This is a genomic window from Mesorhizobium sp. B2-8-9 (assembly GCF_006439475.1).
Lineage (GTDB): Bacteria > Pseudomonadota > Alphaproteobacteria > Rhizobiales > Rhizobiaceae > Mesorhizobium.
In genome coordinates this window covers 338982-396281 of record NZ_VFTQ01000002.1, presented here as the reverse complement: position 1 = coordinate 396281, position 57300 = coordinate 338982, and the positions used below count along the sequence as shown (strand labels likewise).

Annotated in this window: 51 protein-coding genes and 2 pseudogenes (2 of these 53 running past the window's edge); 37 read left to right on the top strand and 16 right to left on the bottom strand. The window is 61.0% G+C overall.

Going from position 1 to position 57300, the window contains the following annotated elements; genetic code table 11:
• Positions 1 to 621 carry the 3' portion of a calcium:proton antiporter gene (locus FJ423_RS04165; protein WP_246680083.1) on the top strand. The gene continues 336 nt to the left of window position 1, outside the view, so only the last 621 of its 957 coding nucleotides appear in the window; its start codon lies off the left edge, out of view; the stop codon is at positions 619 to 621.
• Between the two features lie 46 nt (positions 622 to 667).
• Here FJ423_RS04165 and FJ423_RS04160 read toward each other — a convergent pair whose 3' ends face one another.
• Positions 668 to 1576, bottom strand: a complete 909-nt coding sequence (locus tag FJ423_RS04160; protein WP_140839408.1) for a hydrogen peroxide-inducible genes activator — start codon at positions 1574 to 1576, stop codon at positions 668 to 670.
• A 171-nt stretch (positions 1577 to 1747) separates the two neighbouring features.
• Between FJ423_RS04160 and katG the strand changes: the two genes are divergently transcribed.
• Positions 1748 to 3955 (top strand): catalase/peroxidase HPI, encoded by a 2208-nt coding sequence (gene katG / locus FJ423_RS04155; RefSeq protein ID WP_140839406.1) that lies wholly within the window; start codon positions 1748 to 1750, stop codon positions 3953 to 3955.
• Between the two features lie 64 nt (positions 3956 to 4019).
• Here the strand turns inward: katG and FJ423_RS04150 are convergent, their stop codons facing one another.
• Positions 4020 to 4697: an MIP family channel protein gene (locus tag FJ423_RS04150; protein WP_140839404.1), complete on the bottom strand. Its 678-nt coding sequence runs from the start codon at positions 4695 to 4697 to the stop codon at positions 4020 to 4022.
• A gap of 333 nt (positions 4698 to 5030) precedes the next feature.
• On the opposite strand from FJ423_RS04150, the gene FJ423_RS04145 reads away from it, so the two are divergent.
• From FJ423_RS04145 to FJ423_RS04135, 3 genes are all read left to right on the top strand, one after another.
• Entirely contained in the window at positions 5031 to 6320 is a 1290-nt protein-coding gene (locus FJ423_RS04145) for an RsmB/NOP family class I SAM-dependent RNA methyltransferase (protein WP_140839402.1), read from the top strand.
• 93 nt (positions 6321 to 6413) lie between these two features.
• Positions 6414 to 6875, top strand: a complete 462-nt coding sequence (locus tag FJ423_RS04140) for a PaaI family thioesterase (RefSeq protein ID WP_140635058.1) — start codon at positions 6414 to 6416, stop codon at positions 6873 to 6875.
• A 139-nt stretch (positions 6876 to 7014) separates the two neighbouring features.
• Complete coding sequence (locus FJ423_RS04135) at positions 7015 to 7653, top strand: 5'-methylthioadenosine/S-adenosylhomocysteine nucleosidase (RefSeq protein ID WP_140839400.1); 639 nt, start codon at positions 7015 to 7017, stop codon at positions 7651 to 7653.
• Between the two features lie 12 nt (positions 7654 to 7665).
• Here FJ423_RS04135 and FJ423_RS04130 read toward each other — a convergent pair whose 3' ends face one another.
• Positions 7666 to 7983: a hypothetical protein gene (locus FJ423_RS04130; RefSeq protein ID WP_140839398.1), complete on the bottom strand. Its 318-nt coding sequence runs from the start codon at positions 7981 to 7983 to the stop codon at positions 7666 to 7668.
• An 87-nt stretch (positions 7984 to 8070) separates the two neighbouring features.
• Here FJ423_RS04130 and FJ423_RS04125 point away from each other — a divergent pair, with 87 nt between their 5' ends.
• The 3 genes from FJ423_RS04125 to FJ423_RS04115 all read left to right on the top strand — a co-directional run bounded on the left by FJ423_RS04125 (position 8071) and on the right by FJ423_RS04115 (position 11746).
• Positions 8071 to 8553 carry a MarR family winged helix-turn-helix transcriptional regulator gene (locus FJ423_RS04125; protein WP_140839396.1) on the top strand — a complete coding sequence of 161 codons (483 nt, stop codon included), beginning with the start codon at positions 8071 to 8073 and terminating at the stop codon, positions 8551 to 8553.
• Positions 8554 to 8610: 57 nt separating this feature from the next.
• Positions 8611 to 10176: a glutamine-hydrolyzing GMP synthase gene (gene guaA, locus FJ423_RS04120; RefSeq protein WP_140839394.1), complete on the top strand. Its 1566-nt coding sequence runs from the start codon at positions 8611 to 8613 to the stop codon at positions 10174 to 10176.
• A 316-nt stretch (positions 10177 to 10492) separates the two neighbouring features.
• Positions 10493 to 11746, top strand: coding sequence for a tyrosine-type recombinase/integrase (locus tag FJ423_RS04115; protein ID WP_064994668.1), 1254 nt, complete (start codon positions 10493 to 10495; stop codon positions 11744 to 11746).
• Here the strand turns inward: FJ423_RS04115 and FJ423_RS04110 are convergent.
• Positions 11727 to 11981 (bottom strand): AlpA family phage regulatory protein, encoded by a 255-nt coding sequence (locus tag FJ423_RS04110; protein WP_084016063.1) that lies wholly within the window; start codon positions 11979 to 11981, stop codon positions 11727 to 11729. The genes FJ423_RS04115 and FJ423_RS04110 overlap by 20 nt on opposite strands.
• 510 nt (positions 11982 to 12491) lie before the next feature.
• Here FJ423_RS04110 and FJ423_RS04105 point away from each other — a divergent pair.
• From FJ423_RS04105 to FJ423_RS04070, 8 genes are all read left to right on the top strand, one after another.
• A complete protein-coding gene (locus FJ423_RS04105) occupies positions 12492 to 13952 on the top strand; it encodes a sugar ABC transporter substrate-binding protein (protein ID WP_224655862.1) in 1461 nt (486 codons plus the stop codon).
• Between the two features lie 62 nt (positions 13953 to 14014).
• Positions 14015 to 14971, top strand: a complete 957-nt coding sequence (locus tag FJ423_RS04100; RefSeq protein WP_084016024.1) for a sugar ABC transporter permease — start codon at positions 14015 to 14017, stop codon at positions 14969 to 14971.
• Between the two features lie 11 nt (positions 14972 to 14982).
• Positions 14983 to 15843: a carbohydrate ABC transporter permease gene (locus FJ423_RS04095; protein ID WP_064994671.1), complete on the top strand. Its 861-nt coding sequence runs from the start codon at positions 14983 to 14985 to the stop codon at positions 15841 to 15843.
• Entirely contained in the window at positions 15840 to 16781 is a 942-nt protein-coding gene (locus FJ423_RS04090; protein WP_064994672.1) for a ribokinase, read from the top strand. Before FJ423_RS04095 ends, FJ423_RS04090 begins: the two co-directional genes overlap by 4 nt.
• Complete coding sequence (locus FJ423_RS04085; protein WP_064994673.1) at positions 16778 to 17551, top strand: glucose 1-dehydrogenase; 774 nt, start codon at positions 16778 to 16780, stop codon at positions 17549 to 17551. The genes FJ423_RS04090 and FJ423_RS04085 overlap by 4 nt, the downstream gene beginning before the upstream one ends.
• Positions 17544 to 18338 carry an HAD-IIA family hydrolase gene (locus FJ423_RS04080; RefSeq protein ID WP_064994674.1) on the top strand — a complete coding sequence of 265 codons (795 nt, stop codon included), beginning with the start codon at positions 17544 to 17546 and terminating at the stop codon, positions 18336 to 18338. The genes FJ423_RS04085 and FJ423_RS04080 overlap by 8 nt, the downstream gene beginning before the upstream one ends.
• A 27-nt stretch (positions 18339 to 18365) precedes the next feature.
• Complete coding sequence (gene ugpC, locus FJ423_RS04075) at positions 18366 to 19481, top strand: sn-glycerol-3-phosphate ABC transporter ATP-binding protein UgpC (protein ID WP_064994675.1); 1116 nt, start codon at positions 18366 to 18368, stop codon at positions 19479 to 19481.
• A gap of 39 nt (positions 19482 to 19520) precedes the next feature.
• Positions 19521 to 21290, top strand: a complete 1770-nt coding sequence (locus FJ423_RS04070) for a phosphoenolpyruvate hydrolase family protein (protein ID WP_064994676.1) — start codon at positions 19521 to 19523, stop codon at positions 21288 to 21290.
• On the opposite strand, the gene FJ423_RS04065 is transcribed toward FJ423_RS04070, so the two are convergent.
• Entirely contained in the window at positions 21282 to 21737 is a 456-nt protein-coding gene (locus tag FJ423_RS04065; protein WP_140692109.1) for a hypothetical protein, read from the bottom strand. The two genes, FJ423_RS04070 and FJ423_RS04065, sit on opposite strands and share 9 nt — an antisense overlap.
• A gap of 336 nt (positions 21738 to 22073) precedes the next feature.
• On the opposite strand from FJ423_RS04065, the gene FJ423_RS04060 reads away from it, so the two are divergent.
• The 3 genes from FJ423_RS04060 to FJ423_RS04050 are packed head-to-tail and all read left to right on the top strand — an operon-like array spanning position 22074 to position 25808.
• Complete coding sequence (locus tag FJ423_RS04060) at positions 22074 to 23225, top strand: Tm-1-like ATP-binding domain-containing protein (protein ID WP_245322047.1); 1152 nt, start codon at positions 22074 to 22076, stop codon at positions 23223 to 23225.
• A complete protein-coding gene (locus FJ423_RS04055) occupies positions 23212 to 24045 on the top strand; it encodes a phosphoenolpyruvate hydrolase family protein (protein WP_064994677.1) in 834 nt (277 codons plus the stop codon). Before FJ423_RS04060 ends, FJ423_RS04055 begins: the two co-directional genes overlap by 14 nt.
• 20 nt (positions 24046 to 24065) lie before the next feature.
• Positions 24066 to 25808 carry an FAD-dependent oxidoreductase gene (locus FJ423_RS04050; protein WP_064994678.1) on the top strand — a complete coding sequence of 581 codons (1743 nt, stop codon included), beginning with the start codon at positions 24066 to 24068 and terminating at the stop codon, positions 25806 to 25808.
• A 143-nt stretch (positions 25809 to 25951) separates the two neighbouring features.
• Here FJ423_RS04050 and FJ423_RS04045 read toward each other — a convergent pair whose 3' ends face one another.
• On the bottom strand, positions 25952 to 26632 hold the full coding sequence (locus FJ423_RS04045; RefSeq protein WP_064994679.1) for an HAD hydrolase-like protein: 681 nt from the start codon (positions 26630 to 26632) through the stop codon (positions 25952 to 25954).
• A 23-nt stretch (positions 26633 to 26655) separates the two neighbouring features.
• The gene (locus tag FJ423_RS04040; protein WP_224655860.1) at positions 26656 to 28236 is read right to left on the bottom strand and encodes a hypothetical protein; all 1581 of its coding nucleotides are present in this window, start codon (positions 28234 to 28236) and stop codon (positions 26656 to 26658) included.
• A gap of 1686 nt (positions 28237 to 29922) precedes the next feature.
• On the opposite strand from FJ423_RS04040, the gene FJ423_RS04035 reads away from it, so the two are divergent.
• The 7 genes from FJ423_RS04035 (at position 29923) to FJ423_RS04005 (ending at position 37351) form a co-directional block, all read left to right on the top strand.
• Positions 29923 to 30891, top strand: coding sequence for a LysR family transcriptional regulator (locus tag FJ423_RS04035; RefSeq protein WP_140839392.1), 969 nt, complete (start codon positions 29923 to 29925; stop codon positions 30889 to 30891).
• A gap of 88 nt (positions 30892 to 30979) precedes the next feature.
• The gene (locus FJ423_RS04030) at positions 30980 to 31993 is read left to right on the top strand and encodes an amino acid ABC transporter substrate-binding protein (RefSeq protein WP_140839390.1); all 1014 of its coding nucleotides are present in this window, start codon (positions 30980 to 30982) and stop codon (positions 31991 to 31993) included.
• A gap of 69 nt (positions 31994 to 32062) precedes the next feature.
• Entirely contained in the window at positions 32063 to 33250 is a 1188-nt protein-coding gene (locus FJ423_RS04025) for an amino acid ABC transporter permease (RefSeq protein WP_140839388.1), read from the top strand.
• 3 nt (positions 33251 to 33253) lie between these two features.
• Positions 33254 to 34396, top strand: a complete 1143-nt coding sequence (locus FJ423_RS04020; protein ID WP_246680082.1) for an amino acid ABC transporter permease — start codon at positions 33254 to 33256, stop codon at positions 34394 to 34396.
• Positions 34397 to 34420: 24 nt separating this feature from the next.
• The gene (locus FJ423_RS04015) at positions 34421 to 35188 is read left to right on the top strand and encodes an amino acid ABC transporter ATP-binding protein (RefSeq protein ID WP_140839386.1); all 768 of its coding nucleotides are present in this window, start codon (positions 34421 to 34423) and stop codon (positions 35186 to 35188) included.
• A 31-nt stretch (positions 35189 to 35219) separates the two neighbouring features.
• Entirely contained in the window at positions 35220 to 36503 is a 1284-nt protein-coding gene (locus FJ423_RS04010; protein ID WP_140839384.1) for a MalY/PatB family protein, read from the top strand.
• 350 nt (positions 36504 to 36853) lie between these two features.
• The gene (locus FJ423_RS04005) at positions 36854 to 37351 is read left to right on the top strand and encodes a DUF1269 domain-containing protein (protein WP_140839382.1); all 498 of its coding nucleotides are present in this window, start codon (positions 36854 to 36856) and stop codon (positions 37349 to 37351) included.
• A 621-nt stretch (positions 37352 to 37972) separates the two neighbouring features.
• Here FJ423_RS04005 and FJ423_RS03995 read toward each other — a convergent pair.
• The 4 genes and pseudogenes from FJ423_RS03995 to FJ423_RS34045 all read right to left on the bottom strand — a co-directional run.
• Complete coding sequence (locus tag FJ423_RS03995) at positions 37973 to 38707, bottom strand: hypothetical protein (RefSeq protein ID WP_140839380.1); 735 nt, start codon at positions 38705 to 38707, stop codon at positions 37973 to 37975.
• A 57-nt stretch (positions 38708 to 38764) separates the two neighbouring features.
• On the bottom strand, positions 38765 to 39214 hold the full coding sequence (locus tag FJ423_RS03990) for a hypothetical protein (RefSeq protein ID WP_140839378.1): 450 nt from the start codon (positions 39212 to 39214) through the stop codon (positions 38765 to 38767).
• A 58-nt stretch (positions 39215 to 39272) separates the two neighbouring features.
• Positions 39273 to 40085, bottom strand: coding sequence for a hypothetical protein (locus FJ423_RS03985; RefSeq protein WP_140839376.1), 813 nt, complete (start codon positions 40083 to 40085; stop codon positions 39273 to 39275).
• A gap of 92 nt (positions 40086 to 40177) precedes the next feature.
• Positions 40178 to 40282 (bottom strand): annotated as a pseudogene (locus FJ423_RS34045) (GntR family transcriptional regulator); the annotation flags it as partial.
• A gap of 586 nt (positions 40283 to 40868) precedes the next feature.
• Between FJ423_RS34045 and FJ423_RS03975 the strand changes: the two are divergent.
• From FJ423_RS03975 to FJ423_RS03965, 3 genes are all read left to right on the top strand, one after another.
• The gene (locus FJ423_RS03975; RefSeq protein ID WP_140839374.1) at positions 40869 to 41852 is read left to right on the top strand and encodes an ABC transporter substrate-binding protein; all 984 of its coding nucleotides are present in this window, start codon (positions 40869 to 40871) and stop codon (positions 41850 to 41852) included.
• 134 nt (positions 41853 to 41986) lie between these two features.
• Entirely contained in the window at positions 41987 to 42790 is an 804-nt protein-coding gene (locus FJ423_RS03970; RefSeq protein WP_140839372.1) for an ABC transporter permease, read from the top strand.
• Between the two features lie 122 nt (positions 42791 to 42912).
• Entirely contained in the window at positions 42913 to 43671 is a 759-nt protein-coding gene (locus tag FJ423_RS03965; protein ID WP_210239545.1) for an ABC transporter ATP-binding protein, read from the top strand.
• Between the two features lie 83 nt (positions 43672 to 43754).
• Here the strand turns inward: FJ423_RS03965 and FJ423_RS03960 are convergent, their stop codons facing one another.
• Positions 43755 to 45374, bottom strand: a complete 1620-nt coding sequence (locus tag FJ423_RS03960) for a GMC family oxidoreductase N-terminal domain-containing protein (protein ID WP_140839368.1) — start codon at positions 45372 to 45374, stop codon at positions 43755 to 43757.
• 356 nt (positions 45375 to 45730) lie between these two features.
• Between FJ423_RS03960 and FJ423_RS03955 the strand changes: the two genes are divergently transcribed.
• From FJ423_RS03955 to FJ423_RS03935, 5 genes are read left to right on the top strand one after another with little or no spacing between them, the layout of a single operon-like run.
• A complete protein-coding gene (locus FJ423_RS03955; RefSeq protein WP_140839366.1) occupies positions 45731 to 47005 on the top strand; it encodes an NAD(P)/FAD-dependent oxidoreductase in 1275 nt (424 codons plus the stop codon).
• A gap of 36 nt (positions 47006 to 47041) precedes the next feature.
• Positions 47042 to 47458 (top strand): RidA family protein, encoded by a 417-nt coding sequence (locus tag FJ423_RS03950; RefSeq protein ID WP_140839364.1) that lies wholly within the window; start codon positions 47042 to 47044, stop codon positions 47456 to 47458.
• A 5-nt stretch (positions 47459 to 47463) separates the two neighbouring features.
• A complete protein-coding gene (locus FJ423_RS03945; RefSeq protein WP_140839362.1) occupies positions 47464 to 48138 on the top strand; it encodes a DUF1028 domain-containing protein in 675 nt (224 codons plus the stop codon).
• A gap of 22 nt (positions 48139 to 48160) precedes the next feature.
• Positions 48161 to 49651, top strand: a complete 1491-nt coding sequence (locus FJ423_RS03940; RefSeq protein ID WP_140839360.1) for an aldehyde dehydrogenase — start codon at positions 48161 to 48163, stop codon at positions 49649 to 49651.
• A 50-nt stretch (positions 49652 to 49701) separates the two neighbouring features.
• Positions 49702 to 50637, top strand: a complete 936-nt coding sequence (locus tag FJ423_RS03935; protein WP_140839358.1) for a LysR family transcriptional regulator — start codon at positions 49702 to 49704, stop codon at positions 50635 to 50637.
• A 6-nt stretch (positions 50638 to 50643) separates the two neighbouring features.
• Here the strand turns inward: FJ423_RS03935 and argE are convergent, their stop codons facing one another.
• A complete protein-coding gene (argE, locus tag FJ423_RS03930) occupies positions 50644 to 51801 on the bottom strand; it encodes an acetylornithine deacetylase (RefSeq protein ID WP_140839356.1) in 1158 nt (385 codons plus the stop codon).
• A 211-nt stretch (positions 51802 to 52012) separates the two neighbouring features.
• Here argE and FJ423_RS03925 point away from each other — a divergent pair, with 211 nt between their 5' ends.
• The gene (locus FJ423_RS03925; RefSeq protein ID WP_140839354.1) at positions 52013 to 54082 is read left to right on the top strand and encodes an FAD-dependent oxidoreductase; all 2070 of its coding nucleotides are present in this window, start codon (positions 52013 to 52015) and stop codon (positions 54080 to 54082) included.
• 174 nt (positions 54083 to 54256) lie between these two features.
• Here FJ423_RS03925 and FJ423_RS03920 read toward each other — a convergent pair.
• The 3 genes and pseudogenes from FJ423_RS03920 to FJ423_RS03910 all read right to left on the bottom strand — a co-directional run.
• Positions 54257 to 54788: pseudogene (locus FJ423_RS03920) on the bottom strand (enolase C-terminal domain-like protein); the annotation flags it as partial.
• Between the two features lie 160 nt (positions 54789 to 54948).
• The gene (locus tag FJ423_RS03915; protein WP_140839352.1) at positions 54949 to 55617 is read right to left on the bottom strand and encodes a DUF1236 domain-containing protein; all 669 of its coding nucleotides are present in this window, start codon (positions 55615 to 55617) and stop codon (positions 54949 to 54951) included.
• Positions 55618 to 55897: 280 nt separating this feature from the next.
• Entirely contained in the window at positions 55898 to 56233 is a 336-nt protein-coding gene (locus FJ423_RS03910; protein WP_246680081.1) for a hypothetical protein, read from the bottom strand.
• Between the two features lie 130 nt (positions 56234 to 56363).
• Here FJ423_RS03910 and FJ423_RS03905 point away from each other — a divergent pair, with 130 nt between their 5' ends.
• Positions 56364 to 56636, top strand: coding sequence for a hypothetical protein (locus FJ423_RS03905; RefSeq protein WP_140839350.1), 273 nt, complete (start codon positions 56364 to 56366; stop codon positions 56634 to 56636).
• A gap of 214 nt (positions 56637 to 56850) precedes the next feature.
• Positions 56851 to 57300, top strand: the start of a protein-coding gene (locus tag FJ423_RS03900; protein ID WP_140839348.1) for a PAS domain S-box protein. 1068 nt of this gene lie beyond the right edge of the window; 450 of the gene's 1518 nt are visible here — the first part of the coding sequence; its start codon is at positions 56851 to 56853; its stop codon lies beyond the right edge, outside the window.

Sequence of the window (57300 nt, the reverse complement as noted above, 5' to 3'; positions counted from 1 at the left end):
CAAGCCACGGATCCCGGCACGTTTTCGGCGGCTCAGCTTGGTTTTGTCAGCGTCCTTTCGGTGCTGCTCTATGCGAGCTTCGTGTTCGCCCAAACCGTCCGACACCGGGAGGACTTCGTCCAGGGGCAGGCGCACGACGCTCCGACGCGAACTGCAACCCACGGAAGCATCTCCGTCAGCGCGCTCCTGCTGCTGAGCGGGCTCGTCGGCATTGTCCTGCTCGCCGAGCAGGTCGCCGCGAGCGTGGAGGATGCGCTCGCCGCCTATCAGGTGATCCAGGCCGACAGCATCGTAGGGGCAATGATCGCGGCGCTGGTTTTGATGCCGGAGGCGATCTCGGCGATCCGCGCTTCCTTCAAGAATGAGCTGCAGCGCAGCCTAAACGTCGCGATGGGCTCGGCTTGCGCCACGATCGGCTTGACGATACCGGCGGTCGCGGCGGCCAGCCTGCTGACGGGCAGGGGGCTGACCTTGGGGCTCCCGGCGTCCGATGCCGTGCTTCTGGTGCTGGCGCTTTTTATCTGCAGCGTCAGCTTCAGCACCGAACGAACGACGTTCCTGACCGGCATGGTGCATGTCGTGGTGTTTTTCACCTACGTGTTTCTGATCTTTGTGCCGTGAAGTGCCGGCCGGCGGGCGCAGGGATGGAGATGCGTCGAAGCGCGCTTCACACCCCCAGCACTGCCCGGTCCAGCCCGCGTATGATCCGCGCCAGCTCCACGCATTCGTCCTGGCGCACCTTGTTCTTCCGCCAGGCCATGCAGATCATGCGCTGCGGCATCGGCTCCTGGAACGGCACGATTCTCAGATCCGGCATGACGCCGGCAGCACTTGCCGCCATTTCCGGCACCAGCGTGACGCCCAGCCCATGCGCCACCATCTGCAGGAGCGTCGTCAGGCTGGTCGCGCCGTAGCTTGCCATCGCCACCGGCCGCACATTGCCGCAGACGGCCAGCGCCTGCTCGCGCAGGCAGTGGCCTTCCTCCAAAAGCATCAGCCGCTCCAGCGCCGGGCTTTCGGGCGGCACCGGCGGCGAGGCGAAGGCCGGATCGCCGGCGGGAACGGCGAGGAAGAAGCGGTCTGGAAAAAGCGCTTCGGTTACGATCGCCGGCTGATCGAGCGGCAAGGCCGCGATGAAGGCGTCGAGCCGGCCGGACGTCGCATCCTCGACCAGCGACGCGGTTACCGCCTCGCGCAGTTCGAGCTGGAGGGCAGGATAGTGCTTTTTCAGCTCCGGGAGCACATGCGGCAGGAGATAGGGCGCGACCGTCGGGATGATGCCCAGCCGGAAGCGTCCTTCCATGGTCGGGCGGCCGCGCCGGGCAGTCGTCTCGACGTCACGTATATCCGCCAGAATGCGCTCGATACGCGGCTGCAGGGCAAGCGCCTCGTCGGTCATGCGCACCGTCTTGCCGCCGCGTTCGAACAACAGGCAGTTTAGCCGCTCTTCCATCTCGGCGATCTGCGCGGAAAGGGCCGGCTGGCTGACGCCGGCGAGTTTCGCGGCGCGGCCGAAATGCAGCGTCTGCGCCAGCGCGTCGAAATACTGCATTTGCCGGACAGTGAGGCCAATCATAAGAAAATCCTATCAAACGAAACAGGAAAGGCAATTTGTCTTTATCGGCAGGCCGGCCTAGTCTGGAATCGTTCCAGGTTGGCACGGCCAGCGGCTGCCCCCGAAATTTCGGGAAAATCAACCTCGGCAAATTCAACCACGGCAAAACCTCGGCAGAATCGGGAGACTAAGATGGACGCGAAAACCGACGACAACAGCGCTGGCAAATGCCCGGTGGCGCATGGATCCGCACGGACCAACCGCGACTGGTGGCCGAACCAGCTCGACCTTGCCGTTCTCCACCAGCAGTCGAACCTCTCGGACCCGATGGACGAAGATTTCGACTACGCCAAGGAGTTTGCGAGCCTCGACCTTGATGCGGTGATCGCAGACCTGCACAAGGTCATGACGGATTCGCAGGACTGGTGGCCGGCCGACTTCGGCCATTATGGGCCGCTCTTCATCCGCATGGCCTGGCACAGCGCCGGCACCTATCGCATCGGCGACGGCCGCGGCGGCGCCGGCGCCGGTCAGCAGCGTTTCGCGCCGCTGAACAGCTGGCCGGACAACGCCAACCTCGACAAGGCGCGCCGGCTGCTGTGGCCGGTCAAGCAGAAATACGGCCGCAAGATTTCCTGGGCCGACCTTCTGATCCTCACCGGCAACGTCGCGCTGGAATCGATGGGCTTCAAGACCTTCGGCTTCGCCGGCGGCCGCGCCGATGTGTGGGAGCCGGAGCAGGACGTGGACTGGGGCTCCGAAACCAAGTGGCTTGGCGACGAGCGCTATTCGGGCGACCGTGAGCTTCGCGGCCATCTCGGCGCCGTGCAGATGGGCCTCATCTACGTCAACCCGGAAGGCCCGAACGGCAAGCCGGATCCCGTCGCGGCCGCGCGCGACATCCGCGAGACCTTCGGCCGCATGGCCATGAACGACGAGGAGACCGTGGCGCTGATCGCCGGCGGCCACAGCTTCGGCAAGACGCATGGCGCGGGTGATGCCTCGCTGGTGGGCGTCGAGCCGGAAGGCGCCGGCATCGAAGCGCAGGGCCTCGGCTGGTCGAGCAAATATGCCTCCGGCATTGCCGGCGACGCCATCACCTCGGGCCTCGAGGTCACGTGGACGACGACGCCGACCAAATGGAGCAACAATTTCTTCGACAACCTCTTCAACTATGAATGGGAGCTGACGAAGAGCCCGGCCGGCGCGCATCAGTGGACGCCGAGAGGCGGCGCCGGCGCCGGCACCGTTCCGGACGCGCACGATCCCTCCAAGCGTCACGCGCCGGCCATGCTCACCACCGACCTCGCGCTGCGTTTCGACCCGGCCTATGAGAAGATCTCGCGCCGCTTCCACCAGAACCCGGACCAGTTCGCCGACGCCTTCGCCCGCGCCTGGTTCAAGCTCACTCATCGCGACATGGGCCCGGTCGTGCGCTATCTCGGCCCGCTCGTGCCGAAGGAAGAGCTGATCTGGCAGGATCCGATCCCGGCCATCGACCATGAGCTGGTAAGCGAGGCCGACATCGCTTCGCTCAAGGCCAAGATCCTGGCCTCCGGCCTGTCGGTGTCGGAACTGGTCTCGACCGCCTGGGCCTCGGCCTCGACCTTCCGCGGCTCGGACAAGCGCGGCGGCGCCAATGGCGCCCGCATCCGTCTGGCGCCGCAGAAGGACTGGGAGGTCAACGAGCCGGCCCAGCTCGCCAAGGTGCTGGCCAAGCTGGAATCCATCCAGAAGGAGTTCAACACCGCGCAGACCGGCGGCAAGAAGGTCTCGCTCGCCGACCTCATCGTGCTTGGCGGCGTCGCCGCAGTCGAGAAGGCGGCGAAGGACGGCGGCACGGAAGTCAAGGTACCCTTCACGCCGGGCCGCATGGACGCTTCGCAGGAGCAGACGGACGTCGCCTCCTTCGCCGCGCTGGAGCCGAAGGTAGACGGCTTCCGCAACTATGCCCGCGGCAGGTTGCCGATGTCGGTCGAAGCGATGCTGGTCGACCGCGCCCAGTTGCTGACGCTGACCGCGCCGGAAATGACGGTACTGGTCGGCGGCCTGCGCGTGCTCGGTGCCAATGCCGGCGGTTCCAAGCATGGCGTCTTCACCGACAGGCCTGGCCAGCTCACCAACGACTTCTTCGTCAACCTGCTCTCGATGGCCACCGTCTGGGATCCGGCGGCCGGCTCAGAGCCGGGCTCGGACGAGGTTTACGAAGCGCGCGACCGCAAGACCAAGGAGGTCAAGTGGACCGGCACCCGCGCCGACCTGATCTTCGGCTCGCACGCGCAGCTGCGCGCGCTCTCCGAAGTCTACGCCTCGGCCGACGCCAAGGCCAAGCTCGTCAAGGATTTCGTCAAGGCCTGGACGAAGGTGATGAACGCCGACCGCTTCGACATCGCGAGATAAAGTCGTAGCTCCCAAGCAAAAAGGCGCGGGTCATGCCCGCGCCTTTTACTTTATCGAACTGCGGTCAGTCTTTTTCGAAGACGCCGGCCTTGGCGACGACGCCGGCAATCGCGCCGCCGACCAGCGGCGCGACGATGAACAGCCAGAGCTGGCTGAGCGCAGCACCGCCCGAAAACAGCGCCGGGCCGATCGAGCGCGCCGGATTGACCGAGGTGCCGGTCACCGGGATCAGGGCGAAGTGGATGCCCGCCAGCGTCAGTCCGATGGCCAGGCCGGCAAAGGCGGTGGTGTGCTTGGCGTTGGTGACGCCGAGGATCACGGTGACGAAAGTGAAGGTGCCGATCAGCTCCCACAGGAAGGCTGAGCTCATGCCCCATTTCGTTTCGTCCCAGCCATTCGCGCCGAAGCCGCCGGTGTGGCCGCCGACCTGGCCGGAAACGATGATCCACAGCGCCAGCGAGGCGATGATGGCGCCAATGATCTGCGAGATCCAGTAGGGGACGACATCCTTGGCCGGCATCCGCCCCGCCAGGAACACGCCGAGCGTCACCGCCGGATTGAGATGCGCGCCCGAGATCGGGCCGATCGCATAGGCCGCGGCGATCAGGCCGATGCCGAACGCCAGGCCGATGCCTTCCTGTCCGAGCGGCAGCGCGCCGCCGAAGCCGCCCGTGACCACGGAGGCGGTGCCGATGAACACCAACAAAAACGTGCCGAGAACTTCTGCCAGATAAGTCTTCATTGCCCTCTCCTCATAGGATCCGTCGAAACTGCGTTTCCCGCGTCGCGAATCACTACCGGAAGAGTATTCCTGCCGGAAACACTTGAAAAGCTTGGAGGTTAAGCCGGTTGGCTTTCTTGCAGGCGCCAATCAAAAACATTAGAAGTCTTTCATGTTCTGATCGATTGTTCTTGTTTCCTGACTCGGGCTCCCACCAACGGAAAAATCGTTCGGCCAAATGGGCCGGTCTTGAAACGCCATTTCATCGGCAAACCGAACGGAACTGTTTCAATCCTGGCCGGAAAGGCTTTATGAGCGGGCTGGAACCGAATTGTAACAGCTACGGAAAACGGGATGCGACTGGGCGGAAGGCTGGCGGCGGCCATAGAGGTTCTTGAAGACATCGGCCGGCGTCACCGGCCGGTGGCCGACGCCCTGCGCGATTGGGGCCTGTCGCATCGTTTCGCCGGCGGCGGCGACCGCGCCGCGATCGGCAACATCGTTTATGATGCGCTGCGCCGCAAACGCTCGGCCGGCTGGCTGTTCGGCGAAGACACGCCGCGCGCTATCGGCTTCGGCGCGCTTCTGTTGGAATGGGGCCAGACGGCGCAGTCGCTCAACGACGCGCTCGACGGCGACAAATTCGCGCCGCCGCTGCTCAGCGCGTCCGAGTTGAAAGCGGCTGCCGAGCGCAGGCTTGGCGAGGCCCCCGATGCTGTGCGGGCCGATATCCCGGACTGGTGCGCGCCGCTGCTCGAGCAAGCCTATGGCGACGCCTGGGTCAAGGAAGGCGCCGCCCTGGCGCAGCGCCCGCCGCTGGACCTGAGGGTCAACACGCTCCAGGCCGATCGCGCCAAGGTGCTGGCCGAGCTCCAGGGCACCGGTGCCGCGCCTACGGCGATCGCGCCGCATGGCATCCGCATCCCGCCGATCGACGGCGACGGCCGGCATCCGAACGTGCAGGCCGAGCCTGCCTTCCAGAAAGGCTGGTTCGAGGTGCAGGACGAAGGCTCGCAGCTTGCCGCCGCGCTTGCCGGCGCCGAGCCCGGCATGCAGGTGCTCGATTATTGCGCCGGCGCCGGCGGCAAGACGCTGGCGCTGTCGGCCGAGATGGACAATCGGGGCCAGCTCTTTGCCCATGACGCGGAGAAGGTGCGGCTGGCGCCGATCTTCGAGCGCATCCGCCGCTCACACAACCGCAACGTCCAGGTCGTCAGCAAGCCCGCGGAGCTTGCGCCGCTCACCAACCATATGGACATCGTGCTGATCGACGCGCCCTGCACCGGCAGCGGTACCTGGCGGCGGCGGCCCGACGCCAAATGGCGTTTGACGGAAAGGCAGCTCGATGCCCGCAAGGCAGAGCAGCAGGCGATCCTCGACACCGCGCAAGTCTTCGTCAAGCCGGGCGGCCTGCTGGTCTACATCACCTGTTCGGTGTTCGACGCCGAGAACGGCGAGCAGGTCGCCGCGTTCCGCGCGCGCCATGAAGGCTTCGCGCCGGTCGATCATCGCCAGCTGTGGGACAGCCGCTTCCCGGGCCATGAAGGGGCCGCGCGCATTGCTGATACCGGCGGTATCTCGCTGTCGCCGGCGCTCAGCGGCACCGACGGGTTCTATCTCCATGCCTTGCGCAGGACCGCCTGAACACCGCCGGCTTTTGCTGCGCTGCAGCATAAAAGATTGCCTGTCTTGCCTGGCTCTGCAATAAACTTCGCCAGCAATGTGAGGCAAAGCGCCATGGCGGCAGCCAAGATCGTACCCGCTCCGGATTTCGAGGAACGCGTCAGGGCGTCCTTTGCCCGCCAGGAGGCGATGGCGACAATCGGCGCCGAGCTGACGCTGGTGACGCCTGGCATCATCGAGATCGAGATGCCGTATTCCGCCTCGCTGACCCAGCAGCACGGTTTCCTGCATGCCGGCGTCATCTCCACGGCGTTGGACTCCGCCTGCGGTTACGCGGCCTTTTCGCTGATGCCGGAGAATTCCGGCGTGCTGACCATCGAGTTCAAGGTGAACCTGCTCGCGCCGGGCAGGGGCGAGCGGTTCCTGTTCCGCGGCTCCGTGACCAAACCCGGTCGCACCATCATCGTCGCCGACGGCCAGGCCTACGCCTTCGCCGCCGACGGCGAGGCCAAGCTGATCGCCACCATGACCGGCACGATGATGACGGTGGTCGGCCGCGACGGGATAGAGGGGTGAGGAGCGGTCCGCGCAGCGGACGAAAAGCTCCCAAATGGGCTTTTCGAGCGACGAACGCCCGGAGCCATAGCGAAGGCCGGCAGGCCGCGAGGGCACGTTGTCCCTTTCGCGTCGTCGTAGCAAATAGGGGTAAAGCTTCATGACTGTCGAAGTGTCACGCCTGTCGCAAAAATCCGTTCTCTTCGTCATGGCGGCTGAGGCCGAATACGGCCCGCACCTGAAGAACCTGTTCACGCCGCTGATGACCGGGGTCGGTCCGGTCGAGGCCGGGGTCAGGCTGGGCGCCGAGCTCGCGGCGTTGAAGGCTGAAGGCGCGCTTCCGGACCTGGTCGTCTCGCTGGGCTCGGCCGGCAGCCGCAGGCTGGAGCAGACCGAGATCTACCAGGCCGTGTCGGTGAGCTATCGCGACATGGATGCTTCGCCGCTTGGCTTCGAGAAGGGCGCGACGCCTTTCCTCGAACTGCCGGTGTCGGTGCCGCTGCCCTTCGTCATTCCAGGCATCAAGACCGCCACGCTCTCGACCGGCGGCGCGATCGTCTCCGGCGTTGCCTATGACACCATCGATGCCGACATGGTCGACATGGAGACCTTTGCCTGCCTGCGTGCCTGCCAGCTGTTCGGTTTGCCGCTGATTGGGCTCCGCGGCATTTCCGACGGCGCGGCCGATCTCAGGCACGTCAACGACTGGACGGAATATCTGCACGTCATCGACGAGAAGCTCGCCGCGGCCGTCGCCCTGCTGGAACAGGCGATCGGCGGCGGCCTGCTTGGTGGCTGACTGCCGGTTGGATCAGGCAGCAAGGCGTTGCGGATCGCCGAAATCGATGCGTGAAATGCGTCCACGGGAGGCGCCTGTCGCATCGATATAGTCGATTGCCCCCGCTGTATGATCGAGTTTCCACGCGCCGGCGGGGCCGTTTTTCCATTCGACCTTGTAGCCGTCGTCAAGCAGCGTCCAGGTCCCGTGAAAGCGCGTGCCATCCGGCAGGAGCATGTGCGCCCGATCGTGGGTTTCATAGTGGATGAAGGCGTTCTTGCCGCCCATGTCGATGACATGCGTGGTTCCGACCATGATAATGGCCAGCGTGTCCCTGTTCAGTATCGTCATTGTTCCTGTCCGCGGGTTTGCGTTTCTCGAATGGCCTCGACGCCAAGAAGATCGTCAAGTATCTTGACCATACGGAGTTCGAATTAAATGGTCAAGGAGCTTGACGAAAAAACTGACGGGCTGCCCGATCACGTCGGTTGGCGGCTGTGGCAGGCGAGCCGTGCCTGGCAGGCGGAATTTGCCGCTGCTATGCGGGCCGCCGGCCACGCTTGGTTCAGCGAAGCGCGTGCCGGGCTGCTTGGACACATTCCGCGCAACGGCACGCGCCAGTCGGCATTGATCGAGCGCGCGGCGACCTCCAAGCAAGCGGTTCAGCAATTGCTCGACGGGCTCGAGGCGGAAGGCGTGCTGGAGCGATTGCCCGATCCACGGGACGGGCGCGGCAAGCTCGTGCGCTATACGCGCAAAGGCCTGGATGCCTTGCGCGACGGCGATCGCATCAAGCTTCAGATCGAACGCAGCTATATCGATCGCATCGGCGAGCAGCGGTTCGCGGCGCTGATGGACGCCTTGCGCTCACTTGACGCCGGGCAGGGCGATGCATCGGGAGAAGCACCAGCATCGAAGTGAACGGCGCGACCGCGCCAACCCATTGCGCCGACTCGTTTCTTTCTCTAAAGGCTCGCCATGACGACGACAGCCAATCATCCCGACACCGTTCTGATTGTCGATTTCGGCAGCCAGTTCACGCAACTCATCGCCCGCCGCATCCGCGAGGCCGGCGTCTTTTCCGAGATCGTGCCGTTCCAATCGGCCGAAGCGGCCTTCAAGCGCATCGAGCCCAAAGCGGTGATCCTGTCGGGCGGCCCGGCCTCGACCACCGACATCGGCAGCCCGCGTGCGCCGCAGGTCGTCTTCGACGCCGGCGTGCCGGTGCTCGGCATCTGCTATGGCCAGATGGCGCTCTGCGTGCAGATGGGCGGCGTCGCCGAAAGCTCCAATCATCGCGAGTTCGGCCGCGCCTTCGTCGAGATCGAGAAGGAGAGCCCGCTGTTCGAAGGCCTGTGGGCGCCTGGCCAGCGCCACCAGGTGTGGATGAGTCACGGCGACCGGGTCATCGAGTTGCCGCCGGGCTTCAAGGTGCTCGGCAAGTCGGAAAGCTCGCCCTTCGCCATTTTCGGCGATGTCGAGCGCAAGATGTACGGCATCATGTTCCACCCGGAAGTGGTGCACACGCCGGACGGCGCCAGGCTACTCCGGAACTTCGTCCACAACATCGCCGGCATCGAGGGCGACTGGACGATGCGCGCCTATCGCGAGCACGCTGTGGAATTGATCCGCAAGCAGGTCGGCAAGGGCAAGGTCATCTGCGCGCTCTCCGGCGGCGTCGACTCCTCCGTCGCCGCACTTTTGATCCACGAAGCGATCGGCGACCAGCTGACCTGCATCCTCGTCGACCACGGTCTGATGCGCAAGGACGAGGCCAAGGGCGTCGTGGAGATGTTCCGCCAGCATTACAATTTGCCGCTGATCCTGGTGGACGCCTCCGACCGTTTCATCTCGGCGCTGGAAGGCGAGGCCGATCCCGAAAAGAAGCGCAAGACCATCGGCCGGCTGTTCATCGAGGTGTTCGAGGAAGAGGCGAAGAAGCTCGGCGGCGCCGATTTCCTGGCCCAGGGCACGCTGTATCCCGATGTCATCGAAAGCGTCTCCTTCTCCGGCGGTCCGTCGGTGACGATCAAGTCGCACCACAATGTCGGCGGCTTGCCCGAGCGCATGAACATGAAACTGGTCGAGCCGCTGCGCGAACTCTTCAAGGATGAGGTGAGGGCGCTCGGCAAGGAGCTCGGCCTGCCCGAAAGCTTCATCGGCCGCCATCCCTTCCCCGGCCCAGGCCTTGCCATCCGTTGCCCGGGCGGCATCACGCGCGAAAAACTGGAGATCTTGCGCGAGGCCGACGCCATCTATCTCGACGAGATCCGCAAAGCCGGCCTCTACGACGCCATCTGGCAGGCCTTCGCCGTGCTGCTCCCGGTGCAGACGGTCGGCGTGATGGGCGACGGCCGCACCTACGAATTCGTCTGCGCATTGCGCGCCGTCACCTCGGTCGACGGCATGACGGCCGATTTCTACCACTACGACATGAGCTTCCTCGCCGCCGCCGCCACCCGCATCATCAACGAGGTGCGCGGCATCAACCGGGTGGTGTATGACGTGACGTCAAAGCCGCCGGGGACGATCGAGTGGGAATAAAGGTCGGTCGTTCGCCAGCATTCGGCGACTATCGAAGAAACTTCATTAAACCTCTGAATCTTATCTTCTTTTCTCTCTAGGTCTATCGCTGACTATCGCCCCTAAGCGGAATCATTTGACGGTATATCTGACGGCATTCCTTTTCGCGTCATCTTCGCTGCAGACTGATGCCGTCAGTGCGCCGGACTCAAGCATGTTGGCATCTTTCGAGGTAAGGCATTGAATCCAATGGGCTCTCGCAGAGCCTTGACGGTAAAACGAATGACGGTAAAATTAGGCGTTTCACAATCCTAGATGCGCCCGTCCGTCTCCTCCTATGCTCACAGATATCGCACTTAAGAAGCTGAAACCAAAAGATAAAATATACAAAGTCACTGATCGTGACGGTATGTACGCGACCGTGGCTCCCACAGGGCAGATATCATTCCGATACGACTACCGAGTAAATGGTCGGCGAGAGACAGTGACGCTTGGCCGCTATGGGGAGGGAGGCATCTCGCTTGCAGAGGCGCGTGACCGCTGTCTTGCCGCACGAAAAATGGTTGCAGCCGGAAAATCGCCAGCCCAGGAAAAGCAGCGTGACAAGCGGCGCCTGTCTGGGACGGCCACGTTCGGCGATGCTGGCAGAAGATGGTTTAAAGAGGCGAAGATGGCGGACAGCACGCGCTCGATGCGCAAAGCCGTCTTTGATCGCGACATCTTGCCGATTTGGGACAAAAGGGTCCTCGCAGAAATAACATCGGACGATTTGCGGGCGCTGTGCGCAAAGGTGAGGGACCGTGGCGCACCGGCAACGGCCATTCATGTCCGGGATATCGTTAAGCAGGTCTATGGTTATGCCATTCTGCACGGCGAGAAGATCGCCAATCCGGCGGACGAGGTAGGGCCAGCTTCCATAGCCACCTTCGAGGCGAAAGACCGGGCGTTGTCACCCGCAGAAATTCGACTCATGCTGAAAGAGTTGGAAAATGTGCCGACGTTGTCGACCATTCGGCTGGGCGTAAAGCTGATCCTGCTCACGATGGTTCGGAAAAGTGAGCTTCTGGACGCGACGTGGGATGAGGTTGACTTCGAGAACGCGCTATGGAGCATTCCCAAAGAGCGAATGAAACGGAAGAAGCCACATAACGTCTACCTGTCCCGCCAATCCCTCGACATCATGATTGCGCTTAAGACTTGCGCCGCGAACTCTCGATACGTGCTTCCATCTCGCTACGACGCCGACGAACCCATGTCGCGCGCGACCTTCAATCGGATTACGATGGCGATTGTGGAACGCGCAAAACAACAAAATCTGCCGCTAGCTCCCTTTACCGTGCACGATCTACGGCGGACCGGGTCCACGCTCCTAAACGAGATCGGATTCAATCGCGATTGGATCGAAAAATGCCTTGCCCACGAAGACAGTCGCTCCTCCCGGGGCGTCTATAACAAGGCTGAATACGAACCGCAGCGGCGCCACATGCTGCAGGAATGGGCCGACATGATTGAAGCGTGGGCGGCTGGCAATAAACACGCACCCACACTGCAGCCGATTTCCGGGGCAGCCGTCATCCTCGATCCGATTTGACGGGCCTTCTCTTCCGTGACCGCACGTCTGGTCCTGGGGCCAGTTCGATTGAACCGGCAGAGGACGCGTTCCGCCGTTCCTGAATCCAGGCTTCGACTTCTCCCAGGTCCCAAACGACGCAGCGGGGGGTCAGATTGAACCGTCGTGGGAACTCGCCTCGTTGTTCCATTTCATAAATGGTCGTGTCCGATAGCGGGACGATTTCTCGCAACTGTGATCGGCGAACAGTTCGCACGACCTGTCGCGCCGCAATGTGAGGTAGAACCGGAAGGGAGCGATCCGCTGGCGCGGCCTCTATGCCTTGGCAGCTTTCGTGTTGAGTTTGCTTCTCCCGTTTGACCATTTGCATACCAAGGGCTCCTTCGGGCCAATGATCGCGCATCTGCTTCAATCTGAGTATAGCTCTCAACTACGATCGCATCGTCTCGTTTGACCAACCGGCGAGCTTTGCGATGGTCGAAAAGCCTAGGTCTTGCTCAGGAGCACACCCACTTCGCGAGCCTCAATGACAGTTTATTACGCGCCGATCCGCAAGAATGAACGGCGGCAATGGGGTACCTCCCTACGGCCTGCTGGTAGTTGTCGTCACCGGGCAGCGTCCCGATCGCACGGAAGGGCGCGGGCAAAGACCAGCACCACGGAGGCAGTATTCCTGATGGGGATACTGCAACACCTTTAGATTCCGGTTACCCGTTTTTACCCAGTTCGCCTGGTGCATTCAGAGCGAGGTATTTGGAAATCGCTTATGGTGGCTTTGGGCGAACTCGGGATGGAGGAGTGGACCCAGAAATTGGCAAAATGCCCCAGGGAGGATTACATGGGTCGCTCATTCGCCGTACTCTTTACAGGTGCCCGTCGCTACGCAAACAGCTTGCTTTTGACTTCAGCGTTTTTTGCCGTCTCGGCATCGCTCTCCAATTCGGCCGCTGCCGAAACCATGAACTGGCGCCAATTCGAAGGGACCAGCATAACTTGGGCCTACGACATCCACCCGTATGCCGATGCTCTGGCCGCGCAACTTCCCGAGTTTGAGAAGCTGACCGGCATCAAGGTCACGCCGGAACTGTACCCGGACGACTCCTACTGGAGCAAGATGACGATCCAACTGACGACGAAGTCGCCAGCATGGGATGTGTTCGGCACTGGCATTCAGCCCGCGTGGGACCTCGCTCCGAGTGGCGCTCTGGAGCCGCTGGACAAATACCTCGGCGATCCGAAGCTTACCGATGCTGGATATGACTTCAACGACTTCTTCCCGAGCCTACGCTCGGCGCTTACCTGGAAGCTGGAAGATGGCCAAGTCGCAACGGGGGATGGTGGCCAAATCTGGGCAATCCCGCACGCATTTGAGAACATCCAGCTGTTCTACCGCAAGGATATCTTGGACAAATACAACATCGCGGTTCCGACGACTCCGCCGGAAATGGCAAACGCGTGCGAAGAACTCAAAGCCGCCGATCCTTCCATCACGCCGTTGGGCGTCCGAGGCGTGCGTTTCTGGAGCAGTATCCACACCGCCGCAGTCTCGATCGCCCGCTCTTACGGTGTCCACGATTTCGTCGTCAAGGACGGCAAGCTCGACACGGGACTGGATTCGCCGGAATCGATCGCGTTCCACAAGGATTACGTGGACATGATCAAAAAGTGCGCGGCTCCTTCCTTCGCCAATGATAACTGGTACCAGGTCGTGGACGGCATCTCGTCTGGCCGCACCGCGATGGCGATCGACTCAAACATGTTCGGCTTCTGGAACGATGTTGCGGGAAAGCCGGCATCCGGCAAGATCGCCTTCGCTCCGCCGCTTCGCGCACCGAACGCCACGAGCTTCGATTCCAACATCTGGATCTGGGCTCTCGCCATGAACGCGGCTTCCGAAAAGAAGGGCGCGGCCTGGCTGTTCATGCAGTGGGCCACCTCCAAGCAGGTGGCCCTCAAGGGTGCCGTTGCCGGCCAGCTCGTCAATCCGCCGCGCACGTCGACCTGGCAGGACGAGACCTGGACTAAGTACGCTTCGCAGCCCGAGTTCAACAATTTCGTTGACAGCTTCAAAAAGACACAGGACCACGCCGCGCTGGCTTTCACACCGCGTGTCGGCTTCGGCGAAGCTATGAACGCATGGGCTGTGGCGATGCAGAAGATGGTAAACGGCGATGACGTCGAGACAACGTTGAGGGCGCTTGCCGAAGAAATCCGCGCTGGTCTCTGATCAAAAGGAACAGGGCAGTATTATTGCACTGCCCTGTTCCCGCCAACGACGGAGACCACGCCGTGTCATCCCAAGCACTTAAACCCATCGTGCCGGTGGCAGCCGAAGGACCTGGCGCGTGCGCTTCGTCCGGTTCGGATTCGCTGGAGGGGCGTTCCATCGACTGGTTCAGCCTTGCAATCATTCTTCCTGCCGTCCTTATCCTGTTCGGCTTCCTTCTTCTGTTCTTCTATGGTGTCTACCAATCTCTGACTGACCTTCGCCTGGGCAGGCCGATCGCTAAGTTCGTCGGCTTCGCCAACTTTATAGCGCTCGGCAGGACGGCTGATTTCTGGAACAGTGTTCGCGTCACCGTAACTTACGCGCTCTCGTCGGTCGTGATGGAGGCTCTGCTGGGCCTAGCAGTCGCGAAACTGTTCGCCTCCGGCGTGTTCATGGCCAGGGCTTTGCGTCCGGTCATCCTACTTCCCCTCGTCCTTCCACCCATGAGTGTCGCGTTGATGTGGACGACGATGATGAACCCGCAGAGCGGCATCATGAACTATCTTTTGTCCCTGATCGGGCTGGCGCCTTTCGCCTGGATTTCGGATACCAGGACCGCACTGCTTTCGGTGATAATGATTGATGTCTGGACCTACACCCCATTCTTCGCGCTCATCATCTTCGCAGGGCTCCAGGGCATCACGGACGATATTCGCGAGGCCGCCCGCATCAACGGCGGGAAGGCATGGGCCACATTTGTCAACATCGAGCTGCCGCTGGTCGCGCCCCACATCCTGATCGCCGCGATCTTTCGGCTTATCGAGTCCCTGAACCAGTTTGACATCATCTTCGGAACCACGCAGGGCGGTCCGGGAAACTCGACCTCGGCGCTTTCCGTGCAAGCCTACATCACGGCTTTTCAGAACCTTACATTCGGCCGCGGCGCGGCCTTGATGGTCGTCAACTGGCTCATCGTGTTGATCGGCGCGTTCTTTACCGTGAAACTCTGGCGGGCGGTTCGCCGCCGCGTGCAATAGGAGCCAGACCCATGGATTTCACGCGCTCCCTCACGACCAGGATCGTGCTCAACGCAATGGTTCTGATCTGCGTCGCCGTGCTCGCATTTCCGCTCGTGTGGATCGTCATGATGGCGTTGAAGCAGCAGAGCGACGTCATGGCCTGGCCTCCGAGCTTCGTCTTCACTCCCACAATGGACAATTTCCGCGTCCTGTTCGATGCGGCCCAGGCGGGCGCCACGAGCTATGGAACCATCAAGGTCGACTTCCTCAAACCCGTGATAAACAGCGTCGTCATCGCCCTCGGCGCAGTTGTGGTTTCGCTGATCGCGGGAGTCCCTGCCGGCTATGTATTGGCCAGACGCGACATCCCCTACAAGGAAGACATCGCGTTCTTCATCCTTGGGTTTCGCTTCGCTCCCGTTCTCTTGGTGGTGATCCCGCTCTTTAGCTTGTTTCAGTCCCTGGGCCTTTATGACACCTATATAGGCATGATCTGGGTCTACCAGGTCGTGACGCTGCCGATGATCGTCTGGCTGACACGATCCTATGTCGAGGACATCCCGAAAGACATCGAGGAGGCTGCGGCAATCGACGGCGCGAAACCGTTTCGTGTCGTCCTGCACATAGTCCTTCCGTTGCTGAAGCCCGGCCTCATCGGCGCGTCCCTGCTGGTATTCCTCCTTGCCTGGCACAACTTCGCGCTCGGACTGATGCTGAGTTCAACCAAGGCGCCTGTCACCGTCGCGCTGCTGAAACTCCTCAATCCCGGTATCCAATTCTATCCCGTCATGGCCGCCGGGCTGGTCGTTACCATGATCGTGCCGGTTATCCTGATCGTCATAGGACAGCGCCATCTTGAGCGCGGGCTGACCTTCGGAGCTGTTAAATGAACCCTTGCCCCCTGATCTTCTTTGGCACCACGAATCTCGACTTGTGCTTCAATGTGGAACGGCTACCCACGATAGGTGAAAGCTTGATCGGCTCTCTTGTCCGTCACCCCGGAGGCAAGGGTGCCAATCAAGCCGTGGCCGCGGCGAAGCTTGGCATGCGGCCAAAGTTCTTCACGCGCCTCGGCGATGATGAGGCGGGAGACGTCTTAATGCGCGCCCTGTCAGACGCCGGGGTCCTGACCGAGGCGGTCCAGATCGCGTCGGGCGAGGCCTCGGGGTCAGCGCTCGTCATGGTGGCAGACGACGGTAGCAACATGATCATCATCGATCCTGGCGCAAACGCGAATGTCACCGCGGCCGTGATCGACGAAGTCGCGCATCACATAGAGCCCAGGTCCATCGTGGTCGCCGAAATGGGCCTCCCCGTGAATGCGCTGGAGCGGCTTTTCGCGCTGAAGCCCAGGCTCGGCTTTCGCCTTATCTTCAATCCGGCCCCCGTGCGCACCGGGCTCTCTCGCAAGGCCTGGTCCCAGGTCGATTTCGTCACCCCCAACGAGTCAGAGACCTTCGAACTCACAGGAGTGGAAGTCGTCGATCCACAGAGCGCAGCCCGAGCTGCGACGATTCTACTCGAACTGGGGGCCAGGGCAGCCCTCATTACCCTGGGAGAGCGCGGGGCGTTCTATTCGAACGGCGAGGAAAGCTTTCTCCTTCCTTCGTTCCCTGTGGTCGTGGTGGATGCCACGGCGGCAGGCGATGCTTTCAACGGAGGGTTCGCGGCAGCGCTCGCCAGGAATGTGCCTGTCCGCGAAGCGGTCCGCCAGGCCATGGCCGTTGCGGCGCTCTGCGTCACGAGAAGGGGCGCACAGCCGTCAATGCCCACCGCCGCAGCTGTCGACGAGTTCCTGAACCACAGAACATTACTGGAGATACGATGACATCACCAATTTTCACGATGTCCGGCAAGACGGTTCTCGTCACCGGCGCGGGCGGCGGTATCGGTGCCGCCATCGTCAACGCCTTTCTGGCGAGCGGTGCCAATGTCGTGGCGACCGATGCGAGCAGTGAGGCGCTCACCCGGACCTACGGCATGGTTGAAGCCAACGGCCAACCGCTCACGCTCGCCATGGACGTGACGAGCGAACAGGACATCGTCCGCGTCCTCGACATCGTCGCCGAGCGCTTCGGACGACTGGATGTTCTCGTCAACAACGCCGGGATCAAATCGGCGGAGTCGCTTCTTTGCGGCGACAAGGCCAAGATCGACCGCACGATGCTGATTAATTCTGACGCGGTGCTCCTCTGCTCCAAGTCGGTCGTGCAACGATTTCTTCGTGACGGCGGCGGACGCATCGTCAACATCGGATCATCCCTGTCGTCGCAGGGCGCCGTATTCAACTATCAGGCAGGCGGAGCCGACTACTGTTTCTCCAAGGCCGTAGTCCACGATCTCACAAAACTTCTCGCCTATGAATGCGCACCCATGGGCGTCAACGTGAATGCCGTCGCGCCGGGCATAATTGATACGCCCATGCATGGCCGCCCAAAGGAGGAGACCGAAGCAAGGCATGCGGGTCGCATCCCGCTGGGACGGGTCGGATCGCCGGAAGACGTCGCCGGACTGGCGGTGTTCCTGGCGAGCCCCGCGGCCGCCTACATTACCGGTCAGATCGTTCATGTAAACGGCGGGATGTTGATGAATGGCTGATATGGTTTCAACGCTTGCGTGGCCGCGCATAACGGGGATCGTCTCCGACCTCGACGGCGTCGTCTATCGTGGCAAGAATGCGATCGAAGATGCTGTCGAGGCATTCAAGGCCTGGCAGGCCGAGCGGATCCCATTCTGCTTCGTCACCAACAACTCGACCCACACGGCCGGCGACGTCGTCTCGAAGCTGCGCGGCTTTGGCCTGGAGGCGGGGGAGGAGAACGTCGTCACATCCGCAGTCACCGCCGCGAAGATGATCCGGCAAACCTATCCCGCGGGGACGCGGACCTATGTCATCGGAGCGCCTTCGCTGAAGAAGGCCATCACCGATGCGGAGCTCGAGATCACCGACAAGCAACCGTGCGTCGTGGTCATGGGGCTCGACCGGGAAATCACGTACGAGAAGCTCACGATCGCAGTCGACGCGATCCTCAAAGGCGCGGTGCTGATTGGAACCAATCCGGACCTCCTGCTGCCCACCCAGACCGGTTTCGAGCCCGGGGCAGGTGCCTGTCTGACCGCAGTCTCGGCTGCCGCACGTGTGAAGCCCATCATCGTGGGAAAGCCGGAAGTGCACATGATCGAAGCTGCACTATCGCAGCTCGGCACAGATCGAGCCTCGACGCTGATGATCGGCGACCAGATACCAACCGACATACAGGCCGGGAAACGCGCCGGGCTATGCTCAGTCCTGGTGACCACGGGCGTTCCGCCGATCGACGATCCGTCGCTGCTGGCGCCGGATTTTACCGTATCGAGCCTGAAACAAATATTTTTGAAGCGCTGATGCGCGCCGGCACCTTGGGAGGAAATCATGGCTGAGGTTCGCCTCGAAGGGATCAGGAAGGCCTATGGCAACCTTGAGATCCTGCGCGATATCGACCTCGACATTCGGCATGGCGAGTTCGTGGTTTTTGTGGGTCCCTCCGGATCCGGCAAGTCGACATTGCTGCGCATGATCGGCGGACTGGAGAAGATCACCGGTGGAACGCTCAGGATCGACGACAAGGTGGTAAACAAGATTGATGCCGCGGACCGCAATCTAGGCATGGTCTTCCAGTCCTATGCGCTCTACCCGCATCTGTCCGTCCGCAACAATCTCGCGTTCCCGCTTAAGATGGCAAAGATGAAGAAGGACGAGATCGCCGACCGCGTCCAAGCCGCCGCCGCACTGCTCCAGATCGAGCACCTTCTCGACCGAAAACCAAGGCAGCTGTCCGGCGGACAACGTCAGCGCGTGGCGATCGGAAGGGCAATCGTCCGAGAGCCCAAGGTGTTCCTGTTCGACGAGCCGCTATCCAATCTGGATACCGAGCTGCGTGTCCAGATGCGAGTGCAGATAGCCAAGCTTCATAAGCAGCTGGGCAACACCATGATTTATGTGACGCATGATCAGGTCGAGGCGATGACCATGGCCGACAAGATCGTGATCCTAAAGGACGGGCGCATAGAACAGGTCGGGTCGCCGCACGATCTCTACCATCGGCCCGCCTCAAAGTTCGTGGCGGGTTTCATAGGGTCGCCAAGAATGAACTTTCTGCCCTGCAAGGAGAAAGGCTCCGACCAGGCAAGGACCGAGATTACCTTGAGCGATAAGATGTCCCGTTGGCTGCCGATACAGACGACATCGTCGAAAGGCGGCCGCGCGCTGACACTCGGCATCCGCCCCGACGATTTCGTGGCGCCAACCGGCATGCCGGGCGAGCTCGTCATCGAGATCGACGTCGACTTCGTTGAACATCTGGGAAGTGCGACATATCTCTATGGGACCGCTCTCGGCGACCATGTCGTCGCCCGATCGCCCAACCACCACTTTCCCGCCGGCAACGCCGGGCGGGTATCGCTCGCCGTCTCCGCTGCCGACTGTCACCTCTTCGACCCCGAAGGGAAGGCACTGACGAGGCTGGAGGCGCCCGGGAGCTGGAATTGAACATTGGATCCGCAAACGTGCTAGGATCGCGGCATTCCAATGGGAAAGCCTGAGATAACGGACTTCAAGCAAATCCTCGGCAACTCGCGTTCATTTATCCTGGGAGCCGCGATCGGCTCCGGCATGACAGCGCGGGCCGCCGAGCGCGCGGGGGCGGACTTCGTGCTAGCGCTCAACGCCGGCCGGTTCCGTGCGATGGGGGGGTCGTCTCCGGCGTCGATCTTTCCCATCCGCAACAGCAACGAATTCGTTGCCGGTTTCGCCCGCTCCGAAATCCTCAGGAGCACAAAACTCCCGGTGTTCTTCGGCGCCTGTACGTTCGACCCTCGGCTCGACCTCGATCGCTTCCTCGACAACATCACCCGATGGGGGTTTGCAGGGATCACGAATTTTCCGTCCGTGATCCATGTGGACGAGGCGCGCAGGTCGATTCTCGAGGGCTGCGGCCTCGGATATGCGCGCGAGGTCGAACTACTCATCAACGCCGCGGCGCGGGGGCTGATGACGATCGCCTACACCCGCACGCAGGCTGAGGCCCGCCGAATGGTCGAAGCGGGCGTGGGCGCGATCTGCATGAATTTTAATCTCAACCCTGCTGAAACTGCCGTGTCGTCGTCGTCCATCGGCCTGGCGGAACTCGCCGCCCGAACGGGAGACATCGCCCGGGCGGCTCACGGTATCAACAGGAATGTCGTCTGTCTGCTCGGAGGCGGCCCGATCACGAAGCCCCAGGAGTTGATGGACGTCTGCCGCGAGACAGGAACGCAGGGGTTCATAGGCGGTTCTTCCCTCGACCGGGTGCCGCTCGAAATGTCGGTGCTGGAGATGACCTCGGGGTTCAAGACCATCAACGTTCTGCGGGAAAAGGTCGATCTTATGGAGCGGCAGCTCCAGCTGAACGGCTACCGCCATGGCGTGATCGCGCAATCGGCGTTGATGAATCAGGCGCTTGACGCGGCAAAGCGTCTTTCGACGGGCACGAACCCGGTTCTGATCGTCGGCGAACCGGGCACGGGGAAGCGTCGCGTCGCGTCCCTGGTGCATGCCTTCGGCGCGAGAAAGCACCGCAAGCCGGTTACCTTCCCCTGCCGCAAGGCGCCCGGCAACCAGAACGAGATGGCGCTCTTCGGCATGGAAGCGGAAAAGGACGCACGGCGCCGGCTGTCGCTGCTGGAGATGTCAACGGAGACCTCCCTGGTCATTCTTCACCTCAACACACTTTCTGAAGACGGCCAGGAGCAGCTTGCCGATTATCTGGAGCGCGGCACCTTCAGCGCCGTAAACGGCGCGGTTGCGACGCGATCGGAAGCAAAGATCATCGCCACCTGCACCGTGCCGGCCGGAGCAAGCCTGGAAGCGCTGCCCCTATCGCCACGATTGAGAAGCGTCTTCGCCGGACTGGAAATTATCCTTCCTCCCATGCGGGACCGTCTGGAAGACCTTCCTGCGCTCATCCATCATTTCACAGTGGAGACCAAGGGCGATGCGGATGCAAAGGCGCTGACGATCGAAAACTCCGCCTTTTTGGCGCTGGCCAGCCATGCCTGGCCAGGCAATGTCAGGGAGCTTCGCCATGTCGTCGAACAGCTGGCCACCTTGCCCTCGAACACGTCGATCACGGCGGAACGGGTCCTTCCGGTCCTTGGAGCCAAACCGGCAACCAAAGCGACCACTACCCTTTCGGAGAGAGAATGGATCATCGACGCCTTGCGCCGGAACAAGCTTCACCGCGGCAAAGCTGCCGCCGCGCTCGGCATTACCCGCAAAACCTTATACAACAAGATCAAGAAGCACCGCATCCTAGAATGACGTCTCAGCCTTGGCGAGCGAGGGCGCCGGCAGCGACCAAACAGGCAGTTCACTACCCGTTTCGCCCAGACGCACAAGCGACGTGATCGGCGCTATCGGACAGGAAAGGGCCGTCGCCGGTAGATAGAGCATGGCTTCCGGCTGTTTCTCGAACAGGTTCCCTGCCGCGGCTGCGTCTCGATTAGTCGATGTCAGAGCTAAGCCCAAGCCATTCTCCGCGAACCATCTCATGCGCTCCAGCTCAATTGAATTCAGATGGTCTTCGGCCCCCGCCTCCGAGCTGGTTTGTATGAGAGAGGCTGGCGGAAGGTTCACCACGCCGCAGAAACCTTTCTCCGTCAGAGCATCCGCGACGTCCTCCCAAAGCGCGAACGGGTCGATCATCAAGATCGCTGCGTAGCAACGAGCGCCTGCAACGGGCTCGATCTCGTTGAGGCCGCGCAGCAACTCGCCATTCCAGTCGCAAACGGGAAGCGTCGCGATTACAAGGGGAAACCCAGCGGGCAAGGCGCGAAGGCTCGGCGCAAACACGTAGGCGTCATCGGCGCTCGGGGCATCGGTCCAGATCGGTCGGTCTACGATTACCCACCTACCCATATTTACCCATCTCTCCTTCGGCAGCCGATTATCCAGCCTGCCCGAAGCGTTTACTAGTCCTGGGCAACAAAGCAAGAGCGGTGCCTTGGAGGGCGAAGACATGGGAGCTCAAGGTTCGACGTCCCCTCCATCCCCTGCAGGAAGGTACGGAACATCGTGATCGCAGAGACAACCGTTGATAACTCCGTGGCCATTGTCGCGACGATGGACACGAAGCAAGTCGAGGCTTCGTTCGTGGCCGACATCGTCAGGGGCGCGGGACGCAGCGTCTTATTCGTCGATGTGGGCACCTCAAAGGACGGAAGGTTCCGGTCCAATGATCCGGCGGTTCTGCTTGCGGGAATCGCGCGCGAGGCCCGCAAGTCGGTGAACGGACTTTTCGAGACCGGCAAGGTCTCCGCCGTGATTGGCATCGGCGGCGGCAAGGGGAGCGGCGTGTTCGGCGAAGTCGTCGCCGACCTGCCATACGGTTTTCCCAAGCTGCTAGTCTCCAGCGCACGCCCGGCCCTGCTTGCCGAACTGGCCGGGAAGCTGGATGTCCTGCTCTATCCCACGCTGGTCGATCTCTTCGGCGTGAACGGGTTCACTTCGCGGGTGCTTGAAAACGCGGCGCGGGCAATCGCCGCCATGCATTACCTTCCCAAAGCGAAATCACGGCGAAAGATCGTAGCCATCACGTCGTTTGGCGTGACGACCCCCGCGGCCAATGCATGCGTCCGGCTTCTTGGGGACAAGAAGATGGAGGCGATCGTTTTTCCGGCGAATGGCGCTGGCGGTCGAAAGATGGAATCGCTGGTCGACGCGGGTGAATTCGATGCCGTAATAGATCTCACCACGACCGAGCTGGCCGACGAGCTCCTGGGCGGCACCGCCAGCGCCGGACCGGATCGGCTGACTGCAGCCGGGCGGTGCGGGATTCCGCAATTGATCGCTCCCGGCGCCGTGGACATGGTAAACTTCGGTGTCCTCTCCTCGGTGCCGCCCGAGTTCGCCGAGCGCAGGCTGTACGCGCACACACCGTATACGACCCTGCTGCGCACGACGCCTGAAGAGACGAACGCGATCGGACGTCTTACGGCGCAAAAGCTGTCGGCGTCGAGAGGACCCGCGCAAGTCCTGTGGCCCTCGAAAGGTGTATCGGATTACGACCGCGAAGGCGGGCCGTTTCACGACCCCGAGGCGAACCGCGCATGGCTCTCAGGCCTGCGCGCCGCGCTTCCCGGGAACATCCCCGTCCGGGAACTCAATTGCCACATCAACGATCCCGAATTCGCAAGTGCCGCGGTCGAATGGGTACTTGACCACATTGATACGGAGACCGCCGATGAGAATGTTTGACCGCAACGAAATCCTGGCCCGGATCGCCGAGCAGTCCGTAAAAGGCGCCGCGATCCTGGCTGCCGGTAGCAGCTGCGGCCTTGTCGCCAAATGTGCCGCGCTTGGCGGTGCGGACATGCTTGTCGTCTACAGCACGGGCCTCTCGCGGCTCATGGGCCTGCCGACCAGCCGGATTGGGGATTCGAACGCGCGGACCATAGAAATGGCCGACGAGATCCGCAATGTCATCTCCGACGTTCCGGTGATTGGTGGCGTTGAAGCGTGGGACCCGGTCCGGCTCGATCTCGACAGGCTTCTCGACAAGTTTTGGGCCGCTGGCTACTCCGGCGTGATCAACTACCCGACGATTTCGACGATGGGCGACAAGTGGCGCGACCGCCGTGGCCGCGTAGGCCTTGGCTTCGCGCGCGAAGTCGAGATGATCGCCACGGCGCGGAAGAAGGACATTTTCTCAATGGCCTATGTCGCCTCAGCGAACGACGCGGCGGACATGGCCAAAGCAGGCGCGGACTGCATCGTTCCTCATGTCGGCGCCACACGTGGCGGACTGGTCGGCCATGACGAGGGTCAGGCGATCGGCGAGGCGATCGAACGGATTAACCGGATCAACAACGCGGCGCGCACTGTCCGCGGCGACGTCATCCTTCTTGCCCATGGCGGCGCGATAGCCGAACCGCAGGACACCGAAGAAGTCTACAGGTCCACCGATTGCATCGGCTTTGTCGGCGCGTCCTCGATCGAGCGCATTCCGATCGAGCGGGCCGTGAAATCGGCTGCCGAAGCCTTCAAGGCCGTCCCCCTGAACCGCAAGAAACCCTAAGCACGACTGCCGAGGAATCCATGGCCGACACTGTAACCCCACTCGTGACCAAGCAGGAGGACCCCACACACTGGGACGCGGCCTACGACATGGTCGCGATTGGAAGCGGCGCGGCGGGCTTGTCTGCGGCCCTTTATGCTTCCCAGTCGGGACTAAGTGTGCTGGTGACCGAAAAATCCCCAAAGCTGGGCGGCACGACCGCCCTGTCGAACGGAATGATATGGGTACCCTGCTCGCCGCAGGCCTTAGCTGCGAAGGTCGAAGACAGCATCGACAATGCTCGCACGTATCTGAAGGGAGAACTCGGGAATTACTACCGGAAGGAGTTCGTCGAAGCCTATCTGGCGGATGGACCCGAGGCACTCATCGAGATCCAGAAGCACTCCGAGGTCAGGTTCACGCTCGCCGCGGCTCCCGATTACCACTCAAGCCGGCCCGGCGGGATGAACTCAGGCCGCGCGTTGAGCCCCGCTCCGTACGATGGCCGCCTGCTGGACAAGGACTTCGATCTGGTTGGCGATCCCATTCGCGTGGTTCTCGGAGGCATGATGATCTCTTCCGGCGAGGTTGGAAGATTCCTCAATCCCTTCAAGTCGGGGGATTCCACGAAGCATGTCCTGAGGCGCCTGGGGCGCTACATCGGCGACCGGATGCGCTACAGGCGCGGCACCGAGTTCAGCGGCGGAAACGCATTGATTGCGAGGTTCATCAAGAGCCTGAGACAGCTGCAGGTGGATATCTGGACCAGCGCGCCAGCCACCGGACTGATCATAGATCAGGGCAAGGTGGTTGGGGCGGTCATACGCAAGGACGGCAGGGACATGCGCGTGCGGGCAACTCACGGCGTTGTGCTCGCAACCGGGGGGTTCCCCCATGATGCCGGACTTCGCAGTGCTCTCAGCGGCGATCACCAGCATGACCAAAGCCTGGCCCATGCGGACGCCACGGGCGACGGCATCAAGATTGGACTGCAAGCGGGCGGCAAGATCGACAACGAGGTCGCGAGTGCCGGCTTCTGGACACCCGTGTCGCTGCTGCGCGAGAAAGGCGGGCGAATGCAGACGGTTCCTTACGGCTGGCTGGACCGCGGCCGCCCTGGCGTGATCGCCGTCGGCCCGGACGCGCGGCGTTTCGTCAACGAGTCGAACCCGTATCACGACATCTGCATGGCGATGTTCGAGAACGGCTACCCGAAGGATAAGCACTTCTACTTCATCTGCGATCATGAATTTCTCAAAAAGCGCGGAATGGGCCAAGTTCTTCCGTGGCCGTGGACCCTCAGCACGAAATCCTATGAGCGTGCCGGGTACATCCAGGTGGCGGATACCCTCGCGGCGCTGGCCGTGAAGATCGGCCTCGATCCCAAGGCGCTCGCACAGACGATTCAGGAGCATAACGAGCATGCCCGAACGGGTGTCGACCCGTATTTCCAGCGAGGTGAATCCGCGTTCAACCAAACGCTCGGTGATCCTTCCGTTGGCAAGCCGAATTCAAACCTCGGTCAAATCAAGACCCGTCCTTTTGTTGCCTTGCGGATCGTTCCAGCCACCTTGGGGACGGCTACCGGTCTTGCGACAGACACCTATAGCCGGGTGCTCGACCAGTGGGGAAAGCCGATCGATGGGTTATACGCCTGCGGCAATGACGCGACTTCAGTCATGCGAGGGGTCTATCCCGGCGCGGGCATCACAATCGGCCCTGGGATTGTGTTCGCATTCCGCGCGATCAAGTTCATCCGCGACAGCGCATTGCGCGGGCTTTGATATGCAGTTCGGTACCAGGACGTAAAAGACTGGGTCATACCAGTTCCCCATGTCTCCTGCGCCGACCAGGCCGATCTTTTGTCCTGTGTCGTACGCGTTGCGGGTGATGCCGGATCTCCGGTCAGGTCTATTGCATAACTCATTTACGCATTCCGAAAGAAGCCGTACTTTCTCAGAATGGGCAGCAGCTTGTGATGGTCATCGATGATGTAGTCTGGCTGCGCCGCCTGCAAACGTGATTCGGAAACAAATCCGCCTGTAATAGATATGCTGATCAGCCCGAGGTTACGTGCAATATCAGTTTCGATCGGCATGTCGCCAATGATGAAGGTCGACTCGGCACTCAGATTGTTCGTTTGCATGTACACGCCAAGCCGGTCGCCCTTACTCATAGATTTATATTGAGTGGCGCGGCTTTCAAATGCCAGAACCTCGGTAACACAATCGTCGATTCGGAGCCTTCGCAGTTGGGTACGAAGGGGCTCGACTATATGGTTGCTGAGAATGATGGTTGAGACAGCTTGTTGACGCGCCGTTTCCAAAATGAGGCGCGCGCCTTCGCGTAGATCGGCTTTGCTCGCCAGCGGTTCGTACATGTCGTGAAAAAAAGCGCTGTCATCGTTTTCCACTTCTGCGACCTCGCGCTCCGACATTCCAAGATTGCGGTAAAGGATAGAAAGTGGAACCTCGCACTGTTCCCGAAGAGTATGCATATCGATGGCAGCGCGACCGAAGCGGCTCAGAATAGCGTTGGTTGTTTGTAGAAATGCCTCGGCATCGTCAAGCAGGGTCCCGTTCCAATCGAATACAAGAGTAGGTTTCATTATGTGACCTCAGGCAGGCATAGTCAGGTTAAGGCGAGATTGATAGTCGATCTATTCAAATTCTTATTCGCGCGTTTTTCTCCTTCTGGAGTTGGCATGTCGAACGTAAACGGAGATAGATCAATCCCATCGGACCCTCCAGGCAGCAACGATATCAGAGCCTTAAAGGGCAGAAAGGTGATGGACGCAGCGTTGATTGATAGGGCTATTTTGCTTTCGATCATCCTGAGGATTTGCGGTTCGGTTTTATGAAAGCTAAGGCTTTCTTTCCGCTTTTTGGATGGCAGTGTTTTCCATACCTTCCAGAACGCCAGCTCGTCGATCGTCTCGATGCCCATGCCGTAGTAATTCGGTGCGACGATAGGCGGCGAACCGATCGCCCAATGCACAGCCTTCGCTCCGGCAGCATGGAGCATTGCTGTTACAGCCCGGCTTGTATCCCCCCGAATTAGTGCTTCGTCCACCATCATGACAACTCTGCCCCTAACATCGCTCTCTGCATTGACACAGTATTTCTGCGCGATAAGCGAGTTGCGAGTGCCAACGATACCTATAAGCGTCCGCTGCTGAAGTTGTGTTGCGATTACTTCACGTCGCTGGACGAAAGCGCCGTGTTTCTCGGCCAGAGACGCGAACAAGCCGTCGGCGTACGGGCCCCCGGTATGCGGCATGGAGGAAACGACAATAGGGGCAGAGCCCATCTGTGCCGCCACTTTCGGCGAAATAGTTCCACCGAGACTCGCGCCTATATTGTGCCGCGTGGCCAGGTGAGATTGACCTCGTATGGACGTTTCGAGATTTCCGATGTAAAGCGTTTCGTAGACGCAAAGCTTAGGGCTGTATCGGGTATGGCCAACGAAGCTGTCAATGCATTCTCCTGTTTTTCCATCCAAATACTTGATGTGGCCTGGCGAAACTTCCTCCGTGGTGCCTTGTAATCCGGCAAAAGCTGAATTTTCAGAAGCAAAAAGTATATCACCATCTTCCGTTTGCATAAATTCCAGCGGACGTAAACCGCTACTATTGCGGAAAGCGATCAGATTTCCTTCGCCATCTAATACAAGTGCACTCACGGCTCCATCAATCCGATCATCGATATCACGAAAGACATTTTCGTAGTTGACCGGGAGAGCATGCTGCCAAAAAGCTCTTTGGCAAATGTGCTCAATAAGCTTGAGCAGAAGCTCTGCATCCGTTTGGCCGTCGAAGCTATGCCCTCGCGCGTGCAATTCTTTCCGAAGTTCATTAGCGTTGACTAAAGCCCCATTCAACGAAAGGGCCAAATGGCGGCAGCCTGCTTTATGGTTATCAACAGGCTGGGCGACGTTGCCATCGTTTTCCAGGGAAGATGGACTTCGAATATGTGCAATCGCTACATGAGGCCTGAAATTCGCGTCCTGCCCATCGCAATCGATGGTTACCAATTCGCGTGGTGGCCGACACGACCTTATATGTCGAATTCCTTTTGCGTGCATGAACGCTGCAAGACCGAACCCAGCTTGTCCACGATTGTCAAGCTTCGGAACCATGTGCTTGAGCCGATTATAAACCGTCTGCTGTGAATGACTTGAAGGCAACACAAATGCGCCCGCAATACCGGACATCCGACTTTTCCTTCAATGCGGCTCAGCGCGAGCTCGTGGTTTGTTTCCACTTACGCAAGGCTCGTGCCAAGGTCTTGAAGGCACGCCTGACGATGCGCCACATCGTCTACGCGCCCGACGATCGGGATGTCGTCAAGCGGCCCTGATCCGGATGGTGGGACTTGCGATTCGCTGTCCTCGTCAGACGCCAGCTTAGGACTTGTCGCAGAATCGGTGGGTTTGCGGCATTAACACCGCGATTGTCGGCCACATGCGCCATCGGTCGCTTCAGGCGTGTGGTCGGAGAAATGCTGCTGGATTGCGGGATCGCGGTTTCTTATGGGACCATCCGCCGTGGCGTTCAAAAGTGTCCGGTTGAAGACGTTCATGTCTGAAGGCCGACAACAAAGCGGATGCACTCGGTTAGCTTGAATTCTTCGCAGGCAGCATGGGCGACGACAGCAATGATTACGGGGAGCGAGGGCGGTGGACCGAGGCGTGCCGGCGCGAAGAGGCAATCCGCGAATTCCTGGAGCGGTATCTACAAAGTTTGGGCGGTCAGGAACTGGACCTCAGCCCGGTCACCGCAAGCGCGGTCGACGCCAGGGACATCGCGCCCTCGACAAAGATCGAGAAGCCCTCGTGCGTCGAACGATGGAAGGCTTTTATCTCAAGCCGACACCCCCCCTTTCGCGCAGTTGGTTCGCCAAGTCCAAATCGCTTGCGCAAGCGGCCGGCCTTGCTCCACCAAACTGGCTCTCCATCAAATCCCGGGTTGAAGATGTCGATCTACGGGTGAGGGGTGTAAGCGCGAGAGCGAGGTCATCAAAGCTACAACCACGCCAGGTGCCCTTTCGGTGCCGCGGCGGCTTGAACTTGTGCAACCGATCATAGTTGACGTATTCGTTGTCGACGAAGAAACGCGTCTACCGCTCGGACGGCCTTGGCCTTGGCTGAAATTGGCGTTGGACATCTCTTCTCGCATGGTGACGGGCCTCTATCTAACCATGGAGGCGCCATCGCGAGTTTCGATAAGCCCATGCATACTGCACTCCGTGTTCGACAAGACCCCATGGTTCCAGGAGAGGGGTAGGCACTGCAGCTCTTCTGCGAGCGATTCTCCAGAAGAGCTGCTTTCACGCCTAATGTGCTGATTCTGAAGCATGGCTCTGAAACTTTCGCAAACTTAGTTGGAACGGACCAAATGGCGTCACGGGAGCATACGGAACGATATGGGAAGCTTTCCGTTTCTGGCCCACGAAAAACTCAATACAATCAACGATCTTAAGACGCCCTCCGGGCCCACCAAAACATCCGCATAAACCATTTGTTCTAGCTATGTTTTTTGAGAGTTGCCCACAATGTGGACTCGAACCCCTCTCGTTTTGAAGAAGCTCGAAGCGTTTTTACGCACTTCAAGCACTTCGAATGGAGCCCAGTCGTCGCGAGTGCTGAACTTGAGCGACCGTTGTCGTGTTTCGGTAAATTGCGCGCTCCTGATATTCAGTCTGAACGACTTTCAGCGAATGGCGGCTTTGCGCCCACCTATCGGCCGTTGAAGCTGGCTCGTGCATCACTCGGAAGGGGGTTGGTGCAGTGACATTGTTCAGCGATCGAGTGGAGCTATCTTCACTGTCCATCTGTCACGTTGCTACAACTTGGTCGGTGCGCGACGCAGGTTCGCGGCGTGGCAAATGAGGTAGCGCAATGAACTTTGTCGACGTGGACCTTAACTTGTTGCGCGTTTTCGATGTGATGATGCGTGAAAGGAGCGTAACGCGCGCAGCTACCGAGCTGGGAAGAACGCAATCCGCCATCAGCCACTCGCTATCAAAGCTCCGGTTCTTATTGCAGGACGAATTGTTCACGAGGCATGGAGGCGAGATGCGGCCGACGCCTCGGGCGATGGAGTTGCTGTCAGATATTTCTACTGCGCTCGCAACCATTCGTGCCTCGATCGACCGTCACCAGGTGTTCAATCCGGCGACGACCCGACGCAATTTTCGCGTTGGACTTACGGACTACCACGCCATGACTCTTATCCCCGGGCTGATCCGGGAATTTTCCAGGCAGGCACCCAACGCGACGCTAAATGTCATTCCTGCAAACGGACCCGAAATCGGTTCATCGGTCTATTTGAGACAAGTCGACTGTGCGCTGACGGGAGCAGCAATACGCGACGATCCGAGCCTCTTGAGGGTGGAACTTGGCCAGGATCGGCTGTTTTGCGCAGTGTGGAGCGGAAGCAAGATCGCAAGCAGCGCAATGACGCTGGAAACGTATCTGGCCAGTTCGCACCTGCAGATTTCAGCAGACGGCATAGCGGAAGGGCTGGCCGATGCCGCGCTCAAACAGATGGGTTTACGGCGCAACGTGGTTGCAACCATCTCGAACTATCTGGTGCTGCCCTGGGCGCTACGCGGCACAGAACTGATTACCCATTGCGGCGATGCCATCCTGCAGATTCTGGATGAGAAAAGTGAGGTGACGTTGATCCCGCCGCCTCTTGCCATATCCAATGTAAACGCCTGGCTGATCGTCCATCGCCAGATGGCGAACGACCCCGGCACCAAATGGCTTCGGGACGTTATCGTGGGTATCTACAACGGCTCGCGAGCGAGAGACGCCAAGGGCGGTCCGTCGAAGGCTCTGGAGCGGCGGGTTTTCTATGAATGATGCTCATTTTTGAAATGAGAACAATCGATTTGACGAATAGTTGAACTCAAGAGCACATTCCCTTCAACGATAACAGGGGAATACCGGAATGAGATCAACGTTTAAGGTTTTTACTGCCCTCGCAATCGCGTGCACAGCCGCCCCGGCGTGGTCCGCGACCCTGGACAACGTCAAGAAGAATGGTGTGCTTACCTGTGGCACGAATTCGGCCACGGCGGGCTTCAGCCTTCCCGACAATGAAGGCAAATGGACCGGATTTGTGGTCGACTATTGTCGCGCGGTTGCCGCCGCCGTGCTGGGCGATGCGCAAAAGGTCAAGTTCATCCCGTTGACGCCAAAGGATCGCTTCACGGCCTTGCAGTCGGGAGAGATCGACATTCTCGCGCACAATGCGACCTGGACCTCCTCGCGCGATACGTCGCTCGGCATATTGTTTGCTGGCACATATTTCTATGACGGCCAGGGATTTATGGTGCGCAAGGCGGATAACATCACATCGGCCAAGGGGCTCGAGGGCGCGTCGATTTGCGTCACCCAGGGCACCACGACCGAGTTGAACCTTGCGGACTATTTCCGCTCGCAATCGATCAAATACAGCACGGTAGGTTTCGCCGACGAGGAGGCTGTCGTGAAGGCTTATGAGGAGGGACGTTGCGACGTCTTGTCCGCGGACACTTCGACCCTGAACGCATCTCGGCTTCGCATGGCCAAGCCCGACGAAAGCGTCGTTCTTCCCGAATTGATCTCGAAGGAGCCGCTTGGCCCGGCAGTGCGGCAGGGCGACGACCAGTGGTTCAATGTGGCGAAATGGACGCTCTACGTCATGGTGGCAGCGGAAGAATATGGGGTCACCTCCAAGAATGTCGATGCAATGAAGGCGTCGGACAATCCCGGCATCCGCCGTTTGCTCGGCATCGACGGCACCATAGGCAAGGACATCGGGCTCGCTGACGACTGGCCGGTTCAGGTAATCAAGCAGGTCGGAAACTACGGCGAAGTTTTCGATCGGAATATCGGCAAAGACTCACCGCTCAAAATGGACCGCGGCATAAACGCGCTCTGGAACAAAGGCGGCGTTCAGTACGCCCCGCCGATCCGCTAGGCAAAGCATGGTTGCGGGGCGCCGGCGCATCGCCGCCGGGGCCTTGCACAGATCCCGATAGGAACAGCCATGTCAGACTTGTCTCTTCCGGCGCCCCCGCGCAGGAGCCTATCGCTGCACGATACAAAAGTGCGAGGCGTTTTCTACCAGCTCTTGCTTGCCTGCGGCCTGTTGGCCTTGGCTGTAGGCATCGGCATGCAGACCGCCTCGAATATGCGGGTGCGGGGGATTCCACTCTCATTTGCATTTTGGAACGACGCTGCCGGCTTCGACATCAATCAAGCCCTGATACCGTATGACGAGCTTTCGACCTACGGCCAAGCCTTCTGGGTGGGAGTGGCCAACACCCTCTACGTAAGCGTCCTCGCAATCTTGTTTGCGACCTTGCTTGGCTTCTTCATCGGCGTTGCCCGCCTCTCGCCAAACTGGATCGTTTCGAAGGTGGCGACTGCCTATGTCGAGCTTGTGCGCAATGTGCCGTTATTGCTGCAGCTGCTATTCTGGTACAACGCCGTTCTCAAGCCATTACCTGCCCCGAAGGCGTCAATTGCGATCCCCGGCGGCGTTTATCTCAACAATCGCGGCCTCATCATTCCGGAGATCCAGCTTCATGCGGGAGCGGGGTTGGTAGGCCTGGCATTCGTGGCGGCCGTCTCCTGCTGCATTGCATTCTGGTTACGCGCCAAGAGCGTCCAGAGACGAACAGGCAAGCAACTGCCGGTCTTTCGAGTAAGTCTGGCGACGCTTATAGGGTTTCCGCTGATCGTGTTCCTGGCGGCTGGCGAGCCGGTCTCGTTCGTCGCGCCGGAGCTGCGCGGCTTCAATTTTCAAGGTGGACATCAGCTCTATCCGGAGTTTGTCGCGCTCCTGATCGGTCTGTCGGTCTATACCGCATCGTACATCGGCGAGATTGTCAGAAGCGGGATCCAGGCGGTGCCAAAGGGCCAGACGGAGGCTGCATATGCGCTCGGGCTGGCGCCGGGCAAGACGCTTCGCCTGGTCGTCATTCCGCAGGCGCTGCGGATCATCATACCGCCTCTGACAAGCCAGTACCTCAATCTCACCAAGAACTCGTCTCTGGCGGTGTTCATCGGCTATCCGGACCTCGTGCAGATATTTGCAGGGACGGTGCTCAACCAGACCGGCGCTGCCGTTCAGGTCATGGCGATTACTCTGTCCGTCTATCTCATGATCTCCATCGCCACGTCGTTGGCCATGAACGCATGTAACCGACATTTTGCGATTGTCGAGAGGTGACGCATGAGCGACCAGCCCATGGATTTGTCGGTTGTCGCCAGTGGCACGCTCATAGCGGCGATGGCGCCCCCCGCCGACATTCGGCCACGTCCGGTGACCTGGATGAAAAGAAATCTGTTCTCGTCACCTTCGTCAGGCGCCTTGACAATATGCTTTGTCCTGGTCGCCGTGTGGCTGCTGCACCACTTTCTGAACTTTGCAATCTTCAACGCGGTCTGGAGCGGCGGCCACGAAGCTTGCCGTGCGAACAGCGAGGGAGCCTGCTGGCCCTTCATCGCCGAGAAATTCGATTACCTGCGATACGGCGCGTATCCGGTCTCAGAGCGGTGGCGCGTCAACCTCACCCAAGCAATCGGCGCCATCCTGATCGTTTGGCTGCTGTGGACGAAGGCGCCGCGACGCAAGCTGGCGGCCTTGCTGTTCTTCCTTGCCTATCCCGTTGTCGCATTCGTTCTGTTGCGCGGCGTCGCTTGGCTCCATTTGCCTACCGTCGACACGACGCTCTGGGGCGGTCTCTTGATTACGTTGCTCATGTCGATTGTGGGCATCGTCTTCTCGCTTCCTATCGGGATCATCCTGGCGCTCGGACGCAGGTCGGAACTCCCTTTCGTCAAGGCGGTTTGCCTCACATTCATCGAAGTCGTTCGGGGAGTGCCGTTTATCACGGTGTTGTTCATGGCGAACTTCATGATGCCGCTTTTCGTCCCAGACTACCTGACGCCGGATCGTCTCCTGCGCCCTCTCGTCGCGATAGCGCTTTTTTCGTCCGCCTACATGGCCGAGGTTGTCAGGGCCGGCCTTCAGGCGATCCCGAAAGGCCAGTTCGAAGCGTCGAAGGCGCTCGGGATCAGCTACTTCGATATGATGCGCCTGATCGTCCTTCCCCAAGCGTTGACGATCGTCATACCGAGCATCGTTTCCACATTCATCGGACTGTTCAAGGACACGACGCTGGTCGCGATCGTTGGCATCGCGGATTTCTTGCGGGCCGTCGAATCGGCACGGGCCGATCCGAACTGGGCAGGTCCGACGATCTCCTCAACCGGCTACCTCTTTGCGGGATTGGTCTACTGGGGCTTCTGCTTCGGCATGTCCCGTTATTCGCAATCGATGGAGCGCCGATTGGCGCACGGCCACAAATCCTAGGAAGCGACGAAGATGTCCCAACCAATGTACGCATCGACGAAAAGAGCGCCCTATAACCAGGCCATCGCCGTCGAGTTGCGTGACGTCAACAAATGGTTCGGTTCATTTCATGCGCTGAAGAACATCAACCTCTCGGTGCCTCGTGGTCAGCGCATCGTGATCTGCGGCCCCTCCGGGTCGGGCAAATCGACGATGATCCGATGCATCAACCATCTCGAGGAGCACCAGTCAGGCGAGATCATCGTCGAGGGCAATGCGCTAAGTGAGGATCTGCGCAAGATCGACGAAGTCCGCAGCAATGTTGGAATGGTCTTTCAGCATTTCAATCTGTTTCCCCACCTTACGGTGCTTGAGAATTGCACGCTTGCGCCAGTTTGGATGAGGAAGATGCCGCGGGCAGCGGCTGAGCAATTGGCGCGCCACTATCTGGAGCGCGTCAGAATTACAGAGAAGGCGGACAGCTACCCAGGGCAGCTGTCGGGTGGCCAACAGCAACGCGCTGCAATTGCCCGGGCTCTCTGCATGACCCCAAAGATCATGCTCTTCGACGAACCGACCTCGGCCTTGGATCCGGAGATGGTCAAAGAGGTCCTGGACACGATGGTGACGCTCGCCAGCGAGGGCATGACGATGCTGTGCGTGACCCACGAAATGGGCTTCGCGCGGGAGGTGGCCGATCGTGTGGTGTTCATGGACCGCGGGGAGATCGTTGAAACGAACACGCCCCATCAGTTCTTCACCAACTCCCGATCGGAACGGACGCGGCAGTTTCTGGCGCAAATCCTCAAATAGAGACGGTCGCGAAGCCGAAGCGGCCGTAATCGTGGCAACAGATTTCCCAGGTGATTATCAAATGGCTTGTGCAGACACGCCCGCATCAGCGGCTGGGCAAAGAAGTGTTGGGGGGATTGATTTCGACCAAATCCACGACCGCCAGCAATTTGGATCCGTTAAATGGGCCAACCAATGGGATGAGTTCTCTCCGCGCGTCGAGGGCAGGGACCTGCTGTCTCTATGGACAGCGGATATGGATTTTCGTGCCCCGGAAACCGTCATCGCGCGGCTGCGCGAAGCCGCGGACCATGGGATTTACGGCTATACCCGCCGCGATGCGCGCCACTATGAGATCGTGCAATCGTGGTTCACACGCCGTCACAATTGGTCCCCCGCGCTGGGGACCCTGCTTCCAGCCCCTGCGATCATGCCATCAGTAGCTGCGATTCTGCGAACCTTCACGAAGCCCGGTGACGGCGTCATCGTGCAGTCGCCTGTATACTCCCCATATTTCGAAGTGATTCAGGGAAACGGTCGTGTCCTGCTCACTAACCGGCTGACGCTGCAAGACAACAGATATGAGCTCGATCTGGAAGACTTCGAGAAATTGGCCGCTAGCGGCGCAAAAGTGTTCTTGCTCTGCAATCCGCACAACCCTGCCGGAAAAGCCTGGACACTCCAAGAATTGACGGCGCTGAACGACATTTGCGAGCGCCACGGAGTTTTGGTGATATCCGACGACATTCACTGCGACATAAGGTTGTCGGATCGGCCCCACATCGTCTTCTCCTCCATCTCGGATGATGCCGCGGAGAAATCCTTCATCTGCACCGCTCCGACCAAAACCTTCAACCTGGCCGGGGTTCCTTCGGCAACGATTTCGGTGGCGAACAAAAAGTGCCGCGACAAGCTTCTTGCCGCGATGCAGGCCACATTCATGGTGAACGCGAACTTCTTCGGCCGCCTTGCTCTGGAGGTTGCTTACGATACCGGTGCGCCCTGGCTGGACCAGCTCACGGGCTACATTGCCGGAAACGTCGATCTGGTTTGTGAATTCGCGGACCAATACCTTCCTGGCATTACGCCGATGCAGCCCGACGCATCGTTTCTGGTGTGGTTGGATGCGCGCGAGCTCGATCGCAGAGTGGGTGGAGTTCAGAAGTTCCTTGTCGATAACGCTGGGGTCAATCTTTACGACGGTCGCGTGTATGGTCCTGGCGGCGAAGGCTTCATCCGCCTGAATGTCGGCTGTCCGCGTGCGTTGCTGCATCGGGGGCTGGAGCGCATGTCCAAAGCGCTGACATCCCCTTTAATTGACCGGAACCGAGTCTGAGCGCTGCTAAGGCGAATTGCCGTCATCCCAACGCGACCGCCACGATGACCAGAGGGTCGTCGCGTATGGCGGCGGCGAGTCCGGGACCGAGAGGCGGGCGCAAATTATCTTGGCAGCAAACCTCCAGGCAGCCGGCTTCATGACGACTGCGAACCATTGGGGTGCAGTAATTGCGTACGGTGATCAACCGGCGCAAGTCGAAGAATTGCTGCCGTCCTCCAGTTACAATCAAAAAGAGGCGGAGCGCAAAGGCCCGGAATTTCCGGCTAATTTCTTCGCTGCGACAGAGACATAAAATGGAATCTGGAAGTCTGTGGAAGCATTTCGATTTCATCGATTGTGGAGGTCCCATGTCCGCTCTCGTCGTCATAGTCTACCCTGCGGAGGCCAAGGCAGAAGAGGTGCGCCAGCGTCTGTTTGCATTGCAGAAGGAATACCTCATCAACATCGGTGATGCGATGATCGCAACCAAAACGGAAGCCGGCAACGTGAAGCTCAATCAAGTCATGAACACGACCGTTGCCGGGGCCGTGTCGGGCAGCTTCTGGGGCTTGCTTATCGGCGTCATTTTTCTCAACCCGGTGATCGGTGCTGCAATTGGCGCCGCTTCCGGCGCGCTCGGCGGTGCGTTGACGGATGTGGGAATAAACGATGCCTTCATGAAAGATCTCTCGGCCAGCCTGCAGCCTGGAAATGCCGCCTTGTTTGTGCTCGCTCACGGAATGACAGCGGACAAGGTGCTGGACGCGATCAAGGGATTTGGTGGCGTCGTGCTCAAGACATCGTTGGACGAGACGAACGAGCAGATCCTGCGCGACGCGCTTAGCCAGGCAGCCGCGGCCGCCTAGATCGAGCTCAGTTGCCGCTCTGGAATCGCGTGAGCGATCGCCTGACAACGTGGACGAGAAATGAGATGACGCAGGTACGAGGCCTGTTTGCCCGCCCTAGCACATGGTTGCTGGTCGTTGCATTGTTGTCGGCATGCACCGTCGCCGTCGATCAGGCACGTCCTGTTTCGAGGCGGCCGTAAGCTTGCAGCTTGGTACATACGCCTGTTTGTGGCCGACGGGGCGACAGGCTGCGGACATTTGGCAACGCCTGCATGGCCCGCGCCCAAGGATACCAAATCGTCAGAAAGGGTGAATGCCGCATGTCGCGACCTACGCCGCCAGCAGCCTGCACCCTCCAGTTTGCTCCGGTTTGTGCGACCAGGAGCGGACGCTTTCGTATGTTTTCCAACGCATGCCTGGCCCGTGCCGACGGCTTCCGGCCTGTTCACGCAGGCCGCTGTCGCTGAGCCAAAGGGATTGAAGTGCTTTCCCCCTCGCGGGGACGTCCGCTGGCATGGGGCGCCTTATGCACGCAAGTACGAGTCGATCGACTTACTGGCTATTTCACACGCCACGCGGAGCGATTTCGACGGACCCACAATCAGCCGTTTCCGCGGGGGAACCCTTGATTGCGCGAGTCTATTTGCGCGGACAGTGGTTGCCAGCCCATTTGTCGACAACGCGTCGAAAAACGGAATGCGTATTAGACCAGTCTAGCGTAGCTTGAACGTTGCGCTGTTGCCATTGACGATCGATTCTTGCTTCACACGCCGCCTCTCCCTCAGTGTTGTCAACACACAACTTCTTCTTGTCTTTCACAATCTGCTGAACCTCATAGTCGACCTGGCCAGCGGCTTCTCCAAGGTCTACGCCCGCGTTAGCTGCGTGCTCCATGGTTGAAACAGCACCGGTAAAAGTCGCTGGAACTTGCAGCCCCATAGCTCTTATCTGAGTGATGAACTTGCCTACCTTGTCCAAAGCGTCGCGTGCTTCCTTCACTGTGGCAGCGTTGGTTGCCGGATCGCATGGCGTGGCTTTGTCTTGGCTTCTGCACTGTTCAATGAACGTGTTGTAAGCGGCGGCGCTCCGGTTGCGGTCGTCAACATTACGGTAGCATCTTATGTATTTCTGTACGCATAAGTCCTTGGCGGAGCCCTCAAATTTTCCTGCCGCGGTGCGGTTGCTAAGACGGTCACAATCTATAGGGCCTTTGCCACATTGAGCTTCAATGCTGACTTTTCTTGCTTGCTCCGGGTAGAGTGGGCAGACCTTGGCGGCGACTGCGGAATCCAAATGGGATCTTTCTTTCGAGAAATCCGCGCCCGCCTTGCCTAAAGACGGCGTTGCAATTGCTATCAAACCAGCAATGAACAATGGCCATTGGCAATGATGATAACTCGAGCCCCCCTTGGTCCCATCCGCTATGCTGTTTCACCTCGCCCTGTCGGCAAGATAGCTTAGGGCGTCAGCGGCGTCCTTTGCGGCCTCCGCGTCACACATTTTGAACGTGGCGCTGTCCACATATTCCTTTTGGGCAGAGTTGATAGATATGTTGCCGCAGATGCCGTTTATGCAACCTTCGTTCACCCATGAATGCGCAATACATTTTTCGGTCTTACATGTGGCGATCAAATCCGCATCTGAACTGCGAAATGAAAGCAGTTTCAAAAAGCTTTTAAATTCGCCGCTATTTGCTTCGTATCCCACTTGCTCCGTCTCGTTGACGGATTCTGTCATCCTCGACGAGGCCGAGAATTTCCTGGCGTTCCCGTTATAGTCAATCACAAATAGCTTTTGACCCGCACCAGTACCTTCCGGCACACGAGGGCATTTGAATGACTTCACCACGAGTTCCAAAGCGTCGGAAGCCTCGTCCGCCATGCTTCTTTCGACCGGCATGAGAGCGATCACTAGAAGTGACACAGCCAAGGCCCGCCATCTAGCGGGCAGCGCACCCCGGTTCGCTTGGTCCGCAATCCCAGCCGCTTCCATCAGAAGATCCACCCCCACCTTGGCGGCTGCCGCTGGATCTGGAATTCTGCACCGCCGCTGCCACTCCGAGTAGGATCTGCTGAAAGGCCTCCATCTGACGCTGGTTCCGTGCGTTAATCTCTGCATTCCTTTGCTCCTGTCGCTGCCGCGCCTGTTCCTGGCGCTTGTATCTCTCCTGTCTTTGAAACTCAGCTGTTTGCCTTGCGTTCTCCTCTTCGGCCTTGCGAAACGAATCGAAAGTTGGGGCAAGCAGATTGTCAGTGTTGGCCTTGTTGGTTTTATCAGCATTGGCCGCCTTGTTTCGAGCGCGTTTCAAGCGCGCGGCGAAACGTGAGGTCTCCGATTGCTCCGACCCCTGTTTGTCCGGGTGAGCCATCCGATTCATCGCATTTTGTGCGACCGTTTCTTTTTTCTTTATCTGCGCACGGCAGCTGTAAACATGCTGATTGTAAGCGGATATAACCTTGTTTTGCTCATCGATAGCCTTTGAGCACTGCATTATCTTATCGTAGCAAGCCTGCCATTCTTTACTGGGCGCTTTGAACTTCGCGTCGCAGTCGCGCGCGGCTTGTCCATCGCGAAAGCATTCGGCCGCGCTGATCCGATCGTAAGTGGGCATGTCGGCATTGCAGACGTTATTGGCCACGTCCTGACGAAGTTGATCCGCAGTTTGAGCGACGCCAGGCGATGGCATAAATGCACACCAGGCGCCGAGTGTCACCGCCACGGCAGCGGTTGAGGACTGTCGCTTTGAAGACATGGGCGGCGCCTCTCATATTCGGCTTATCTAAAATAACACAAAGAGCGGTCGACCAAAAGACAGTGCCCTGATCCGCGATCCGGTTCAGTCCGTATCGAGAGCTGGTCGCAAAGGGGCCGCTCGACCAGCCTTTCACCGGGCTGGAAATACAAATCCATGATCGCCTCGCGCATGCGCTCCAGCGCCAGCGTCCTCAACGTCTTGGCGGAGCGTCGGTCGCCCTTACGCTTTCGAGAGTGATGGGATCGGTTATGTAGAGAGCTGTAGAGCAGCCGCCGGCAAAGACTAGCTAGCCGCACGCAGGTCGTCGCCGTAGGCCACAGCGACGGTCTTTTCTCTCAGCTGGCCCTATATTGTCATCCAAGTCTCTCTGTCAAAAGGTTGGCGACTAGTTTGGCCCATTTCCTTGCCACGAGCATGGGGCCATACGCTGGTTAGACTGCCTGCGCTGTGCAGCGACTCAGGAAGAACCGGTGCGGCATAAGCCGTGGGTACCGGCGCTGCATGGCGCCGGGGCTCATACCTGCCGGCGCCATCGGCCCGATGCTCAGTGTCGTCAATTCGTGCTGTCAACGAGGAAGGCCCGCTGCTTCGGTTTCGGCGAAGCAAAGGACAGAAAAAGACTTCTTTTGGCGATCCGGCCCGGATGCTCTTTTGCAGGTCTAGAACACATAAGGCGCGCCCGGGAGGCGACGCATAACAAGAGAGCGGCCGCAAAACGCCGCCTGGCATAGGCCGCTTGAAAGGGGCCGATGCCGGCAACAGCCATGGGGAACCACGACAATGAAGACATTCCGCAATTGCCTGATGACGGCGGTCAGCGCAGGCCTGCTCAGCCTGGGGCTTGCCGCTCCCGCCAATGCCGGCGCCATTCGCCTCGGCATGACCACCTGGGTGGGTTATGGGCCACTGTTTCTCGCCCGCGACCTCGGCTATTTCAAGGAGGCCGGCGTCGATGTCGACCTGAAGGTCATCGAAGAATCGGCGCTTTACATGGCGGCGGTTGCCGGCGGCGATCTCGACGGCGCTGCCTCCACCGTCGACGAGCTCATGAAATACCGCTCCGACGAGCTCTGCTTCAAATATGTCGTGGCGCTCGACGACAGCCATGGCGGCGACGGCGTCGTCACGGAGGCCGACGTCAAGTCGCTCAAGGATCTGAAGGGCCAGCCCGTCGCCCTGAACGAGGGCTCCGTTTCCGAATTCTGGTTCAATGTGCTCCTGAAAAAGGAAGGCATGACCGAGGACGATGTCAGCGTCACCAACATGACCGCCGATGACGCCGCGACGGCCTTCATCGCCGGACAGGTTCCCGCCGCGGTGACCTGGGAGCCGCACCTCACCGAAGTCCGCAAGGGCGGCAAGGGCAAGGTGCTGATCGACTCCACGACCACGCCCGGCCTGATCGTCGATGTGATCGCGCTCAAATGCGACCTGATCGAGAAGCACCCCGAGGACGTGAAGGCCCTCGTCAAGGGCTATTACAAGGCGGTCGAATACATCAAGACCAACCCGGACAAGGCCTATGAGATCATGGCCAAGGGCATTGGCGGCTATCTCGAGAAGCCTGAGGATTTCGCGGCCGGCGCCAAGGGCGTGCGCTACTACGACCGCGCCCGCAACCTGGAATTCTTCGGCACGCCGCAGAAGAGCGAAGCGGCCGACCTGGTGAACTTCGCGCAGGACGTCTGGGGCAAGGCCGGCAAGCTCAAGATGACGATCGACTCGAAAACCATCCTCGACACCGATTTCATCAAGGAACAGTGAGCCATCGGAATGGCGGGGCCCGCCCGGCCGGGCCGGTCCCATCTTCCCAAAGCCGGATCTGGTCGGCCTCTCCGGGGCCGGCCTCCCTTTTCCCGAAAGCTTCAGCTTCGCGCTGAAATCACGGAGGCCATCTTATGGCACAAAGGCGGACGGCGTGGACGCGCCTGACGACTCCATTCGCCAATATCCCCGCCAGCACGGCAACCACGCTCGCTTTGGCGATGTGGGTCGTCGTGATCGGCGGCTGGGCCTTACTGTCCTATGGCCGCGTCGTGCCGAACATGTTCCTGCCGACGCCCGGAACCGTGCTCGAGACGGCCTACCGCATGTCGCTCGACGGCAGCCTCTTCTACCACACGCTGACCAGCGCCAAAGTGGTCATCCTGGGCTTCATCGTGTCGTCACTGATCGCGGTGCCGCTGGGACTGTGGATGGGCACCTACCGGGCGGTGCAGGCGCCGCTGGAGCCGCTGGTCAACTTCATCCGCTACCTGCCGGTGACCTCCTTCGTGCCGCTGTTCATCCTTTGGATCGGCATCGGCATCGAACAGCGCATAGCGGTCATCTTCTTCGGCACGTTCTTCCAGCAGCTGGTGATGATCTCCGACTGCGCCCGCAGCGTCTCCAGGGACCTGGTCAACGCCTCCTACACTTTGGGCACCAAGCGCTCAGAAGCGGTGTGGCACGTCATTTTCCCCGCAGCGCTTCCGGCGATCCTCGACACGCTTCGCGTCACCATGGGTTGGGCCTGGACCTATCTGGTCGTTGCCGAGCTCGTCGCCGCGTCGAGCGGCCTCGGCTATATCAGCCTCAAGGCAATGCGCGGCTTCCAGGTGGATGTGATCTTCATGGCGATCGCCGCAATCGGGCTTCTGGGCCTGATCACCGACACGGCATTCCGCATTCTCCGGGCAAGGGTCGCGCCATGGGCACCTTGATCTTGAACGCATCCTCGCAAAACGCAGCCGGATCAAGGGTAGTGATGACCGAAACCGTCAAGGCGAACAATTTGGCCGGCACGGCCCATGCGGCCGGCGATCCGCGTTCGGCCGGCACCACGATGGCCATCGAGGACGTGACATTGCGCTATGGCGATGCCAATGGCGTGCTGGCGCTGGACGATGTGTCGCTGAAGGTGGCCAAGAACGAATTCTGCGTGATCGTCGGTCCTTCGGGATGCGGCAAATCCAGCCTGCTCTACCTCGCCGCCGGCCTCAATGACGCGACCTCGGGCAGCATCAAGGTCGACGGCCGGGAAGTGATCGAACCCGGCGCCGACAGAGGCATGGTCTTCCAGAGCTACACCTTGTTCCCGTGGCTCACGGTGCGCGCCAACATCGAATACGGGCCGAAGCGCAAGGGGCTGCCTGCGGAGCAGCGCAAGCAGATCGTCGACCAGTATCTCAACGAGGTCGGCCTCGCGTCCTTTGCGGACCACTACCCCGCCCAGTTGTCGGGCGGCATGAAGCAGCGCGTGGCGATCGCGCGCGCCCTGGCCAATGACCCGGCTGTCCTGTTGATGGACGAGCCGTTCGGCGCGCTCGACAGCCAGACGCGCGGCACCATGCAGAAGCTGCTTCTGCGCGTCTGGGAGCGGCAGCAGAAGACGGTGCTCTTCGTCACTCATGATATCGACGAGGCGCTGGTGCTCGGCGACCGCGTTCTGGTGATGACGGCAAGGCCCGGCAAGATCAAGGCCGAGATCAAAGTCGACATCCCACGGCCGCGTTCGATGGACGTCATCCTCGAACCCGACTTCATCGCGCTCAAGCGCCGTATCCTTGGCCTTCTGCACGACGAGATCGACGAGGATCACTGAGCGCAATTTCCAAGAGCAAAAGTCGAGGCAGTCCAGCAGTGCTGAACGCCGATCTGCCCCGATGTTGAAGGGTGAGACGGCCTCTACCTTTCGCCGTTGCGCGCCGGGCCGAGGATCATCTCCGAAGCCTTTTGCCCGATCATCATGCTTGGCGCGTTGGTGTTGCCGCCGATCAGCTTCGGCATGACGGAGGCATCGGCGACCCGGAGTCCGTCCACGCCTCGCACCTTGAGTGTCGCCGGATCGACGACGGCCATGTCGTCCGTTCCCATCTTGCAGGTTCCGACCGGGTGATAGACGGTCAGCGCCTCGGCGCGCAGATAGGCCAGGATCTCGTCGTCGGTTCGGACATCCTTGCCCGGCAGCATCTCCTGGCCGCGCACCGCGTCGAACTCGGACGAGGCAAAAATCCGGCGCGCGATCTTGATGCCCTCCACCAGCACCATGGCGTCGTCTTCATGCGTGAAAAAGCGGTGGTCGATCAGGACGTCGCGGCGAGAATTGTCGCGCGACAACCTGATCTCGCCCACGCTTTTCGGTCTGAGCACGCAAGTGTGAATGGCGTAGCCGTGGCCGTATTCGATCAGCCTGCCGCGATGGCTGCGATAGCCCGGCACGAAATGGAACTGAATGTCGGGCAGGCCGTTCGCGTGCTTGGTCTTCGCAAAGCCACCGGCTTCGACGTAGTTGGTGGTGAGCATGCCCTTACGGCGGGCGAAATACTGGAAGGGCGCCGCTGCCATGCGCGGCAGGTTGGCGAGTGAGAGGCCGAGCGTCCTGGTGCTTCTGGACCGCACGGTGATCATGCCATCGACATGGTCCTGCAGGTTCTTGCCGACGCCCGGCAGGTCGAGGATCGGCGCGATGCCGATCTGCTTGAGCTCGGCTGCCGACCCGATGCCGGATGCCATCAGGATCTTGGGCGAGTTGATGGCGCCGGCCGACAGCACGATCTCGCGGTTGGCCGAGAGCTGCTTCTGCTGGCCCTCGTGCCGCACGCGCATTCCCGTGGCGCGACCCCCGGCGATGACGAGGTCGATCACCTCGCATTGGCTGAGCAGCGTCAGGTTCTTGCGATCGAGGACGGGACGCATGAAGGCGCTGAAGCTGCTGAAGCGCTGTCCACGATCCTGCGTGACGTTGTAGATCCCGAGGCCGAACTGGCTTGCGGCATTGAAGTCGGTGTTGGCAGGCAGACCGGCGCTTGCGCCAGCTTTCACGAACATGGCGGAAAGCTCGTTCGGATCACGGGGATTGTCGACCAAAAGCTCGCCGTCGCTGCCGTGATAGCGTGGGTCCTGGGCAAGCAGGTTGCGCTCCAATTTCTTGAATACCGGCAGCACATCGTCATAAGCCCAGCCGGCGCAGCCGAGTTCGGCCCACTCGTCATAGTCCTGGGCGGCGCCGCGAATATAGACCATCGAATTGATCGAGCTCGATCCGCCCAGCGCCTTGCCGCGGTTGACCGGAATGCTGCGGTTGTTGAGGTGGGGCTGCGGCACGCCGACGAAACAATAGTCGTAGTTCGGGTTGCCGTAGAGCGAGAGGATGCCCGCCGGCACCTTGACGCGCAGACTGTTGTCGCTGCCGCCGGCCTCGATCAGGCACACTGTGACCGACGGATCGGCGCTCAGCCGATTGGCGACCACGCAACCGGCCGAGCCGGCGCCAACGACGATGTAGTCAAAGCTTTCAGTTTTCATGCCCAGCCCCTCGAGAATGCCGGCGCTCGAGGCATGGCAGAACAGGCCGCCGCGAAGGCGTATCCTTGTTCCGGAACAGTTCCGCGCGGACACATGTCCGGCTTCGCCCGCCACCTCTTACAGCGCTGTCGATCCGACCGCTGGGACTCTAGGTGCGTCCATCGGTGCGAGAAATTCGGAAATGGTTACGCGTGACTTCGGAGATTCGTTATGGGCGCCCGCCGCCACGTGCTGCTACTTGTGAGCGCCAGCAGAGAAGCGGTCGGATGGCGCAGCCTGGCTGCATCCACCAACTGCCCGAGATCGTTTTCATCCCGCGCGGCGGAAGCTGTCGGATGGTCAGAAGAGGACCGAGCATGTCGGTTGAGAAGGTAGACACGCTCGTCGTCGGCGGCGGCCAGGCCGGGGTGGCGATGAGCGAGCATCTGAGCAAATGCGGGGTGCCTCATCTTGTGCTTGAGCGCGGCCGGATCGCCGAGCGCTGGCGCTCGCAGCGATGGGACTCCCTGGTCGCCAATGGCCCGGCCTGGCATGACCGGTTTCCGGGCATGGAGTTTCCGGTGACGGGTCCCGACGGTTTTCCTCCCAAGGAGGAGGTCGCCGACTATTTCGTCGCCTATGCAAAGCAGATCAATGCGCCGATCCGCTGCGGCGTGGAGGTCAAGCTCGTGCAAAGGAATGTCGGCCGTCCGGGATTTAGCGTCGAGACCTCGGATGGGGTGATCGAAGCCAACAGCGTCGTGGCCGCGACCGGGCCTTTCCAGGTCCCGGTCATCCCACCGCTCGTTCCTGCCGATGCCGGCATCCTGCAAATCCACTCCAGCGCCTATCGCAACCCGGCGCAATTGCCGAAGGGCGCGGTGCTGGTGGTCGGAGCGGGATCCTCGGGCGTGCAGATTGCCGATGAGTTGCAGCGCTCAGGCAGGCGCGTCTATCTCTCGGTCGGCCCGCACGATCGTCCGCCGCGCGCCTATCGCGGGCGCGACTTCTGCTGGTGGCTGGGCGTGCTCGGCAAATGGGATCTCGAAACCCCAGGGCCCGGCACGGAGCATGTCACGATCGCGGTGAGCGGCGCGCGCGGCGGCGAGACGATCGATTTCCGCCGTCTGGCGGCGGAGGGGCTTACGCTTGTCGGCATGACAAAGACGTACCAGGACGGCGTGATGAGTTTCGCGCCGGATCTTGCGAAGAACATTGCCAGGGGCGATGCCAGCCTGATGTCGCTGCTGGACGAGGCCGACGCCTATGTCGAGCGCAATGGTCTCGACCTTCCGGAAGAACCTGATCTTCGCAAAATCGATTCCGACCCGGAATGCGTGACCAATCCGATCCTCAAGCTCGATCTTGCCGAAGCCGGGGTAGCGACGATCATTTGGGCGACGGGCTTCGCCGTCGATTACAGCTGGCTGAAGGTCGACGCTTTCGACGAGAGGGGCCGACCAAGGCATCAGCGCGGCGTCTCGACAGAGCCCGGAATCTATTTCCTGGGTCTGCCCTGGCAGTCGCGCAGAGGCTCGAGCTTCATCTGGGGCGTCTGGCACGATGCCAAACACGTGGCCGACCGTATTTCGACGCAGCGCAAATATCTCGCCTACCACGCCGCCGCGACGCGCGAGACCGTGGACGCCTGATCAAAGCTGCGAGCCCGATCCCTGATGGAGACCAAGATGGCGCATACGCGAATTCGCAAATTCAACACCAAGGACACCTATCCCGAGCAGAAGCTCGACAACGATCTCTGCCAGGCGATCGTCACGCGCGGCGGCCGCACCGTCTATCTGCGGGGACAGTGCCCGCAGGACCTCGACACGGCCAAGAACATCGACAGCCACGATCCGGTCGAGCAGACCCACAAGGTCATGCAGAATATTAGGCAGCTCATCGAGGAATGCGGCGGCACGATGGAGCATCTGGTGAAGGTGGTTGTCTACATCACCGATGTCCGCCATCGCGAGGCTGTCTACCGGACGATGGGCGAGTACATCAAGGGCGTCCACCCGGTTTCGACCGGCCTGGTCGTGTCGGCGCTCGCGCGGCCGGAATGGCTGGTCGAGATCGACGGCACCGCCGTCATTCCGGACTAAGCGCCATGACCTTCTCCATCGTCGCGCGCTGCAGGCGCACAGGCATGTTCGGCGTGGCGGTGTCGTCGTCGTCTCCCGCGGTCGCGGCGCGTTGCGCCTATGCGCAGGCGGGCGTCGGCGCGGTCGCCAGCCAGAACGTCACTGACCCGACACTCGGGCCGCGGGCATTGGAATTGATGGCGCGCGGCGCCTCCGCCGCGGAGACTGTCGCGATCCTGAAGCGCACGGCCGCCTTCAGTGAATACCGTCAGGTGCTGGCGGTCGACGCCGCAGGCGTCAGCGCGATCCACTCCGGGCCGAAAGCGCTCGGCATCTGGGCCGAGGCGCACGGCGAGGACGTTGCCTGCGGAGGCAACCTGCTCGCGAATGACGGCATCCCGCGTGCCATGGTCGACGCCTTCCTTGCTTCCGAAGGCCATCTCGGCGACCGGCTGATCGTCACGATGCGCGCCGCGCTTCATGCCGGCGGCGAGGCGGGGCCTGTCCGCTCCGCCGGCATGAAGCTGGTCCGCGATGTGTCCTGGCCCGTCGCCGACCTGCGTTGCGACTGGACCGAAGCGTGTCCGATCGAGCAGCTGGCAACGCTGTGGGAGATCTACAAGCCACAGCTCGATGCCTATGTCACCCGCGCCCTCAATCCGTCCGACGCGCCGAGCTACGGCGTCCCCGGTGACGAGTAGTCCGACCAGTTCTGGAGCGAGCATGAGCGAACTCAGCCACAAGGAGTGGGTCGGCAAGGCGTCCGCGATTCGCTTCCGCGACAAGGCGTTCATCGACGGCAAGCCGGTGCCGGCGCGCTCCGGCCGGACCTTCGCCAGCGTCAATCCGGCCACGGGAGCGACGCTCGCCGAAGTCGCCTCCTGCGGGGAGGAGGATATCGATTTCGCCGTCGCGGCGGCGCGGCGTAGTTTTGAGGCCGGCGTCTGGTCCCGAACGAGTCCCCAACATCGCAAGCAGGTGCTGCTGCGGCTGGCGGAGTTGCTGCGCGAGAACCTGCAGGAGCTCGCGCTGCTGGAATCGCTGGATATGGGCAAGCTGGTCAAGGATGCCGCCACCATCGACGTGCCGGGCTCGGCGGCGATCTTCCAGTGGTACGCCGAAGCGATCGACAAGATCTATGACGAGGTGGCGCCGACGGGCCAGGGTGACCTAGCTCTGGTGCGGCGCGAGCCGGTTGGCGTCGTCGGCGCCGTGGTGCCATGGAATTTTCCGCTCGACATGGCCACCTGGAAATGCGCGCCTGCGCTGGCGGCGGGCAATTCGGTGGTGCTGAAACCCGCCGAGCAATCGCCTTCCTCGGCACTCAGGCTGGCGGAACTCGCCATGGAAGCGGGCCTGCCCGCCGGCGTGCTCAATGTGGTGCCGGGCCTGGGTGAGACCGCCGGCCAGGCGCTTGGGCGGCATATGGATGTGGATTGCCTCGCCTTCACCGGGTCGCCCGCGGTCGGCAAGCTGTTCCTGCAATATTCCGGCCAGTCGAATATGAAGCAGGTCTGGCTGGAGACCGGCGGCAAGAGCCCCAATCTGGTGTTCGCGGATTGCGCCGACCTGGACGCGGCTGCCGACATGGCCGCCTTCGGCATCTTCTTCAACCAGGGTCAGGTCTGCTCAGCCAATTCCCGGCTTCTGGTGGAGCGCGGCATCAAGGACGCGCTGGTCGAGAAACTGGCCGAGCGCGTGGCGGCGACGCAACCCGGCGATCCCCTCGACCCGGCATCCAGGATGGGTGCGATGGTGGATGCGCGGCATGCGGCGACGGTCATGCGTTTTATCGATGGCGGCAGGAAGTCAGCCCGACTGGTCGCCGGAGGCCGCCGGGTGGCCGTCGACGGGCGCGGCAGCTTCGTGCAGCCGACGATCTTCGACAATGTCTCGCCCGAGGATCCGCTCGCCCGCGACGAGATATTCGGTCCGGTGCTGTCGGTCATCGCCTTCGATAGCGAAGAGGAGGCGCTGCGGATTGCCAATGACAGCGTCTACGGCCTTGCGGCATCGCTTTGGACCGACAGCCTGTCGCGGGCACACCGTATCGCGGAAAGACTGCGGGTGGGCACGGTTTCGGTGAACACCGTCGACGCGCTGAGCCCGATGACGCCCTTCGGCGGCTTCAAGCAGTCCGGCTTCGGGCGCGATCTGTCGCTGCACGCGCTCGACAAATACACCGCGCTGAAGACCACCTGGATCAAGTACTGAGGAGCGGCCGCGACTTGATTGCAGCGACCAAACGGGCATCATAGAAGCCCATGCCGCTTCGTTTCACGCTCAGACAACTCGAGTACTTCGTCGCCGTCGGCGAGGCGGGGTCTATCGCCAAGGCGGCCGAGCAGGTGAACGTCTCGCCGCCGTCGATCTCGGCTTCGATCGCCCAGCTCGAAGCGGAGTTCGGTGTCCAGCTCTTCGTGCGCAAGCACTCGCACGCGCTTGCCCTGACGGCGGGCGGGCGCCTGTTCCTCAAAGAAGCTGCGCGGCTGCTCAACGATGCCGATGCGCTGCACGACATTGCCGGCGATATCGCCGAAAAGGTGCGCGGACCGCTGGCGATCGGCTGCCTTTTGACCTTCGCGCAGATCGTGCTGCCGGCGCTGCGCCGGAAATTCGAGGACGCCTATCCGGACGTGCGCGTCCGGCAGTTCGAGCGCAACCAGGGTCAATTGTTCGAGATGCTGCAGCGTGGTGAAATAGACGCAGCACTGACCTACGATCTCGAACTGTCGCAGGACATGACATTCGAGCCGCTGATGCAACTGCCCGCCTATGTGATGCTGCCGGCCGCGCATCGCCTGGCGGGGAGGACGGGCATCACCCCCGAGGAACTGGTCGATGAGCCGATGGTGCTGCTCGATCTGCCCTACAGCCGCGAATATTTCCTGTCGGCTTTCCAGCCCAAGGGACTTCGGCCAAAAATCGCCGAGCGCACCGGCGACATCGCCGTGATGCGCTCGATGGTCGCCAATGGCTTCGGCTACGGCATCGCCAACATGCGGCCGCTCAACACCATGTCGCCCGACGGCAAGCTGCTGGTCTTCGTGCCCTTGCTGGGAGACATCAGGCCGCTGACCATGGGAATTGCGCTGCCGAACGCCGAGCATCGCACGCTGACGGTGCAAGCCTTCATCGACCACTGTCGCCGCTTCGTCGTCGAGCAGGGCGTCTTCGGCACCGAACGCATCGTCAAATGAGGAGGGTCACGGCCAGCCGTCGGCGAGCCGCGACAGCAGCCTCTCCAGCATCTCGTCGCAACGCCGCAATTGTTCGACGCTGACAAATTCGTCCGGCTTGTGCCCCTGCGCCATCGAGCCCGGTCCGCAGACGACGGCCGGCGTGCCGAGATCGCGGCTGAATAATCCGCCTTCCGTGCCGAACGCGACCTTCATGGTATCGTTGGCGCCGGTCAGCGATTTGACGAAGGCGACCGCTTCCGAAGCGACCGGCGTGTCGAGGCCCGGATAGGTGTTAGTGATCTCGATGTCGATCGCGGCTTCGGGCGCGATCGAAGCGGCGTCGGCCGCAATGCGCGCTGCGGCACCGCGAAGCCTATCGAGAATGCCGGCGGCATCGTCGGCGGCGATGTTGCGTATCTCGAAATCGACCTGGCAGAGATTGGGCACGATGTTGAGCGCCACGCCGGCATTGATCTTGCCCACATGCACGGTGGTATAGGGAATGTCGTAGTCGCCGTCGGGGGCGCCTTCGCGAGCCAACCGGTCCTGCTCGTCGCGTAGCGCCCGCACGAAATCGCAACCGAGATGGATGGCGTTGAGTGCCAGCGGAGCAAGCGCCGAATGGCCTTCGCGTCCCTTGCAGATGGCGCGCGCCGCAAGCTTGCCCTTGTGCCCGGTCGCCACCTGCATGTTGGTCGGCTCACCGACGATGCACAGCAGCGGGCGTTGCGGCGCAGCACTCAGCATTTCGATCAGGTCGCGCACGCCGAGGCAGCCGACTTCCTCGTCGTAGGAGAGCGCCAGATGCAAGGGCGTGCGAAGCGTCATCTTCGAGGCCTTGAGACATGCCGCGAGAGCTGAGGCCACGAAGCCCTTCATGTCCGCCGCGCCGCGCCCGTAAAGCTTGCCGTCACGCGCGGTCATGGCGAATGGCGGCAGCGTCCAGTTCTGGCCGTCGACGGGAACGACGTCCGTGTGACCGGAGAGCATGATGCCAGGCTTCTCGGCCGGTCCGATCGTGGCGAAAAGATTGGCCTTGTGCCCGTCCGGACTGTGGATGATCTGGGAGGCGATGCCGCTCGCTGCGAGCAGGTCCGCCACATAGAAGATGAGGTCGAGGTTGGAGTCGCGGCTCACCGTCGGGAAGGCGATCAACCGCTCGAGGATTCTGACGCTGTCCATTCTTGTCTGGTCCCGTTGCCGCAATCGGCTGTTTACATTGCGCCGCGGCGGTCCTGAAGTCGCATTTGGCTCAGCCTCGCTTCATCTGAGGCTAACCCAGGCGACGCAAGATTAGGCGCGCCCTAATCCCCGCGGAAGAAATCCGTAGTTTTCCCGCCCACGCGCCAACTTATGGGTAATCTCCAGAGCAGCCGGCATGAAGGAAGCTATTATGCGCGACCCACGCTACGACATTCTGTTCGAGCCGATGAAGATCGGTCCGGTGACCGCCAAGAACCGCTTCTACCAGGTTCCGCATTGCAATGGCGGGGGCTATCGCGATCCGTCAGCCGCGGCGGTGATGCGCCGGATGAAGTCCGAAGGCGGATGGGGCGTCATCTTCACTGAGCAGACGGAGATGCATCACACCTCCGAGATCACGCCCTTCATCGAGCTCAGGCTCTGGGACGACGCCGACATTCCGGCCCTGGCCAAAATGGCCAAGGCGATGCACGAATATGGCGCGCTCGCCGGCATACAGCTCGCCTATTCCGGCATCAACGGTCCCAACCTCTACACCAAGGAGGTTCCGCGCGGGCCGTCGGCCTTGCCGATCCGCACCTTCACCAACGATCCGGTGCAGGCGCGCGCCATGGACAAGCAGGATATCCGCGACCTGCGCCGCTGGCATCGCAATGCCTTCAAGCGCGCCAAACAGGCGGGCTTCGACCTTGTGTGCCTCTACGGCGCGCATGGGTTCGGCATCATCCAGCACTTCCTGTCGACCGCCACCAACCAGCGCAGCGACGAATATGGCGGCTCACTGGAAAACCGCTCGCGACTGATGCGCGAGCTGATCGAGGAAGGGCGCGACGCGATCGGCGACACGTGCGGCCTGACGCTCAGGCTGTCGCTGGACGAGATGATCGGCGAGCTTGGCTTCGCCAATTCGGAAGTCCGTGACATGATCGAGATGCATGCTGAGCTGCCTGATCTTTGGGACCTCGCCCACGGCGCCTGGGAGGATTGCTCCGGGCCGTCGCGCTTCAAGGAAGAGGCGGCGCAGGAAAGCCTGGTCTCTGGCATCAAAAAGCTTACCTCGAAGCCGGTCGTCGGCGTCGGCCGCTTCACCTCGCCGGACGTGATGGTGAGGATGATCAAATCAGGCACGCTCGATTTCATCGGCTGCGCTCGCCCGTCGATCGCCGATCCTTTCCTACCAAGGAAGGTCGAGGAGGGCCGCATCGAGGACATCCGCGAATGCATCGGCTGCAACATCTGCATCACCGGCGACATGACAATGTCGATCTCGCGCTGCACGCAGAACCCGACCTTCATGGAGGAATGGCGCAAGGGCTGGCATCCGGAGCGCATGCAGGCCAAGGGCGATAGCGACAGCGTGCTGATCGTCGGTGCCGGGCCTGCCGGACTGGAGGCCGCCCGCGCGCTCGGCCTGCGCGGCTATCAGGTGGCGATAGCGGAAGCCGGCACCGCGCTCGGCGGGCGCGTGGCGCGTGAATGCCTGCTTCCGGGCCTCTCGGCCTGGGGCAGGGTGCGCGACTATCGCCAGTATCAGCTCAGCCAGATGCCGAACGTCGACATCTATTTCGAAAGCCGGCTGTCGGCGGACGACGTCCTGTCCTTCGGCTTCCAGAACGTCGCCATCGCGACCGGATCGACCTGGCGGCGCGACGGCGTGGCGCGCGCCCATGTCGTGCCGATGCCGATCGACGCCGCCATGCCGGTCTACACGCCCGACGATCTGATGGGAGGCAAGGTGGCTTCCGGCAATGTCGTGCTGTTCGACGACGACCATTACTACATGGGCGGCGTGCTGGCGGAGCTGATGGCGCGGCAGGGTGCGAAGGTGACGCTGGTAACGCCGTCGGCCTATGTCTCGGACTGGACCCGCAACACGCTAGAGCAGGGCGCCATCCACCGCCGCCTGGCGCAGATCGGGATAGATATCGTCCTCAACAGGACTGTCACGACCATCGCGTCAGGCGGCGTCGTGACGGCCTGCGTCTATACCGGCGCGCGACAGGAGGTGGCGGCCGATGCCGTGGTCCTAGTCACGTCGCGCAATCAGGACGATGCCGTTTGGCGCGCGCTGAAAGCCCGGGAAAACGAGTGGGCCGGCAACGGCATCCGTTCGATCAAGGTTATCGGCGATGCCGAAGCGCCGGGGCCGATTGCTTGGGCAACCTATGCCGGCCACCGCTTCGCCCGCGAGCTGGACGAGGCCGATATTGGTGACGCCCTGCCTTTCCGGCGGGAAGTGACGGCGCTGGCGGTGCAATAGGATAGAAGAGGGCAGCCGCAACTTCCCTTCCACTCTATTCTGCCCGCAAGCGGAGCGCGTATTTCCAGCAGGTATCATCCAATAGAATGCTGCCGACAACAGCCGGGGGAGCTTCGCGTTGAGGAGCTCGATTGCCTCTCCCGGTGGCGACCTCTTCCGTCGACGGTCGCTTCAGTCGAGCTGCAGGCATGCGGCCAGCGCGATCGGCCCGAGCGGACAGTGCGGCGCCACAGCCACGTCATAGGCTTCGGCCATCGCCGCGATCTTGCGGCATTTGGTGATGCCGCCGGCGTGCGACAGATCCGGCCGACACCGCTTCCTCGAACACCGACTTGAAGTCCCACCCGCTGTAGAGCCGTTCGCCGAGCGCGATCGGCGTCGAGCCGAGCGCGGCGATCTCCTTCAGCGCCTCGCGGTTTTCGCTGAGCACCGGCTCTTCGATGAACATCAGCCGGTATGACTCCAGCTCCTTGACCAGGATGCGCGCCATCGGCCGGTGCACGCGGCCGTGGAAATCGACGGCCATGCCGATATTCGGCCCGACCGCCTCGCGCACCATGGCGACGCGCTCTATAGCCGTGTCTATCTTGTCGTGGCTGTCGACGATCTGCAGTTCCGAGGTGCCGTTCATCTTGAGCGCCTGGAAGCCGTGCGCCGCCACATTCCTAGCGCCGGCCGCCACTTCCGCCGGCCGGTCGCCGCCGATGTCTCGGCGGCATTGCGTGAACGACGCAGCCAACGCCGGAGATGTTCACCATAAATCGACGGTGTCGTTGTTCGCGGTCGTGTGTTGCCGTCAACACCCGCCTCGGCTTGACCGCCGTGCAACCCGCCCGGCGGTCGGTATTCATTGCCGATTGGCACTTTCAGCGTTCCACATACACGATGCGGCGCGTCGACGGCTCAACCAGCACCGGTCGGTTGTTCACATAGACATAGCGGTAGCGGTAGTTCGGGATCTTCTGTAGAGCCACCGTCTCAGGCAAGGTCGCGCCGGTTACAACCTTTCCTTGAAGGTAAACAGGCTTGACCCGATGCGCGCTGATGTACGTGCGCACCTGTTCGGGCGGATTGATCACGGTGCCGGCTGCGCCGCCGCCAACGACCCCCGCCGCGCCGCCCACAGCAGCGCCTACCGGTCCTCCGATGATAGCGCCGGCGATCGCTCCGGTGGCGCCACCAGCGACGGCTCCGGCATCAGCCTGATCGCGAGGAGGTTTCACGACCGCGATGCCGGAATTGGCCGGTCGCTCGGTTAAGACGACCCGATTGCCACCGAATTCTGCGGTAACGTAGTCGGAATAAACCCAGCCCTGACCACCAGCTTCGGCGATGGTGCACCATTTCGAGTTTTGCAGACAGCCGTTCAATGTGGCCGTCTGGCCCGCCCGCAGCACGCCGATGACCGGATATTGCGAGCCTGGACCGGCGCGAACATTAAGGTTTGTAGCGGCTGATACGGGAGTGTCGGCAAAAGCTGCGCCAGACAAGGCGACAAGCGCGCCTGTCACAACGGGTAACAAAAGCTTTCTCATCGTTCTGTCTCCGTTTCATGGTTCCCTTCAGAGCCAAAAACGAGGAAGAGCCACGTGCGTTCCGCTGGCAGGATCGCGGAACGGCTAGATTCCAAATGTCACCATCGGGTCGCTCTGCTGCTCCCGCTTGAGTCGAGATATGGTCGGGTTGCCATCATCGGAGCGGCCGATCTTGCCGCACCCTGCGCGGTCGGCCCTGGAGTCGCTGAGGTCTGATCGGTGGGACAGCCATCGTTGCGGGCGAAGCCGGACAGGTCTTGAAATGTCGGCATTACTGACGCTACCGGCTCGCGCCAGCCGATGCCATGCCGAAGGGCATGAAGCGGCCCGCCACGCAATGGGTTCGGCCGGGTTTAATAGGGCGAATGAAACAAATGCGCGGCGAAGCTGTAGGCACGCGATAGCGTTGGACAACAGCCACGCTGCGTTGCCCGACGCCTTCGATATGCGTGTTGTTGCTGTGCGGATTAAACGGATCGACCGTTTGCAAAAGCGAATTGGTGTTGTTTGCGTCGCCGGACGCAAGCGTCATCGTGTCGTAATTGTTGAAATAGTCGGCAGCACAACCCGACAAAAGTGTCACGCTCGCCGCGGCAAAATACGATCGCAAATCCATTGAGGCATCCCCCGACACCGGCTGGCATAATGCTCCATTTGCATTTTGTTGTCGAATCCGAGTTTGATCGCTTGCCATCCGTGCCAAGCTAAGCAACGTTGGCAGCGGGTTTGAGATTTTGGGGGGGACTATGAAGCGGTTTGCTTTAACCGTCGCTGCGATCGTTTGCGTTGCAGGCTGCGCTACACCACCGGACAAAATAGCAGGCGTGCCCAATGCTGGCCCTTGCACACAAGCCGACAAAGAGCGCTTGGCGGTCCTGACAAATCAGCAGAACAAGGCGGTGACCGGTGATGCGCTAGGTGTATTCCTCATCGGTGTGCCGGTCTCATCAATGTCCGGCGGCGACCATAAGACCGAGATCGCCGTGCTGAAAGGACGCTGCGGGCCGCCGAAGACGTGACAGGCTGAGTCGCAGTCAGCGTAAAGCCGCACGGACAACGACTGACGGTCCTAATCAACGTCATGCCCCAAGTCCCTATTGCGAAACTGCGCAGGGCGCATATTCTTTGGCATGGGGTCTTGATCGAGCAGTCCAAGGACCTGGACCCTGGACGCGGTGCTATTTGGTCGAGGATGGCCGAACTTTTCAATAGAGCCATCCGTGGGACAGAGCCATGCAGCACGGAGCCGTGAGTGATCCGGGCATGGGCCGAGGCCAGCTTGAGCCGGCCGACGGCGATATTGTCCGCGAGCAGGCCGTCCTCTTTCGTCTCACCGACCGACTTTACCGTGCCAACGGCCTTGGCGAGATCTACGATGCGGCCCTGGATGCCATATGCGACGCCCTCGGTTCGTCACGCGCCTCGATCCTGAGATTTGACAGCCACGGCGTCATGAGCTTCGTCGCCTGGCGCTCACTCTCTAATGAATACCGCGAGGCAGTTAACGGTCACACGCCGTGGACGCGCGGGGAGCACGATGCCGAGCCTATCTTTGTCGAGGATATTCGTCTCAGCGGTGAATCTCGGCAGATCATCGACACGGTCCTTGGCGAGGGAATCGAAGCGCTGGCTTTCATCCCGCTTGCCAGCTCCCGCGAGCTCATCGGCAAGTTCATGGTCTAC

Bases quoted from the DNA above. Each gene is read 5' to 3' on its own strand.
- FJ423_RS04160 (WP_140839408.1), bottom strand. From the start codon at position 1,576: ATGATTGGCCTCACTGTCCGGCAAATGCAGTATTTCGACGCGCTGGCG.
- katG (WP_140839406.1), top strand. From the start codon at position 1,748: ATGGACGCGAAAACCGACGACAACAGCGCTGGCAAATGCCCGGTGGCG.
- FJ423_RS04150 (WP_140839404.1), bottom strand. From the start codon at position 4,697: ATGAAGACTTATCTGGCAGAAGTTCTCGGCACGTTTTTGTTGGTGTTC.
- FJ423_RS04145 (WP_140839402.1), top strand. From the start codon at position 5,031: ATGCGACTGGGCGGAAGGCTGGCGGCGGCCATAGAGGTTCTTGAAGAC.
- FJ423_RS04140 (WP_140635058.1), top strand. From the start codon at position 6,414: ATGGCGGCAGCCAAGATCGTACCCGCTCCGGATTTCGAGGAACGCGTC.
- FJ423_RS04135 (WP_140839400.1), top strand. From the start codon at position 7,015: ATGACTGTCGAAGTGTCACGCCTGTCGCAAAAATCCGTTCTCTTCGTC.
- FJ423_RS04130 (WP_140839398.1), bottom strand. From the start codon at position 7,983: ATGACGATACTGAACAGGGACACGCTGGCCATTATCATGGTCGGAACC.
- FJ423_RS04125 (WP_140839396.1), top strand. From the start codon at position 8,071: ATGGTCAAGGAGCTTGACGAAAAAACTGACGGGCTGCCCGATCACGTC.
- guaA (WP_140839394.1), top strand. From the start codon at position 8,611: ATGACGACGACAGCCAATCATCCCGACACCGTTCTGATTGTCGATTTC.
- FJ423_RS04115 (WP_064994668.1), top strand. From the start codon at position 10,493: ATGCTCACAGATATCGCACTTAAGAAGCTGAAACCAAAAGATAAAATA.
- FJ423_RS04105 (WP_224655862.1), top strand. From the start codon at position 12,492: ATGGTGGCTTTGGGCGAACTCGGGATGGAGGAGTGGACCCAGAAATTG.
- FJ423_RS04095 (WP_064994671.1), top strand. From the start codon at position 14,983: ATGGATTTCACGCGCTCCCTCACGACCAGGATCGTGCTCAACGCAATG.
- FJ423_RS04090 (WP_064994672.1), top strand. From the start codon at position 15,840: ATGAACCCTTGCCCCCTGATCTTCTTTGGCACCACGAATCTCGACTTG.
- FJ423_RS04085 (WP_064994673.1), top strand. From the start codon at position 16,778: ATGACATCACCAATTTTCACGATGTCCGGCAAGACGGTTCTCGTCACC.
- FJ423_RS04080 (WP_064994674.1), top strand. From the start codon at position 17,544: ATGGCTGATATGGTTTCAACGCTTGCGTGGCCGCGCATAACGGGGATC.
- ugpC (WP_064994675.1), top strand. From the start codon at position 18,366: ATGGCTGAGGTTCGCCTCGAAGGGATCAGGAAGGCCTATGGCAACCTT.
- FJ423_RS04070 (WP_064994676.1), top strand. From the start codon at position 19,521: ATGGGAAAGCCTGAGATAACGGACTTCAAGCAAATCCTCGGCAACTCG.
- FJ423_RS04055 (WP_064994677.1), top strand. From the start codon at position 23,212: ATGAGAATGTTTGACCGCAACGAAATCCTGGCCCGGATCGCCGAGCAG.
- FJ423_RS04050 (WP_064994678.1), top strand. From the start codon at position 24,066: ATGGCCGACACTGTAACCCCACTCGTGACCAAGCAGGAGGACCCCACA.
- FJ423_RS04045 (WP_064994679.1), bottom strand. From the start codon at position 26,632: ATGAAACCTACTCTTGTATTCGATTGGAACGGGACCCTGCTTGACGAT.
- FJ423_RS04040 (WP_224655860.1), bottom strand. From the start codon at position 28,236: ATGTCCGGTATTGCGGGCGCATTTGTGTTGCCTTCAAGTCATTCACAG.
- FJ423_RS04035 (WP_140839392.1), top strand. From the start codon at position 29,923: ATGAACTTTGTCGACGTGGACCTTAACTTGTTGCGCGTTTTCGATGTG.
- FJ423_RS04030 (WP_140839390.1), top strand. From the start codon at position 30,980: ATGAGATCAACGTTTAAGGTTTTTACTGCCCTCGCAATCGCGTGCACA.
- FJ423_RS04025 (WP_140839388.1), top strand. From the start codon at position 32,063: ATGTCAGACTTGTCTCTTCCGGCGCCCCCGCGCAGGAGCCTATCGCTG.
- FJ423_RS04020 (WP_246680082.1), top strand. From the start codon at position 33,254: ATGAGCGACCAGCCCATGGATTTGTCGGTTGTCGCCAGTGGCACGCTC.
- FJ423_RS04015 (WP_140839386.1), top strand. From the start codon at position 34,421: ATGTACGCATCGACGAAAAGAGCGCCCTATAACCAGGCCATCGCCGTC.
- FJ423_RS04005 (WP_140839382.1), top strand. From the start codon at position 36,854: ATGTCCGCTCTCGTCGTCATAGTCTACCCTGCGGAGGCCAAGGCAGAA.
- FJ423_RS03990 (WP_140839378.1), bottom strand. From the start codon at position 39,214: ATGGCGGACGAGGCTTCCGACGCTTTGGAACTCGTGGTGAAGTCATTC.
- FJ423_RS03985 (WP_140839376.1), bottom strand. From the start codon at position 40,085: ATGTCTTCAAAGCGACAGTCCTCAACCGCTGCCGTGGCGGTGACACTC.
- FJ423_RS03975 (WP_140839374.1), top strand. From the start codon at position 40,869: ATGAAGACATTCCGCAATTGCCTGATGACGGCGGTCAGCGCAGGCCTG.
- FJ423_RS03970 (WP_140839372.1), top strand. From the start codon at position 41,987: ATGGCACAAAGGCGGACGGCGTGGACGCGCCTGACGACTCCATTCGCC.
- FJ423_RS03965 (WP_210239545.1), top strand. From the start codon at position 42,913: ATGGCCATCGAGGACGTGACATTGCGCTATGGCGATGCCAATGGCGTG.
- FJ423_RS03960 (WP_140839368.1), bottom strand. From the start codon at position 45,374: ATGAAAACTGAAAGCTTTGACTACATCGTCGTTGGCGCCGGCTCGGCC.
- FJ423_RS03955 (WP_140839366.1), top strand. From the start codon at position 45,731: ATGTCGGTTGAGAAGGTAGACACGCTCGTCGTCGGCGGCGGCCAGGCC.
- FJ423_RS03950 (WP_140839364.1), top strand. From the start codon at position 47,042: ATGGCGCATACGCGAATTCGCAAATTCAACACCAAGGACACCTATCCC.
- FJ423_RS03945 (WP_140839362.1), top strand. From the start codon at position 47,464: ATGACCTTCTCCATCGTCGCGCGCTGCAGGCGCACAGGCATGTTCGGC.
- FJ423_RS03940 (WP_140839360.1), top strand. From the start codon at position 48,161: ATGAGCGAACTCAGCCACAAGGAGTGGGTCGGCAAGGCGTCCGCGATT.
- FJ423_RS03935 (WP_140839358.1), top strand. From the start codon at position 49,702: ATGCCGCTTCGTTTCACGCTCAGACAACTCGAGTACTTCGTCGCCGTC.
- argE (WP_140839356.1), bottom strand. From the start codon at position 51,801: ATGGACAGCGTCAGAATCCTCGAGCGGTTGATCGCCTTCCCGACGGTG.
- FJ423_RS03925 (WP_140839354.1), top strand. From the start codon at position 52,013: ATGCGCGACCCACGCTACGACATTCTGTTCGAGCCGATGAAGATCGGT.
- FJ423_RS03915 (WP_140839352.1), bottom strand. From the start codon at position 55,617: ATGAGAAAGCTTTTGTTACCCGTTGTGACAGGCGCGCTTGTCGCCTTG.
- FJ423_RS03910 (WP_246680081.1), bottom strand. From the start codon at position 56,233: ATGGATTTGCGATCGTATTTTGCCGCGGCGAGCGTGACACTTTTGTCG.
- FJ423_RS03905 (WP_140839350.1), top strand. From the start codon at position 56,364: ATGAAGCGGTTTGCTTTAACCGTCGCTGCGATCGTTTGCGTTGCAGGC.